Annotated in this window: 57 protein-coding genes and 1 pseudogene (1 of these 58 only partly in view); 10 read left to right on the top strand and 48 right to left on the bottom strand. The window is 59.0% G+C overall.

The window, feature by feature from the left end; all coding sequences use genetic code 11:
• The first annotated feature begins 135 nt into the window (after positions 1-135).
• The 8 genes from B071_RS0114850 (at position 136) to B071_RS0114805 (ending at position 13,546) form a co-directional block, all read left to right on the top strand.
• Positions 136-1,074 carry an HU family DNA-binding protein gene (locus B071_RS0114850; RefSeq protein ID WP_018527857.1) on the top strand — a complete coding sequence of 313 codons (939 nt, stop codon included), beginning with the start codon at positions 136-138 and terminating at the stop codon, positions 1,072-1,074.
• A gap of 109 nt (positions 1,075-1,183) precedes the next feature.
• Positions 1,184-1,561 (top strand): FHA domain-containing protein, encoded by a 378-nt coding sequence (locus B071_RS18790; RefSeq protein ID WP_018527856.1) that lies wholly within the window; start codon positions 1,184-1,186, stop codon positions 1,559-1,561.
• Between the two features lie 3,871 nt (positions 1,562-5,432).
• Positions 5,433-6,869, top strand: coding sequence for a TolC family protein (locus tag B071_RS0114830; protein WP_018527853.1), 1,437 nt, complete (start codon positions 5,433-5,435; stop codon positions 6,867-6,869).
• Positions 6,869-7,858: an efflux RND transporter periplasmic adaptor subunit gene (locus B071_RS17985; RefSeq protein ID WP_018527852.1), complete on the top strand. Its 990-nt coding sequence runs from the start codon at positions 6,869-6,871 to the stop codon at positions 7,856-7,858. The genes B071_RS0114830 and B071_RS17985 overlap by 1 nt, the downstream gene beginning before the upstream one ends.
• The gene (locus tag B071_RS0114820) at positions 7,855-11,022 is read left to right on the top strand and encodes an efflux RND transporter permease subunit (RefSeq protein WP_018527851.1); all 3,168 of its coding nucleotides are present in this window, start codon (positions 7,855-7,857) and stop codon (positions 11,020-11,022) included. The genes B071_RS17985 and B071_RS0114820 overlap by 4 nt, the downstream gene beginning before the upstream one ends.
• Positions 11,019-11,330 (top strand): PG0541 family transporter-associated protein, encoded by a 312-nt coding sequence (locus B071_RS0114815; protein WP_018527850.1) that lies wholly within the window; start codon positions 11,019-11,021, stop codon positions 11,328-11,330. The genes B071_RS0114820 and B071_RS0114815 overlap by 4 nt, the downstream gene beginning before the upstream one ends.
• A 24-nt stretch (positions 11,331-11,354) precedes the next feature.
• Positions 11,355-12,161: a response regulator transcription factor gene (locus B071_RS0114810; protein ID WP_245534087.1), complete on the top strand. Its 807-nt coding sequence runs from the start codon at positions 11,355-11,357 to the stop codon at positions 12,159-12,161.
• A gap of 23 nt (positions 12,162-12,184) precedes the next feature.
• On the top strand, positions 12,185-13,546 hold the full coding sequence (locus B071_RS0114805) for a sensor histidine kinase (RefSeq protein WP_018527848.1): 1,362 nt from the start codon (positions 12,185-12,187) through the stop codon (positions 13,544-13,546).
• Here the strand turns inward: B071_RS0114805 and B071_RS0114800 are convergent.
• From B071_RS0114800 to B071_RS0114775, 6 genes are all read right to left on the bottom strand, one after another.
• Positions 13,538-14,647: a sugar phosphate isomerase/epimerase family protein gene (locus tag B071_RS0114800; protein ID WP_438829752.1), complete on the bottom strand. Its 1,110-nt coding sequence runs from the start codon at positions 14,645-14,647 to the stop codon at positions 13,538-13,540. The genes B071_RS0114805 and B071_RS0114800 overlap by 9 nt on opposite strands.
• A 118-nt stretch (positions 14,648-14,765) precedes the next feature.
• Positions 14,766-15,917, bottom strand: a complete 1,152-nt coding sequence (locus tag B071_RS0114795; RefSeq protein WP_018527846.1) for a Gfo/Idh/MocA family protein — start codon at positions 15,915-15,917, stop codon at positions 14,766-14,768.
• A gap of 19 nt (positions 15,918-15,936) precedes the next feature.
• A complete protein-coding gene (locus B071_RS0114790) occupies positions 15,937-16,770 on the bottom strand; it encodes an ABC transporter permease (protein ID WP_438829751.1) in 834 nt (277 codons plus the stop codon).
• A gap of 136 nt (positions 16,771-16,906) precedes the next feature.
• Entirely contained in the window at positions 16,907-17,776 is an 870-nt protein-coding gene (locus B071_RS0114785; RefSeq protein ID WP_438829750.1) for an ABC transporter permease, read from the bottom strand.
• 144 nt (positions 17,777-17,920) lie between these two features.
• Positions 17,921-19,435, bottom strand: a complete 1,515-nt coding sequence (locus B071_RS0114780; RefSeq protein ID WP_026245279.1) for a sugar ABC transporter ATP-binding protein — start codon at positions 19,433-19,435, stop codon at positions 17,921-17,923.
• Positions 19,436-19,531: 96 nt separating this feature from the next.
• The gene (locus tag B071_RS0114775) at positions 19,532-20,578 is read right to left on the bottom strand and encodes an ABC transporter substrate-binding protein (RefSeq protein ID WP_018527842.1); all 1,047 of its coding nucleotides are present in this window, start codon (positions 20,576-20,578) and stop codon (positions 19,532-19,534) included.
• Positions 20,579-20,722: 144 nt separating this feature from the next.
• Between B071_RS0114775 and B071_RS17980 the strand changes: the two genes are divergently transcribed.
• Together B071_RS17980 and B071_RS0114765 are read left to right on the top strand one after the other, a co-directional pair.
• Entirely contained in the window at positions 20,723-21,973 is a 1,251-nt protein-coding gene (locus B071_RS17980; RefSeq protein WP_083915041.1) for an ROK family transcriptional regulator, read from the top strand.
• A 237-nt stretch (positions 21,974-22,210) separates the two neighbouring features.
• Positions 22,211-24,136, top strand: a complete 1,926-nt coding sequence (locus B071_RS0114765; protein ID WP_040588708.1) for a bifunctional 2',3'-cyclic-nucleotide 2'-phosphodiesterase/3'-nucleotidase — start codon at positions 22,211-22,213, stop codon at positions 24,134-24,136.
• 45 nt (positions 24,137-24,181) lie between these two features.
• Here B071_RS0114765 and B071_RS0114760 read toward each other — a convergent pair whose 3' ends face one another.
• The 42 genes and pseudogenes from B071_RS0114760 to rplJ form a co-directional block, all read right to left on the bottom strand.
• The gene (locus tag B071_RS0114760; protein WP_157703286.1) at positions 24,182-25,531 is read right to left on the bottom strand and encodes a hypothetical protein; all 1,350 of its coding nucleotides are present in this window, start codon (positions 25,529-25,531) and stop codon (positions 24,182-24,184) included.
• Positions 25,532-25,611: 80 nt separating this feature from the next.
• Positions 25,612-26,460, bottom strand: coding sequence for a hypothetical protein (locus B071_RS0114755; RefSeq protein WP_018527838.1), 849 nt, complete (start codon positions 26,458-26,460; stop codon positions 25,612-25,614).
• A 106-nt stretch (positions 26,461-26,566) separates the two neighbouring features.
• Positions 26,567-27,442 carry a carbohydrate ABC transporter permease gene (locus B071_RS0114750; protein ID WP_018527837.1) on the bottom strand — a complete coding sequence of 292 codons (876 nt, stop codon included), beginning with the start codon at positions 27,440-27,442 and terminating at the stop codon, positions 26,567-26,569.
• Positions 27,432-28,331 carry a carbohydrate ABC transporter permease gene (locus B071_RS0114745; RefSeq protein ID WP_018527836.1) on the bottom strand — a complete coding sequence of 300 codons (900 nt, stop codon included), beginning with the start codon at positions 28,329-28,331 and terminating at the stop codon, positions 27,432-27,434. The genes B071_RS0114750 and B071_RS0114745 overlap by 11 nt, the downstream gene beginning before the upstream one ends.
• Positions 28,332-28,422: 91 nt before the next feature.
• On the bottom strand, positions 28,423-29,709 hold the full coding sequence (locus B071_RS0114740; protein ID WP_026245277.1) for an ABC transporter substrate-binding protein: 1,287 nt from the start codon (positions 29,707-29,709) through the stop codon (positions 28,423-28,425).
• A gap of 141 nt (positions 29,710-29,850) precedes the next feature.
• The gene (locus B071_RS17975; RefSeq protein WP_018527834.1) at positions 29,851-30,540 is read right to left on the bottom strand and encodes a response regulator transcription factor; all 690 of its coding nucleotides are present in this window, start codon (positions 30,538-30,540) and stop codon (positions 29,851-29,853) included.
• Positions 30,537-31,856: a sensor histidine kinase gene (locus B071_RS0114730; RefSeq protein ID WP_157703285.1), complete on the bottom strand. Its 1,320-nt coding sequence runs from the start codon at positions 31,854-31,856 to the stop codon at positions 30,537-30,539. Before B071_RS0114730 ends, B071_RS17975 begins: the two co-directional genes overlap by 4 nt.
• Positions 31,857-31,997: 141 nt before the next feature.
• Entirely contained in the window at positions 31,998-33,359 is a 1,362-nt protein-coding gene (locus B071_RS18785; RefSeq protein WP_018527832.1) for an amidase, read from the bottom strand.
• 395 nt (positions 33,360-33,754) lie between these two features.
• Positions 33,755-34,102 (bottom strand): annotated as a pseudogene (gene rplQ, locus B071_RS20690) (50S ribosomal protein L17); the annotation flags it as partial.
• Positions 34,092-35,144: a DNA-directed RNA polymerase subunit alpha gene (locus B071_RS0114715; RefSeq protein WP_018527830.1), complete on the bottom strand. Its 1,053-nt coding sequence runs from the start codon at positions 35,142-35,144 to the stop codon at positions 34,092-34,094. The pseudogene rplQ and the gene B071_RS0114715, both read right to left, overlap by 11 nt.
• Positions 35,145-35,168: 24 nt before the next feature.
• Positions 35,169-35,552 carry a 30S ribosomal protein S11 gene (gene rpsK / locus B071_RS0114710; RefSeq protein ID WP_018527829.1) on the bottom strand — a complete coding sequence of 128 codons (384 nt, stop codon included), beginning with the start codon at positions 35,550-35,552 and terminating at the stop codon, positions 35,169-35,171.
• Between the two features lie 15 nt (positions 35,553-35,567).
• Positions 35,568-35,933, bottom strand: a complete 366-nt coding sequence (gene rpsM, locus B071_RS0114705) for a 30S ribosomal protein S13 (RefSeq protein WP_018527828.1) — start codon at positions 35,931-35,933, stop codon at positions 35,568-35,570.
• Between the two features lie 3 nt (positions 35,934-35,936).
• The gene (rpmJ, locus tag B071_RS19360) at positions 35,937-36,053 is read right to left on the bottom strand and encodes a 50S ribosomal protein L36 (RefSeq protein WP_083915039.1); all 117 of its coding nucleotides are present in this window, start codon (positions 36,051-36,053) and stop codon (positions 35,937-35,939) included.
• 15 nt (positions 36,054-36,068) lie between these two features.
• Positions 36,069-37,391 (bottom strand): preprotein translocase subunit SecY, encoded by a 1,323-nt coding sequence (secY, locus tag B071_RS0114700; RefSeq protein WP_018527827.1) that lies wholly within the window; start codon positions 37,389-37,391, stop codon positions 36,069-36,071.
• 5 nt (positions 37,392-37,396) lie between these two features.
• The gene (rplO, locus tag B071_RS0114695) at positions 37,397-37,855 is read right to left on the bottom strand and encodes a 50S ribosomal protein L15 (protein ID WP_498365814.1); all 459 of its coding nucleotides are present in this window, start codon (positions 37,853-37,855) and stop codon (positions 37,397-37,399) included.
• 2 nt (positions 37,856-37,857) lie between these two features.
• The gene (gene rpmD / locus B071_RS0114690; protein WP_018527825.1) at positions 37,858-38,037 is read right to left on the bottom strand and encodes a 50S ribosomal protein L30; all 180 of its coding nucleotides are present in this window, start codon (positions 38,035-38,037) and stop codon (positions 37,858-37,860) included.
• A gap of 3 nt (positions 38,038-38,040) precedes the next feature.
• A complete protein-coding gene (gene rpsE / locus B071_RS0114685; protein WP_018527824.1) occupies positions 38,041-38,523 on the bottom strand; it encodes a 30S ribosomal protein S5 in 483 nt (160 codons plus the stop codon).
• A 23-nt stretch (positions 38,524-38,546) separates the two neighbouring features.
• Positions 38,547-38,906 (bottom strand): 50S ribosomal protein L18, encoded by a 360-nt coding sequence (rplR, locus tag B071_RS0114680; protein ID WP_018527823.1) that lies wholly within the window; start codon positions 38,904-38,906, stop codon positions 38,547-38,549.
• Between the two features lie 14 nt (positions 38,907-38,920).
• Positions 38,921-39,460, bottom strand: coding sequence for a 50S ribosomal protein L6 (gene rplF / locus B071_RS0114675; RefSeq protein WP_018527822.1), 540 nt, complete (start codon positions 39,458-39,460; stop codon positions 38,921-38,923).
• A 12-nt stretch (positions 39,461-39,472) separates the two neighbouring features.
• Positions 39,473-39,871: a 30S ribosomal protein S8 gene (rpsH, locus tag B071_RS0114670; RefSeq protein WP_018527821.1), complete on the bottom strand. Its 399-nt coding sequence runs from the start codon at positions 39,869-39,871 to the stop codon at positions 39,473-39,475.
• 9 nt (positions 39,872-39,880) lie between these two features.
• Positions 39,881-40,066 carry a type Z 30S ribosomal protein S14 gene (locus B071_RS19355; protein ID WP_083915037.1) on the bottom strand — a complete coding sequence of 62 codons (186 nt, stop codon included), beginning with the start codon at positions 40,064-40,066 and terminating at the stop codon, positions 39,881-39,883.
• 14 nt (positions 40,067-40,080) lie between these two features.
• Complete coding sequence (rplE, locus tag B071_RS0114665; protein WP_026245275.1) at positions 40,081-40,632, bottom strand: 50S ribosomal protein L5; 552 nt, start codon at positions 40,630-40,632, stop codon at positions 40,081-40,083.
• Entirely contained in the window at positions 40,632-40,940 is a 309-nt protein-coding gene (gene rplX, locus B071_RS0114660; protein ID WP_018527819.1) for a 50S ribosomal protein L24, read from the bottom strand. The genes rplE and rplX overlap by 1 nt, the downstream gene beginning before the upstream one ends.
• Positions 40,941-40,949: 9 nt before the next feature.
• Complete coding sequence (rplN, locus tag B071_RS0114655) at positions 40,950-41,318, bottom strand: 50S ribosomal protein L14 (RefSeq protein ID WP_018527818.1); 369 nt, start codon at positions 41,316-41,318, stop codon at positions 40,950-40,952.
• Between the two features lie 13 nt (positions 41,319-41,331).
• Positions 41,332-41,586 carry a 30S ribosomal protein S17 gene (gene rpsQ / locus B071_RS0114650; protein WP_281109828.1) on the bottom strand — a complete coding sequence of 85 codons (255 nt, stop codon included), beginning with the start codon at positions 41,584-41,586 and terminating at the stop codon, positions 41,332-41,334.
• A 20-nt stretch (positions 41,587-41,606) separates the two neighbouring features.
• Positions 41,607-41,813 (bottom strand): 50S ribosomal protein L29, encoded by a 207-nt coding sequence (gene rpmC, locus B071_RS0114645; RefSeq protein ID WP_018527816.1) that lies wholly within the window; start codon positions 41,811-41,813, stop codon positions 41,607-41,609.
• 1 nt (position 41,814) lies between these two features.
• Positions 41,815-42,240 carry a 50S ribosomal protein L16 gene (rplP, locus tag B071_RS0114640; RefSeq protein ID WP_018527815.1) on the bottom strand — a complete coding sequence of 142 codons (426 nt, stop codon included), beginning with the start codon at positions 42,238-42,240 and terminating at the stop codon, positions 41,815-41,817.
• Complete coding sequence (gene rpsC / locus B071_RS0114635) at positions 42,240-42,950, bottom strand: 30S ribosomal protein S3 (RefSeq protein ID WP_018527814.1); 711 nt, start codon at positions 42,948-42,950, stop codon at positions 42,240-42,242. Before rpsC ends, rplP begins: the two co-directional genes overlap by 1 nt.
• A gap of 1 nt (position 42,951) precedes the next feature.
• Positions 42,952-43,302, bottom strand: a complete 351-nt coding sequence (rplV, locus tag B071_RS0114630) for a 50S ribosomal protein L22 (protein WP_018527813.1) — start codon at positions 43,300-43,302, stop codon at positions 42,952-42,954.
• Between the two features lie 11 nt (positions 43,303-43,313).
• On the bottom strand, positions 43,314-43,595 hold the full coding sequence (gene rpsS, locus B071_RS0114625; protein ID WP_018527812.1) for a 30S ribosomal protein S19: 282 nt from the start codon (positions 43,593-43,595) through the stop codon (positions 43,314-43,316).
• Positions 43,596-43,604: 9 nt separating this feature from the next.
• Complete coding sequence (gene rplB, locus B071_RS0114620) at positions 43,605-44,432, bottom strand: 50S ribosomal protein L2 (protein WP_018527811.1); 828 nt, start codon at positions 44,430-44,432, stop codon at positions 43,605-43,607.
• A 12-nt stretch (positions 44,433-44,444) separates the two neighbouring features.
• Positions 44,445-44,729, bottom strand: a complete 285-nt coding sequence (locus B071_RS0114615) for a 50S ribosomal protein L23 (RefSeq protein ID WP_018527810.1) — start codon at positions 44,727-44,729, stop codon at positions 44,445-44,447.
• On the bottom strand, positions 44,726-45,367 hold the full coding sequence (gene rplD, locus B071_RS0114610) for a 50S ribosomal protein L4 (protein ID WP_026245274.1): 642 nt from the start codon (positions 45,365-45,367) through the stop codon (positions 44,726-44,728). Before rplD ends, B071_RS0114615 begins: the two co-directional genes overlap by 4 nt.
• 17 nt (positions 45,368-45,384) lie before the next feature.
• Positions 45,385-46,017, bottom strand: coding sequence for a 50S ribosomal protein L3 (gene rplC / locus B071_RS0114605; RefSeq protein ID WP_018527808.1), 633 nt, complete (start codon positions 46,015-46,017; stop codon positions 45,385-45,387).
• A gap of 13 nt (positions 46,018-46,030) precedes the next feature.
• Entirely contained in the window at positions 46,031-46,339 is a 309-nt protein-coding gene (gene rpsJ / locus B071_RS0114600; RefSeq protein WP_018527807.1) for a 30S ribosomal protein S10, read from the bottom strand.
• 70 nt (positions 46,340-46,409) lie between these two features.
• Positions 46,410-47,600 carry an elongation factor Tu gene (tuf, locus tag B071_RS0114595; protein ID WP_018527806.1) on the bottom strand — a complete coding sequence of 397 codons (1,191 nt, stop codon included), beginning with the start codon at positions 47,598-47,600 and terminating at the stop codon, positions 46,410-46,412.
• Between the two features lie 321 nt (positions 47,601-47,921).
• The gene (gene rpsG, locus B071_RS0114590) at positions 47,922-48,395 is read right to left on the bottom strand and encodes a 30S ribosomal protein S7 (RefSeq protein WP_018527805.1); all 474 of its coding nucleotides are present in this window, start codon (positions 48,393-48,395) and stop codon (positions 47,922-47,924) included.
• A gap of 15 nt (positions 48,396-48,410) precedes the next feature.
• Positions 48,411-48,785 (bottom strand): 30S ribosomal protein S12, encoded by a 375-nt coding sequence (rpsL, locus tag B071_RS0114585; RefSeq protein WP_018527804.1) that lies wholly within the window; start codon positions 48,783-48,785, stop codon positions 48,411-48,413.
• A gap of 85 nt (positions 48,786-48,870) precedes the next feature.
• Positions 48,871-53,097, bottom strand: a complete 4,227-nt coding sequence (gene rpoC / locus B071_RS0114580) for a DNA-directed RNA polymerase subunit beta' (protein WP_018527803.1) — start codon at positions 53,095-53,097, stop codon at positions 48,871-48,873.
• Between the two features lie 14 nt (positions 53,098-53,111).
• Entirely contained in the window at positions 53,112-56,612 is a 3,501-nt protein-coding gene (gene rpoB / locus B071_RS0114575; protein WP_026245273.1) for a DNA-directed RNA polymerase subunit beta, read from the bottom strand.
• A gap of 100 nt (positions 56,613-56,712) precedes the next feature.
• Positions 56,713-57,099 (bottom strand): 50S ribosomal protein L7/L12, encoded by a 387-nt coding sequence (gene rplL, locus B071_RS0114570; protein ID WP_018527801.1) that lies wholly within the window; start codon positions 57,097-57,099, stop codon positions 56,713-56,715.
• An 87-nt stretch (positions 57,100-57,186) separates the two neighbouring features.
• Positions 57,187-57,671 carry the 3' portion of a 50S ribosomal protein L10 gene (gene rplJ, locus B071_RS0114565; protein ID WP_018527800.1) on the bottom strand. It continues 58 nt past the right edge of the window, so the window shows 485 of its 543 coding nt (coding positions 59-543); its start codon lies beyond the right edge, outside the window; its stop codon occupies positions 57,187-57,189.

Genomic DNA, 57,671 nt, shown 5'->3' with positions numbered 1-57,671 from the left:
TCCGGTATCTGATCAAAAAAATGTTCCATATCTTCCTCCTGGGCCGACCCACCAAAACCTGTGAAAATCGGCCGGCGTGATACATTGAAAGCATTCCACACGTGCCGGTGGATTTCCAGTTCCGAGGAGGAAAGTATGTCCCGTATTCAGGAAACCCCTACAACGATGGTATCGGAAGAGACGGTACCACACAACATGAAAGCTCACCTTGCCGCGATCGCCGACGAAACAGAGATCCTTCCCCGGGAGGCTGCGCTCCGGGCCGTAACACAGAACTGGCTGGAGAAGGTCCGGCTCTTTCGGGACCAGACCGCAGCCCTCCGCATGGTTCAGAAACCGAAGCTGTGCCGGGAAGATCCCCGGGGAGCCATACTTCTCACCTGCTCAGGGTCGCTCATCGTTCTGGGGCCGCAGAACGGCAAGGGAACGCGCTCCTTCGAGTACGCCAGTATCTCCCTGCGCAAGGACGTTCCCGATCTCGCACGATCGGAGGAGGCCTGGCTGGAAGAAGATGCCGAAACTGGCCGGATCGCCCGTTTCGGGGGGGCCCCGGTCACGCGGAGCTCGGAAATTCTCTCCATAGCGACCTTTGAGGAGGAGCTTCCCTGGACCGATCAGAAGGAGCGCCTGCGCCAGGGGGCCATCTTCCTGACCAACGGTTTTCTTCAGGCAAACCGGACCATCAACTCCTGCCGGGAACACGGGTCTTGCCGGGAGCAGGGGCCAGAGCGGTTTACCCTGCGTTCCATGGTCCAGTACGTGGCAACACGGAACGAGCTGACCCAGGATAAAACCCGGGAGATCATTCTGGACTACCTCACCATGGTAGAGACGGGGGTTCTTCTGGGAGAGCGCGTCTCCCTGGGCCCTCTTGGCGCGGTCCACCTTCATCTCAGGCACCCCCAAAAGGCGCGGATGGGCCGTCACCCCGGAACGGGGGAAGAGATCCTGATACCAGCCAAGCCCCGGAGAGCCATTCCCCGCGTCTCCTTCTCGTCCCGTTTCAAGGCCAACACCCTGGAACTTCCCCAGGAACGGATCGAGGAGCTTCTGCGTCGCGAAGCGGGAGAATAACCGGGAGAACAGGGACAATCGCGCAAAAAGACGCTACAATGATCACCCGCCAGGGGGCACCAAGACACCAAGGCCCCAAGGCATCGGGACTATCAGGAGCGTCAGGACCATGAGAGAACGGAAGAATCTTTTTTCGCAGGACACCTTCATTTCCGGGGGTGACGACGATCTGGTGATCCAGAAGGCGGCCACCATCAGGTGCGGCCTGAAGCCGCTTCTGGAGGCCCACGGAAAGAGCAAGGCCCTCTCGCGGAAGTCCATCGGGATCGGCCGGGACAAGCACAACGGGGTGATCATCGCCGATCCCCAGGTCTCCAAGTTCCACGCGATCATCACCTTTAAAAAGGGAGATGCCTTTATCAAGGACACGGGGAGCACCAACGGCACCCTGGTAAACGGCGAAAAGCTCCCCACAAACAAGCCCCGCCTCCTGAAAGACCAGGATCTGGTGATCGTGGGGACAACCCGCCTTACAATTCGGTACTAAAGATGAAAGACTCCGGGGGGTACCGGCCCCATACACGACGGGCGCTGCCGGAGAACCCTCCCACAGCGCCCGTACCNTGACGATTACCTCACCCGGTACTTATTGCCGGAGCGGAGCCAGGGCAGCCCTGGCCACAGCGGCTTCGATCTCCCCAGGAAGCTCGTATACAGCCTGGGATGCCAGTTCATCCAGCTTCGAGGCCCTACCGGTGATAACATGCAGAATCTCATTCATCTTGCTTACGTAGGCGTGAACCACATCGTAGGGATCTATCGNACCCGTGGAGGGCGAGATCTCTTCGACCTTGAACCCGTAGATTCCACCGTGCAACACAATCCGATCGAGTTTTTCGGTCATCTCCGTGAGGGTCATGTTCCTGAAGACATCGGCGGTAACGGAATCCATAAAATCCCTGGTCCGGCGCACCATCCCCATGTACGAAATAAGCCCCATCTCGGAAAGATCCGCGTAGATCACGCTCCGGGAGCCATCGGCAAAATTCACCTCGGCCTGGCCGACGGGCACCAGGGAATCGAACTTCAGGGACTCTCCGACACTCACACGCAGGTTNTCCTCGCTCCGAACGCTGCCNCTCGCCACATCGTAGATCTGCCACTGGCCCAGGGCAGACACGCTGTAGGAGGCGGTCACCTCGGCTCCCGNAACGTTATGGATCCGCTTCTCTGTTACCTCCAGAGGATTCATATCGGACTCAAGGGAATCGATTCCCACATAGAGGAGCAGATCAACACCCTGCGCTCTGGCAGCAGCCAGCACGGTGGAAGCGTTCTGCCTGGCCCCCACACCAAGGGTACCTGCGGGAACCAGATCGGTTACCCTGGCCAGATCGTTATCGCCCATCAGCCGCTGGCCGAGGCGGGAAGCGATCTCTCCCTCGGCGTCGTTCACGTAGACGTAGAGCCGTGCCATCGAGGCGTTCTCTGCCTGGGCAATGAGATCAGCCGTATCCTGGTAGTTCTGGACGTAATTCCCCACGGTCCGGAAATGAGCCAGGGCGACACGGGCATTCTCAAATCCCCCCGCTGCCAGGGCCGCTATTCCTGCCTGATAACGGGCCTCGGCCGCCACCTGTCGGGCCTCCCCCAGCTGGGCGCTGAAGTNCTCCGTGGAAAAGCCCATGCGGAGATCGTTCACATCGCTATGAAGTTTCACCAGCCGCTCGTAGAGGGAGACAGCTCTCTCGTAGGGGAACTCCTCCGACGAGGCCTTGGCCTGGCTGATCTGCTCCTGCAACTGGCTCGTGGCTTTGGGCAAAGCCCTGCGCAGCAGACCCGGAGCATCGTCGTGCTCGTCATTTGCCTGAAGAGCCTTCACGGCGTTCTCCGTCGCTCCCACGTAGTTTCCTGCGTCGTAATCCCGCTCTGCTGCCCGGTATTCCCGGTTACCTGCGGTCATACAGGAGGCAAAAAACAGGAGGGACACCGCAAGAGCAAGCACACTCCCCTTCGATCCATACCTGAACATAGAAATCTCCTTTTCTGAATATCCGGGCCGCCCCGTTGCACCAAGGCAACCTGCAAAACGGTCCGGGGCCTGCGCTCTTTGGCGGAGCCCGGGGGGCGCTCCGCCAGAATCATTCCTGCTTCCGGTATCAGTTCCGTCCGATCGCATTTGCCGCAGGGGCAAAGTTCAGCTGCGAGAACCCGGCGCGTACCGCCGAGGCCGTGTTGGGAGTAAAACTCGAGGGGGCCTNCCGAACCTGTTCTCCCACCTTACTCTCGATAACAGGGATATCGGAACTCACGCCCACCAGCACTTCGTTCCCCTTCGCCTCGTCCCGGTGGGTCGCACGGGTGGTATACACGCTCCGCCCGTCGGACACGCGGATAACCTCCAGGTTGTACGTCACCGTTACCGGGGCTGACAGGGCCTGGTAGGTGTGCATCACAGCGGCGTTGCGCCAGAAATCACTCACCCCGTGGTCTTCCCGGAGCTGCTGGTTGAAGGTGTCCATTCCCCCAACGTTTTCGGCGAGCGTCCGCGCAGCGTGCCAGCCGTCAACCTTGCTGTTGCCGGGATCCAGGTGCACCGACCCGTCCAGTTTCTGGTAGGCCGAGATCTCTTTGGACTCGCGCCGCTCCACGGGACGTACGTTCCCCACGGAGGCATCGGCGGTGATCTTTACCAGAAAGTCGATATTAAATCCTCTGGCATCGTCCAGACTGCTCTCCGTTGTCAGCTGCCTCACATTGCGATGGAAGGTATTGCTGCTGTCGGGGTAGATAAGACTCGCCGCCTTGTCCTGATTATTGTTCCACCACCGTCCGGTTCCCCGAAAGTGGCGCTGTCGCTGCTCGGCCTGCTCCCTGCTCTGATCGGTGAACATCCACAGAACCTTGCCCCGCTGGCTTTCCAGAGCTCTCTCCATGGCTCCCGTGACACGGTCATGAGAGGCGGCGTGGTCGGGCTCCAGAACCACATGAACCACCGTTCTGGAAGACTCGATGAACTCCGCAAAGTCCTCAATTGCATCCTCGTGACCGGTTACAGCAGGCCAACCGCCGACAAAAGCCACGTACCGCAGGAAGACGTCTTCGGCTCCCCATTTGCTGTCCCGGGTACCGTTGAAGGCGCGCACCGCGGCACGAGCTTCTCCGTGATAGAGATCGGCGAGCCGTTGCGCGTAGGGATAAATCCGCGGGTTCACCTGGTCGTTGTCATCCACGTAGTCCCTGGCCTTTACCGCTACCCCCAGGGCCTCTTCCAGGGCCGCCACGTTCCCCCGCCGTGCCAGCCGGTCGGCCTCGGCAAGGATAACGTCCTGGGCCTTGCTGTTCAGCTCTGCCGTGAGGGCTTCTACCTCTTCGGTCTTCTCAAAACGAGCTGCCGCCGCCATGATCCTGGTCGCACCCTCCAGATTTGCCATGGAGAGCGCACCCACCAGGGGGGCTGCCGACTCGACAAGAAATCCGGCGATCGCGATCTCGGCAGCCTGGCGCTCTTCTGCCCCCTGCACAAAGGAACGGGTGATCGTCTGGAGCGCCTCGATCGCCTCGTCGTACTCGCCAGCCTCGATCAGACCCGACGCCTGGCCAAAGGCGATGGCATAGCCCTGCTCCCGGGCCTCGGCCAGGGGTGTCTCGTAATCGGTGAGCGCCACCGTTACCGATTCCTTGCCCCGCTCGATAACCCTGGAGTCAGGCCGGTCTCCGGGCATCCGCGAGACGTAGTGGACAAACCAGTACATGTTTCGCAGGATCTTCACCTTCTCCTGCAGAACTTCCGAGGTCTGTTCCTCCTGGCCCAGCTCGGCCAGACGGGCCTCTACCTTGGCGAGGGAATCTTCGTAGTTTTCAACAATAAACTTGTAGGAAGGCCAATGCTTGTCGTCCCTGTTAATGGCAGCCGCAGCGTTCATCAGCGCCGCATCGTGTTCGCCCCTCTCCAGAGCCTGTTTGGCCCGGTTGAAACTGTCGGCACCGCTGCTAAAGGGGTTTGCAATACCCAGCATCTGGCAACTCGACCCAAGGAAAACCACCACCACAACCGCAAGAACGCGACAGCAGGATCCTTTTTTCGGGATCATTCCCATACCTTCCTCCTTACTTCTCCATCTCTCTCTTTAAACCTTTACCTTGGAGGGGCCCGGCCATGGCACAGGATCTCCCGCACCAGACTGCTTCCTTTTTCCCCGGTCCCCGATACCCCGGGCCNGGACGAAAGGACGCTCCCCCTCTGGAGTGTACGAGACGAATCTTAAATACACCTTAAACAAACCTCAGGGGAAAGAGAATTTCTCCGCTCTGCCAGCCCCGACGGAGNCCCGGGGGAACGCTGTTCATCTCCNGTTTATCTCCTGTTCAGGCTGNGGCCATTCTCCTAACAGGAGACCCTCCGTACCCTCTCTCCCATGAAGACGATCTTCCGGATTTCCCTGTTTTTTTTCACTCTCACCGCCCCGCTCCTGCTGGCCCGGACGCCATCTCCGGTGGCGGTTCCGCCCCCCCAGCAGGAACCNACCCTGGAGCTGGACGTGGAAACAGCCGTCGACCTTGCTCTGGCGGCTCATCTGGGCCTTCGGTCCCGGAGAATAGATACCCTCATGGCGNCCCGGGACTATCAGTACCGGCACTCTCTCTTTATTCCCGAGATCGCCCTTCAGGGTTCACTGTCACGACCGAACGAGGCTGCCGAAGCCCTCTTTCCCGGCCAGGACGATCCGGCACGGTGGCGCCTGGACACAGCTCTCTCGGCAACCCTNACCCTCTCGCCCCACATGATTCACTCCATACGGGCCGTTACCCAGGCCTACCGGGATTCCCGGGTTGAACTGGAGGACGCTACCCGGGAAATCGATCTGGAGGTCCGCCGGTCCTTCTATCAGGTCCTGATGCTGGAAGAGCAGCTTCGTCTGGGAGAGCGCCGNCTGGACGCCGCCCTGGAACGGGTAGAGGAGATCCGGAATCAGTACGACGCCGGGCTGGTGGACGAGCTCACCCTGCGGCAGGTCCAGGTTTCTGCAGAGAACCAGCGTCCCGCCCTGGTGCAGCAGCGCCGGGGCCTTCAGACGGCCCGGTACCGCCTGGGAACCACCCTGGGGATTCGCACCATGGAGGGAGTGATCCTCAGGGGAAAGATCGAACCGGAAGAGCTCCTCCAGCTCGATCAGGAGGAACTTCTGGGACTCGCATCCCGGAACGACCAGGTCCAGGCCGCGCAGCGGGCCATAGAATCGGCCAGGATTCAGAAAGATCTGGCCCGTTCTGCCCTGATGCCCAGCCTCTCCCTGGGGCTTTCCCTGGCCCCGTCCCTCACGGGGGATCCCTGGTCCGATGATCTCTGGCGCAGTGGAAACTGGGACGACGGAGGAAGCTTCTCCGTGACCGTGCGCCAGCCCCTGGAGGGATTTCTCCCGGGCTCCTCCACCCGCCAGAAGATACAGAACCAGGAGGACCGGATTACCCAGGCCCACCTCAGGGNAGNGGAGGTGCTGGAATCGGTGGAGGTCCAACTGGTGGATCTGCTGGGATCNCTGGAATCGTCGGCCGAGGCGATGCAATCGGTCCGGAACAACATAGCCCTGGCAGAACGGACCTACGAACTGGCCCGGGAGGCCTACGCCGGCGGGCTCCGCGACTATTCCGTGGTGCGCGATGCCGAAATAGATCTGGCCGATGCCCGGCTTCAGCTTCTGCAGGAGCAGCACACCTACCGGGAACTGCTTCTGGACCTTTCGCACCTGCTGCAGACCCCCCTCCCGGGAGAAACCCGGGACCTGACAGAGGGGGAATNNCCNCTGGAGCACACAATAGCGCCAGAGGGAAAAACAGAAAAGGAGAACCCCTGATGAAAAAGACCGCCACAAAAATACCCGGATCATCGCCAGGGCCGGGAACGACANCCCTCTTCCCCCTGCTCTTTCTTGCCCTGNCGGTGCTCGCGAGCTGCGAGGGTCCCCGAACCGGCGAAGGCCCCCGGAACAGCACCGACAGCGAGACCCTCCAGGGGGAGGGNCACGAGCAGGAGAGAGACCGTTACACAACCACCGTGGAGGTNATTACCCTGGCCCCCTCCCTCCTGCGGGATTATCTGGATATTCCCGCAGAGATCAGCCCCGCCTCGCAGGTGGAGGTCTTCGCCGACGTGGAGGGNGAACTTCTGGAGTTGCCCCTCCAGGAAGGAGATCGGGTCACCCGGGACCAGCTTCTGGCCAGGATAGACCCCTCCCGGGCGGGGCAGCGCTTCTCCCTCAGTTCCATCACCGCACCTATCAGCGGAACCGTGGTAGAACTTCCCTTTCAGGCCGGTTCCCGGATCAACCTGCAGACACCGGTGGCCCGAATAGCCACAACCGATGACCTGGAACTGACCACGCACATCCCCGAACGCTATATCTCCCGAATCGGACGGGATACCCCCGTGGAGGTCCGGCTCGACGCCCTTCCCGGAGAGACCTTTTCCGCAAGGATCTCCAGACTGAGCCCCCTGGCGGACCCCGCAAGCAGGACCATCGGGGCAACCCTGGTCTTTCTGGAGAGGGACCGGAGGATCCGGCCGGGTTTCTTTGCCCGAACCCGGATCATTCTGGAAGAGCAACCCCGGGCACTGGTGGTTCCCCAGGACGCGGTGATCCGCCACCACCGGGAGGGAACCTACGTCTTCGTGGTGGATGACGGGAACAGGGCCCGGCAGCGACCCGTCTCCACGGGGATAGAAATCGACGGTCTGGTGGAGCTGCGACAGGGAGTTTCTGAAGGCGAGCAGATCATCATTCGCGGTCAGAACAGAGTCTCCGACGGGACCCCGGTACGCCTCCTGGAGGGGGATCACCGATGATCGTACGGAACGTTGTCGACAGGCCCACCACATTTTTTGTGATCTTTGCCATTTTCATCGGCTTTGGCGCCTATACAGCCCTGGATCTCTCCATCGATCTGTTGCCGGAGATAGATCCTCCCGTTTTGCTGGTAACAACCNACTACGACGGGGCCGGCCCCGAAGAGGTGGAACGGCTGGTTACACGCCCCCTGGAATCTCTCCTGAGTAACGTCTCCAACATACACTCCCTCACCTCCACCACCAGCCAGGGCANCAGCATGGTGATCGTCGAGTTTTCCTGGGGGACGAACATGGACTCTGCCACCAATGACATACGGGATCGGTTGGAGCTGGCCCGGGGAACCCTCCCCGACGATGCATCATCGCCNATGATCTTCCGCTTCGACCCCTCCATGATACCCGTCCTGATGCTCCAGCTCACAGGAGACCGCTCTCCCGATCAGCTCCGGGAGATCGCCCTGGACCTGGTTCAGCCCCGGTTGGAGCAGATCGAACATATTGCCCAGGCCCAGATTCAGGGAGGACAGGAACAGGTGGTCCGGGTCGACCTTCTGCGAAACCGGCTGGATGCCTACGGCCTCACGATCGCCGAGATCTCCCAGGCCGTGGCCTCCCAGAATCGGGAGATCGGGGCAGGCCAGCTGATCGAGGGAGACACGGACTTCGTGGTACGCACCACCGGGGAGTTTTCCTCCCTCCGGGAAATCGAGGAGGCCCAAGTGGCTCGGCGCGGAGCCACCCCGGTGCGGCTGGGGGATCTCGGANGCGTATCCCTGGGAACCCGCCGGGANACCGAAGCCGTCTACATCAACGGTGTTCCCGGAGTGTACATCAACGTTCAGAAACAGAGCGATACCAACTCCGTGGAAGCGGCAGACAACGTTATTGCCCGGCTCGACCGGATCAACCGGGAACTCCCCGACGGTGTCCGGCTGAGCGTGATCAACGATACCACCGAATCGATCAGGAACTCCCTGGCAACGGTTACCAGCCAGGCCCTTATGGGAGCCCTGCTGGCGGTGATTATCCTCTTTATCTTTTTGCGAAGTCTCAAATCCACCCTGGTTATCGCCGTCTCTATCCCCGCCTCGATTGTGATCACCCTGACGATTATGTACTTTGCCGGACTCACCCTGAACCTCATGACCCTGGCCGGTCTGGCCCTGGGCGTGGGCCTCCTGGTGGATAACTCCATCGTCATTCTGGAGAACATCTACCGGTACCGGGAAAAGGGAGTGAAACTGCGNCCGGCAGCGTTGCTGGGAACCCGGGAGATGGTGAACGCCATCGTGGCGGCCACCCTCACCTCGGTGTGCGTCTTTGTCCCCCTGGTACTCTTCCGGGAGCGCCTGGAAATTGCGGGAGAACTCTTTGCAGGGCTCGCCTTCACCGTGGTGATCTCCCTGATATCGTCTCTCCTGGTGGCTGTTTTTCTGGTTCCTGTCCTGGCCAGCCACTACTTCCCGCTGATTACCCCCGTCCAGCGCCCCCTCCGGGGATGGCTGAAACGACTGGACCAGGTCATGGNTTCTCTCTTTCTCGGGCTTGACCGGGGCTACCTTCGCCTTCTGGGCCTGGTGCTGCGCCACAAGATAATCACCACCCTGCTGGTGCTCTCCCTCTTNGGAGGGAGCCTCGGCCTGATACAGTTCACGGGGTTCGAGCTCTTCCCGGCCCAGGACGAGGATAGTCTGGAACTCAACGTGACCATGCCCGTGGGGACCCGCCTGGGCCGAACCGAAGAGGTGCTCCTGGAACTCTACGAGATTATCCGCCACGAGATAGCAGGGTTCCAGCACATCGTGGTTGACGCCGGAGGAGGAGGCGCCGGGGGACGCTTCGGAAGCAGCTCTTCCCACACCGGTTCCATCACCATAACTCTTCCTCCCTATGAGGAACGGATCGAATCGGCCCGGGAGATCCAGGAACGGCTGCGACCCTACTTCCCCCGCTTTCCCGGAGTAGAATTCTCCTTTGGGAGCGGGCAGAGAGGTCTGGGCGGGGGCCGTCCCATCAGCATCCGGATACGAACCGACGATACGAGCCGGGCCGGGGAGATCAGCGACCAGATACTGGAAATCCTGGAGNCGATCCCCGAGACCCTGGACCCCGAGTCTGACCTTACCCGCGGGCTTCCCCAGATAGACGTCGAGATAGACCGTGAACGGGCCTACGCCATGGGTCTGAGCATCACCACCATTGGCCAGGAAATACGGGCCAATATCGANGGTATCACGGCATCGCAGTTCCGCCGCGATGGTGATGAGTACGATATTGTGCTCATCCTGGACGANGCAGACCGGACCCACCTGCCCGACCTGAACCGCATCACCGTNACCAGCTCCAGCGGAGTGCGGGTGCCCCTCTCCAGTATCGCCTCCTACCGGAGAACCTCGGGGCCCGTGACGATCCGCCGTGAAGCCCAGGCACGCCAGGTCACGGTAGAGGCGGACCTGGCCCCGGGGGCCCAGCTGGTCCAGGCAGAGCAGGAGATACGCCGCCTCATGAACGAAGGNATTCCCCCCGAGGAGGGGGTGGTCATCCTCTTTGCCGGAGACTTTGAGGACCTCCAGCGGTACGGCCAGGTCTTCCTGGCGATCATCGTGGTGGCGATACTTCTTGTCTTCGGGGTGATGGCGGCCCAGTTCGAATCCTTTGTGGATCCCTTCATCATCTTCTTCACCATTCCGCTCACCCTGATCGGAGTAATCGTCACCCATCTTCTCATGGGGGTAAACCTGAGCATCCTGAGCGCCGTGGGGTTCGTTATGCTCGTGGGGATTGTGGTGAATAACGGAATTGTCNTGGTGGATTACACAAACCTTCTGCGGAAGCGGGGCGTTCCCCTCACCGAGGCCTGTCTCCAGGCCGGAGAAAACCGGCTCCGACCGATCCTCATGACCAACCTCACCACCATTCTGGGGCTTGTTCCCGTCTCCTTTCTGGAGGGGCAGGGATCAGAACTGATTCGACCAATCGGTATCACCGTGGTGGGAGGGCTCACGGCGAGCGCCATTCTGACGCTCTTTTTTGTGCCGCTCCTCTACGCTGCCATAAACAGCAAGACCGATGCCTTCAGGGAGCGTCGCCGGGCGCGGCTCGAACGCCGCTTTGAGCATCATGCAGATCACCAGACAGAAACGGAAGGACCCAGGCCATGAGCGAAACCAGGAACTGCCTCCGGGTAGAAATAATTCTGAACCAGGCGGTGGAGGAAGATCTCCTTGAGCGATTCCAGACCCATCGGGCGGGTCGGGCCTTTACCCGGCTGTGCCCNGTCTTCGGCAGAGGATCGAGCGGAGAGCGCCGGGGCGATCAGGTCTGGCCCGAGGAGAACGTCCTGATCCTGATCTACTGCGACCGCGATGAGAAGGACCGGCTTGTCCGGGCCGTGCGGGAGGTGAAAGGCCTCTACCCCGACGAGGGGATAAAGCTCTTTGCCTCGGCGGTNGATCTTCAGGAAGTATAACGATTCAGGAGCAGAAGCAGTATAATGAGGGGCGGGAAGACCATGACCGGATCGATACTGATAGTCGAAGACGACACCGACATAGGACAGCTCATGCGCGCCTACCTCCATCAGGAGGGCTTCAGCACGGAGATCGCCGAAACCGGCGAGGCCGCCCTCCAGGCTCTGGCCGCGCAGCCCTGGGACCTCATTCTGCTGGATATCAACCTGCCCGGCATAGACGGCTTTGAGGTCCTCCAGGAGCTCCGACGGAACCGGGATACCCCGGTGATCATCANCACGGCCCGCAAGGAAGACCTGGACGTGGTCTTTGGCCTGGGGGCCGGGGCCGATGAATACGTGACAAAACCCTTCTCTCCCCGNGTCCTGGTGGCTCGTGTCCGGGCTCTTCTGCGAAGAGTCCAGGTAGAGCAGCGGGGCANCGCCATCCCGCCCGGTGAAGAAACCGGTGAGGAAGCCCGAGACNAAACCGGACAGGAGAAGGATCTTCCTTCGGCNGAAGCGGAGATAATCCGCCTGGGGCCGGTCTCGGTGCACCTGGAAACCTGGCAGGTACTGAAGGGAGACAGGGAAATCTCCCTGGCACCCCGGGAGTTTGCNCTCCTGCGTTATCTGATCCAGTGCAAGGGAAAGCCGGCAGGCCCCAAAGAGATCTACCAGGCCGTCTGGGGAAACGAGTACGGCGATCTCTCCAGCGTGGCCGTCCATATCCAGCGATTGCGCCGCAAAATTGAGGAAAACCCCGCCGACCCGCAGTATATCCTCACCCGCCACGGCTACGGCTACGTTCTCGCCGGTGGCCCTCCTCCCCCAGAGGGGGAANCCCCGTGAAGCACAGNACAAAGATACGGGCCATGATCATCGCCCTCACCCTGACACCCTTCTTTCTCATNNCCTTCTCCTACTACATGATCACCACCTTCTCCCGGGANTTTGCTCTCTTTCGGGAGGTCCTGGAATGGCAGGAATGGGTGGAGACGGAGCTGACCGGCCAGATACGGCAGGGCATCCTGGACCAGGACGGTCTGGAAGATCGGGAATTTGCCTTTGTGGTACTCACCGAGGAGATGGAAGTTGCCGCCGGCTCTGCGGGACGGCACCCCAAGGCGGGGACTCTCGCAACGAGTCCGAACCCCCAGGCCGAGCTCCTGGCCCACATCGAGAGACACCTGGGAGAAACCCGGTTCAGCCTCCTGGCGGTACAGGACCCCGGCAACGACCGGTACTACGTGATCTACGAACACCCCGTGATCAAGCCACCCCGGAGGCATCCCGCAGGCAGGCATCTTCTGCCCCTCACCCTGGTNGCGCTGGCCCTGATAGCGGGGAGCGTGGTGGGAACAACGATCCTGCAGGACTTCTCCCGCAAGCTGGAANTCCTGCGCCACTCCACCCACCGCATCGCGGCAGGAGACATCACCACCGCCATCTCCGCAGATTACCGCGACGAGTTCGGCCTGCTGGCCCAGGACCTGGAGTTCTTGCGCCACTCCCTGGACCAGGCCCGGGCGCAGCGGACCCGCATGGTCATGGGCNTCTCCCACGATCTGAGCACCCCCCTGACCACCATCAAGGGCTACGTCGAGGCCCTGGAAGACGATATCTTTGGAGAGCCTCGNGAGCGCACCCAGGCNCTCCAGGCGATCTCCTCCAAGGCCGATCTGCTTCAGGAGCGGATCGATCAGCTCATCGATTTTGCCCGCCTGGACTCCCCTCTCTACGCGACGTCGCTGGAGACGGTGCGGGCCAGGGACTATTTCTCGGAGGTCGCCGGGACACTCCGCAGAGACGTGGAACTCACGGGGAGGCAGTTCNGNCAGGAGATATCACTCCCCCGGAACAGNATGGTGCGGGTTGACCGGCGGTTGATGGATCGGGTCTTCGAGAATCTCTACCAGAACGCGATCCGCTATACCCGGGAGGAGGACACGCTCTTCTTTCGGGTTCGTCCCGGCCAGGGGAAGGAGATCTTTGAACTCGAGTTCGCCGATAACGGCCCCGGTTTTGGCGAGATTCCCCCGGAGGAGGTTTTTGAGCCCTTTCGCCGGGGCTCCCACGGCCGGAACGAGCCGGGCCTCGGCTTCGGCCTCACCACGGTGAGATCCATCGCCGAGACCCTGGGATACACCGCCTCGGCGGCGGNCTCCTCCGAGGGGGGAGCCGCCATCGTCCTGCGGGGCCCCCTGATACCGGAAAATTCCGGCCCCTCAGAGTGAGTCCATCGTTACCAGGGGGATATCCTTCGCTGCGGCTCCCTTCAGAGCCTCCTGGCGCGTGGCGTCAAAGCGGTATCCCTCGCTCGTGAGGGGCCAGAGCAGGGGCATCAGCGAGTGGATGGCACCGGAGAAGCCCTGGAGAATGGCGCCCAGGTTCTCCGTCCCCCGCGAGAGCGCGGCCTCGTTCTCTATGGAGAAGGGNCCGGAGAAGCCCTTTTCCAGCANGGTCTCCACAAAGGCCCGCCAGTCCATGCTGTCGCTGCCACCGAACCCGGGAAGCATGGCCTCGTAGTTCAGGCGGTCCCATTCGTGGGCCGGTACGGGAACCCCCGCCCGCTCGGCCAGTTCCGACGAGACGAGCTGCATGGCGTACATGCCGCCCCAGTGAGCAGCCACGCTGTTCTTCCGGAGCCGCGTGGCCTTCACGTGAACCATCTTTATCCGGGAGAAATCGGAATAGTGCAGTACCTCCACCGGGTCTGTGTGCTGCCACACATCGTGGGAGGGGTCGTAGATCTCCCCGTGAGCNGGGCTCGGAATCAGGGCATACATGAGCTTTCGCGCAGCCAGGGTACCCGGCAGGTTATTGTAGGTCGAGGTGTACCCCGGGGAGCGCCACCCCTCCATGGGGCAGTTCTCGTAGGTCACGGTCACTCCCAGGTCCTCGGCGTACCTGATGATGGGAGTAAAGATGCGCTGGTACTCCAGGAGGTTCTTCTCGAACCCGCCCTCGGTATTGCCCAGTTCGTGGTTGTACCCCACAAAGGTCCCCACGCGAACCCCGTTCCCGTCGCCTCCCAGAAGGTGCGCGATCCGGATCAGCGCCAGCAGNTGGTTCTGGTTTCGCACCCGTTCCTCGGGGTCTCCTCCCAGGAGATTCTCGTAGGCTCCCAGAGAAAAACGCATCTTCCGGGCCGCAAAGAGGTCAAGCAGCTCCTGGGCCCGACGCGGCGTGAAATNCTCGTAATCGATGTGGGTCGCCACGTGGTCCGTTCTGGTTCCATCGCGGCGGAACACACAGAGATCGAGCCCCTGGGCCCCCAGACCCTCTGCCCTGGCAAGAATCTCTTCCAGCCCCAGCCCCGGAAATGCCGAGGTCATCAGCCAAATCGGATTGTTCATTTTCTTCCTCCCCTGCCGTTATGTGTGGCCGCACCGGTCCCGCCCGGCGCGTCGCCCTTGTGAATCCTGCCGGTCCTGCTCCCGTCGCAGACGGAAGCTAGACCTCCTGCCACGAACCNGANCGAGCGCTCTTCAACAAGGCCTCGCAGACCTGAATCTCCCGAAGACCGTCCCCAAAGGAGGGATAGCCGCCGGCTGTTCCCGCCTGGAGGCTGGAGTAGAAATCGCGCATGAACTGTTTCACCGTATCACCGAATCCTTCCTGGTGCCCCCCGGGGTAGGAACAGTACTTCCGGGCCTCCTCCTCCATGGATGAGGGGTCCTTGATCTGAACCTGGTTTGTTCCCTCCCTGTTGCCGTACCAGATGTGGTTCGGCTCCTCCGAGTTCCATCGGGTGGCCTGATCCAGACCGTGGATCTCAAAGTTCAGATAGCACTTCCGGCCCGCCGCAACCTGGCTGAAGAGAGCACTCCCCTGAACCCCCTGGTCTGTCCGAAAGAGAATAGACGCCTGGTCCTCCGTATCGACCTGATACTCTTCCCAGGATTCGGAATCATCCGGCGAAGAAGCCGCCGACGAAAAGGTCTGGACCGAGCCCCGGGGCTTTCTGCGAAGGGGATGAACCGTGGAGAAATCGGCGCAGACCTGCCGGACCCGCTGGCCCGTAAGAAACTCGATCATATCAAACCAGTGNGAAGCCAAATCCCCCACCACCCGGGTCTCGCCGGCTCTGGACGACTCCAGACGCCAGTTGTAGTCGTCCCGGTAGAGCAACCAGTCCTGAAGAAAACCGCCGTGAATGTTCACCAGCTTTCCCAGGTGCCCCGAGCGAATTTTCCGCTGCAAATTCTGGACCAGAGGATAATAACGAAGGTTAAAATGCACCCCGTGGAAGAGCCCCCGGGAGGTTGCCAGTTCGAGCAGCTCCTCCCCCTCGGCACGGGTCAGGGCCAGGGGTTTCTCGCACACCACGTGCTTTCCCGCCAGCAAAGCCTCCTTCACCATGCCGTGATGAAGATAGTTGGGAGAACAGACGTGGACCGCCTCGATCTCGCTATCCCGAAGCATCTCCTCCCAGGACTCGTACGCCCTGGGGAGACCGTACCGCTCNGCCGTTGCCCGGGCCTTTTCCAGTGATGTCCCTGCCACACCCAGAACCCGCACCAGATCGGAGTTCCTCTGAAGCCCTTCTATGTGGACGGGACCGATCAGCCCCGTTCCTATCACGCCAACGCTCGTCACACCCATAGTATTTTCCTCCACATCGTTACATTCGAAGTTTCTTGTCGCGGCCGTACATAAAAATCAGCAGAAGAAGAACCACCCCGAAGGTGATATTTCTGCCGAACTGCTCCATCCTGAGCGTTATCAGGAGACTCTCGAGCAACTGCAGCATGATCGCCCCGAAAAACACCCCCCGGTATCCCCCGGTGCCCCCCGTGAGGGCCGTACCTCCCACCACAACGGCCACGACCGATGCGAGGGTATATTTGTCCCCCAGAGTGATGTTATAAACGGACCCCAAATACCCCAGATAGAGAAACCCTGCCAGTCCGGCCAGAAGCGAGCAGATGCCGAAGGTGATGATCCTCATGGGCACAACGGGGACCCCCGAAAGCCTCGCTGCGGTCTCGTTGCTTCCCAGGGCGTAGAGATTCATGCCGTAGCGNCTGTTGTGGAGCAACACCAGCACCAGCACCGCGATAAGGACCCACCAGAAGAGGATTCCCGGAACGCCCCCNAGCCTTCCCACAACGAGACTCCTCAGAAGGGGCGAGGCGCCNCCCACGGGAACCCCGCCGGTAATGAACCGGTTGGTGGCAGCCACAATGATGCCCATGCCCAGGGTCATAACCAGGGGCGGTATCCCGAAAAAAACNACCCCCGTGCCGTTCAGGAGTCCCACCAGAAAGGAGAGAACGAGGACCGTCACGAGCGCCAGCACCAGACGCTGGTCCTGCTGCCGCATCATGGCGCCCCCCACAATCGCCCCGAAGGTCACCAGATTTCCCACGGAGAGGTCGATTCCGTTCTTTCCACCGATCACTACCAGACTCTGGCCGGCGGCAACGATTCCCAGAAAGGAGGCCACCACCAGCATGTTTATTATCTGCCTCGGTGCGGNAAAACCGGGAGAGACAACCTGGCCGATCGCGAGCAGAACCAGACAGAGCGAAAAGACCAGCACCGTCGGCTCCAGAAACCAGGCCAGACGCTGCTGTATTCCTGCTGAACAATTATTCTTCATCTTTGCCGTTTCCCCTGTTCTTCTTCGAGAGAAGGCCCCCCGCTGCGAGGGCGCCCACAAGGATGAGCCCCTGCATGAGCCGCTGAAAATTAACCGGGATTCCCAGGAAAAAGATCGCGTCGTTNACCAGCTTCAGGATAGCTGCCCCGAAGATACTCCCCAGAGGTCCNCCGATTCCGCCGGCCAGACTGGTCCCCCCCAGGGCAACGGCGCTGATCGATTCCAGATCGTAACCCTGCCCCGCGTAGGGGTTGCCCGTGATCGTCTCCCCCAGAATGCAGAACGATGCCAGGGAGACAAAGACGCTGCAGATCATATAGGACGAGAGACGAATCCGGGCCACGGGAAGTCCCGTCTCAAAGGCGGCGGGAGCATTTCCCCCCACGGCCTTGAGGTGTACCCCGAAGGAACTNTTTTTCAGAAGCCACGAGAGCCCGAAGAGAGCAACCAGAACCCACACCACGAGGGGCAGAAAGAGAAAATTCCCCGAGTAGAGGTCGTAGAGCTCCATGGGAACCCCGCCACCCGATTCGGGCCGTATCCACAGAGCCAGGCCGGTCCAGATGATCCCCGTTGCAAAGGTCGTAATGATGGGCTGGAAGCGCAGATAGGCCACGCAGAACCCGTTCACCGCCCCCGCAGCCAGACCGGCNGCGATGCCGCAGAGAAATCCCAGGAGAATGCTCGGNCCGGAGAACCCTCCCGCAGCCATGACCTCCACGGCCGTGACGTTCACCAGAGCGATCATGGTCCCCACGGAGAGATCGATCCCTCCCCCCAGAATGACAAAGGTCTGGCCGTAGGCCGCCAGAACGAGGGGAAGCCAGGTCCGCAATTTGANCAGCAGGTTATANGGCATGATGTAGTTGGGCTGCACCGCCGTAATAACCGCCGCCAGCGCTATCATCACCAGAAGGGAGAGTCGCCAGACCTCGCCCTTCAGGAAAAACCTTTTCGCCCCTGCCGTAACCCCCGACAGGGAAAAGAACTGTTTCACCACACGCTACCTTCCTTCCCCGGCGGGATCGTCCATCCCCAAAGCAGCCCTGTAGAGGGTCTCCTCGTTGAGATCGCTGCCCTGGAGTTCCCGGATCACCCGACCCTCACGGAAAACCAGGACCCTGTCGGCGTTCTGCAACAGCTCCTGATCGTCCGAGGAGTTCCAGATCACCGAACACCCGGCCTGACACATTCGCTCCATCAGCTCGTAGAGATCCTTTTTTGTCTTCACGTCGACCCCCTTGGTGGGATCATCCATCAGAATCACCGCAGGGTCGTTCAGCAGCCACCGGCCGATGATAACCTTCTGCTGATTCCCGCCGCTGAGAGTACTCACGGGTTTGTCCAGGGTATCGTAGACCAGCCCCAGATCCCGGATAACCGGTCCGGCCGATTCCTTGAGGGTCTTCCGGCGAAAGAGCGGCACCCTGCTCAGGATAACTCTGGAAACAAAGAGGTTTTCCAGAATGGATCGAATGAGAAAGACCCCGTATTTTTTCCGATCCCCCGAGATATACGCCAGGGACTCTCTCATGGCCTGCTTGGGAGATCTCAGGGAAACCTCCCGCCCCTCACGCCTCAGCTGCCCCTCCTGCAGAGGCTCTACCCCGAAAAGGGTGAGGAGGAACGAGCGCTGNCCCTGCCCCTGCAGACCGCCGAGCCCCAGAATCTCGCCCTGACGCAAGGAGAAGTCGATTCCCCTGATCGTCTTTCCCGACAGACCGCATCCGCCCAAAAGCTCCTTCCCGGAACCCGAGGGGGAACTCTTGCGGTACTCGCTGTGAAAGATATCGCCCACCATGAGATTGACGATCTCGTCGCGGGTTATGTCAGAGAGGTCGCTGCACCCCACGTGCCTGCCCCCCCGCATGATGGTTATCCGGTCACCGACCCGGAAAATTTCTTCCAGTTTATGACTGATAAAGATGATGCCCTTGTGCTTCGCCTTCAGTCGCTCGAGAATNCCGAAAAAGAGATCTATCTGTTCCTTGGAAAGCGAAGCCGTGGGCTCGTCGAAGATCAGGATCTCGGGATCCCTGGCAAGAACTTTCATGATCTCCACAAGCTGCTGCAGATCGGGAGAGAGGCCCTGCACCAGGGTATCCAGGGAGAAGTCCCGGGGAAAGAGACCACGGAAATCAGAAAATATTTCTTCCAGGACCTCACCGTTTTTTGAGTCTCGCAGAATTCCCAGCCCGTTGGCCTGCTCCATCCCCAGAAGGATGTTTCGGGCCACGGAAAGCCCCGGGATCAGACTGAGTTCCTGGTAGACCACACCGACCCCCCGNTCCCGGGAGAGGCGGGGCGTTATGTCCTCCATCAGCTGATCCTTCACGCTGACCGTTCCCGAGTCAGGCCGGACCACACCGGAAATCACCTTGCAGAGAGTACTCTTTCCGCATCCATTGGACCCGAGAAGAACATGAACCTCCCCGGATCGCAGATCGAAGTCNGCCCCGCTCAGGGCCGTGACTCCGCCAAAACGCTTCTTGATTGATTGTGCGCGCAATAATGTCATGTGGCTTATCCTGTGGCACCCCCGCCGGAGCGGGGGTCACCACACAATCAGACGGGTCTTCCCGATGATCGTCGTCCCGANAGGATTCGGGAGACCCTACTTGAAAAACTGCTCGGCCTGGGCCGGCGTGATATGCCCGTCCACGGAGTAGTAGTCGGGATACCCCTTATACTCGTTGTAGACCGTATCAAAGTTCAGGTTGGTAACCACCACCGGAACAGGAACGTAGATAGTGTTCCCGAACGGTCCTGACAGGACGTCATCCTTCAGTTCACGCCCCTTCAGGAGCTGAACAGCAACCTCAAGAGCCGATGCCATACACCCGGGAGGGTTGGCAACACCGATTCCGTCGATCCCTGTCTCCTTCCAGAGGTTCAGGTATCCCACGCGGGCTTCACCGGTGACATAGATATCGTCCCGACCGGCGGAACGGATCGCCCGGAGCGCTCCCTCGGCCATACCGTCCTGGACCCAGACCCCGTTGATGTCGGGATAGGTGGCAAGGAGGTTCTGCATGGTGGACTGACCCAGGGCGTTGTCCCAGTCTGCATTCACCTGGTTGAGAATCTCGATCCCCGGAGCATCGCCAAACACCTCGGTGTATCCCCTGACGCGGGCAGTGTTGGCGGGGTGACCGGCGATCCCGTTGATGGCAACGATCTTCCCCTCACCCCCCAGCTTGTCCACGAGCCACCGGGCGCTGATCCGTGCCCATTCGGCCTGATCGATCGCCACGTTGATGGCCTCGGGGGATGATACCTCCGTATCGGTGGCGATCACGATAACTCCCCGCTGGGTGGCCTCGCGAATGACGGGGTTCAGGGCGTTGGCATCGGCGGGGTTCACCAGAATCACATTGGCTCCACGGGAGATCAGGTTTCTGATCTGGTCGATCTGACCTTCCAGGGGAACATCGAAACTCTGGACGATAACCTCTTTGATAAACCCTTCGCGAATATAGGGCTCCGCGACCTCCTGAACCCGGTCCACCATCTGGGTACGCCACTCGCTTCCTACCCAGGGGTTACTCACACCAATGACAAATCCCTCGGTCTTGGCCTCTCCCCGGCCGGCGGCGCTGACCAGAAAGGACACAGAGAGCCCCAACAGGAGCCCCAAAACCAGAACTCTTTTCACCTTCATTCAAACCTCCTCATCCAACATTCCAACGATGATGCTTTACTATAGGACGTAATGATTCTGCCGTCAATCTTTTTTGTGCGTTTATCGAACATAATTGTGCTAATCCTTGACATGGCTTGATGGTGGCTTTAGAGTATCGCTATTATGAGGAGCCTTTACTATCAGACACCGTCGGCGGTGGCGCTTATCTTCCACATCATCCGCACCGAGGGACCGATAAACAGAACCGACATCGTCACCAGAACGGGGCTCTCAAAATCGACGGTCTCCCTCCAGATCAACCGGCTCCTCTCGCGGGGCCTCATCAGGGAGGAGACCCCGGGCGGGGCCGGAAAGGCCAAGCGCAAGCTCAGACTGGAGCTCGCCGCCGATTCGGGTTGCGTGGTGGGGGTTCTCCTGGGTATCCACGCCCTGACCATCAACGTTTTTAATATTGNCATGGCCACCCTGGTGGAGGGAGCCTGGGATATGTCTTCGGTGATCGAGCCGGAACCGACCAACCGGTTTATCATGGAAAAGATCGAAGAGCTCTTCCTGAAAGCAGGTATCCCCCGGGAGAAACTCTGGGGTATCGGCATCGGCTTCCCTTTTCCCGTGGACTTTATGAAGGGCACCGCCGATTCTCCTCCGAACGTGCCCCTCTGGAACCAGTATCCCCTGAGAAAGATCTACGAGGACCATTTTGGCTGCCCCGTCCTGATAGATAACGACGTCAACGTCATGGCCCTGGGGGAGGGGTTCTCCGGAGCGGCCCAGGAGGAGAAGGATTTTATCTTCGTGAAGGTGGGGACCGGGATCGGTTCGGGCCTCATTCTGGACGGGAAGATCTACCGGGGCTCCAAGGGGTGCGCCGGAGACATCGGCCACATAGGAATCGATGGGGAAACGCGTCTGTGTCACTGCGGAAACCAGGGCTGTCTTGAGGCGATCGCCGCTGCCCCGGCAATCGCAGCCAGGGGTCTCGAGGCGGCCATGACCGGCGAAAGCCCCCTCCTGGAGGATATCCTCCAATCACGAAGCCGCATCACCTCCCGGGATGTGGGAGATTGCGCCCAGCGGGGGGATATGGCCTCGATCAGAATCATCCAGGAGAGCGGGCGCAAGATCGGCTCTGTCCTGGCCAAACTGGTGAACTTTGCCAACCCCGGGGCGGTCTACATCGGTGGTGGTGTGGCGAACTCGGGGAATCTCTTTCTCTCGTCCATCAGGGAGTCCATCGTCAAGCGCTCACCCCACCTGGCTACGATCGATCTCTCGATCCGCTTTTCCGAACTTATGGCGCGCAGCGGCCCCACGGGGGCGGGAATTCTTATCGTTGACGAACTCTTCTCCTTTTCCCGCTTTCAGGAGACCCTGGATCACCGCCTCCCGGCGGAGTACCCCCCGGCGCGGTAACACCCCGGCCGGCAGAGCAGTTGTCCCTGCCCGGGCAAACCGGCCCGGAAAGCTCCCGACGCCGCCGGCCAGACAGCCTGCGGAAAGCTCCAGGCGCCCCCTCCCCGCCACCCCCGATATTCCCGAAACCCCGTGAAAAGAAGCTGTGAAAATCTTGACAGAAGCAAAAAACCGTCCTAGCCTCAGAGAAAAGCTTTTCTTAGCTATCCCTGTCCATTTCATACGGAGGAATTGACCATGAGAAGACAAAAATCGCTGTTGTCCCGGACAACATCAATACTCACGGCTCTGGCCGTCGCCCTTGCCCTGGCGGCAACGGGATGCGCCGGAGCACCCCGGGAGGCATCGCCCGAGACGGAGCACACCCTGGCGGTGCTGACCACCACGGACCTGCATCAGTATATCATGCCCTACGACTACATCAACGACCGCCCCGACGAGACGATCGGGATCAGCAAGATCTACACCCTGGTCGAGGCGGCGCGGCAGGAATACGCCCACACCNTGCTTCTCTCGGCGGGCGATGATATCCAGGGAAGCCTCGTGGGTGACCTGGAAGCAGAGGTTCAGCCCCTGCAGGGCGACGAGACCCAGGCGATCATCCTGGCCATGAACGCCATGAACTACGACGCCGCCGCCGTGGGCAACCACGAGGTGACCGACTTCGGCCTGGACTTCTTCGAGCGGGCCCAACGGGGCTCCGACTTCCCCTGGCTCTCGGCCAACATCATGCGGGCCGATAACCCCGAGGAATTTTATACCGACCCCTACGTGATCCTGGAGCGCGAGATCGACGGCATCCCCATCAGGATCGGCGTGGTAGGCTTTGTCCCTCCCCACATCATGGACTGGGGCCGCCGCCACCTGCAGGGAAAGGTGACCGCCCCGGACATTGTGGAGCAGGCGCGAAAGATCATTCCCCGGGTGCGGGAAAAATCTGACATCGTGATCGCCCTGGCCCACACCGGCATAGACCCCGCCCCGGAGGACTCCTACAGCGCCCGGGGGAACGCCGCCTGGTGGCTCGCCCAGGTTCCGGGAATCGACGCCCTGGCGCTGGGTCACCAGCACCGCCGCTTTCCGGGAGACTTCGCCAGTCTCGCCGAGGAACACCCCGAAGGGATCGACAACGATCGGGGGCTTCTCCAGGGAGTGCCCGCAGTCATGCCCGGAGCGTGGGGACGGAACCTGGGTGTGATCGAGCTGAATCTTCGTCACAGCAACGGCACTTGGCAGGTAGTCTCCGGCCAGAGCCACCTGCGGCCCGTCACTGAGGAGGTGGCCTCGCACCCCCTGATCGAGGAGATCGTCCGGGAGCGCCACGAGCAGACCCTGGCCTACGTGCGCACCCCCATCGGGGCCACNGAACGGGAGATCGCCTCGTTCTTCTCCCGCCTGAAAGACACGGCAGTCACGCAGATCGTAAACGAGGCCCAGCTCTGGTACGCCCGCCAGCTCTTCGCCGGCACGGAATGGGAAGACACTCCGATCCTCAGCGCAGCAGCACCCTTTATCGCCGGACGGAATGGCCCCCTGGATTTCACCCGCGTCACGGACGATGTCAACATCGGTGATGTAACCGATCTCTACGTCTTCCCCAACACGGTCTTTGTGGCAAAACTCGACGGCCTCCAGGTCAGGGACTGGCTTGAGCGCTCGGCGGAGAACTTTAACCGGATCGACCCCGCCAGCACGGAACCGCAGCACCTGGTGGACTACAATTTCCGCGCCTATAACTTCGACGTGATCGAGGGAATCGAGTACCTTCTGGATGTGACCAGGCCCGCAGGCGAACGGGTGGTATCGGCAACCTTTGAAGGGACCGAGCTGAACGAGGAGATGGTCTTTCTGGTGGTAACGAACAACTACCGGGGTTCCGGCGGTGGCAGTTTCCCCCACATGACAGAGGAGAACATTCTCATGGCCACCACCGATATCAATCGGGAGCAGATCATCAACTATATCAGCCAGCGCCAGGTGGTAAATCCCGAACCCTCACGGAACTGGCGTATCAAGCCTGTGGAAACAGCGGGCCCTCTTTACTTCAGTTCCTCACCCCTGGCTGTGGACTACGTGGAACGTCACGGTCTCCAGGGGCTTTCCTTTCTGGAAGAGGATAGCGAGGGCTGGGCCGTCTTCACCGTAGATCTTTCCCGCCTCTAACAGACCAGGAGCACCGGGGGCATCAGCCCCCGGTCTCCCCAAGCCTTACCGCAGCTGCAGACCGATACCAAAGTTCGCTGAGATGACCCCTTCCTTTCCCTGATCGAGACCCAGCATGTTGGGAACACTGTCCAGGGTATCGTGGCGCCAGGAGATCTCACCGTACCCGAAGAGCCCCTCGGCCCACCGAAAGGCCCCGTTCATGGAAAAGTAGGGGCTGATATGACCGTCGTAATCGGTCTCGCCCCGGATACCGTAGGGGTACAGGTTGGTATAGGTGAACCCCACCCCGACAGAGATGATGCGCCCCGGTTCTCCCTTCAGAAACCGGGTCCGCTCCCGGGCGGTATCGGGCGGGGGCAGCTCCTCGCCCTCCTCGGCAAGAAACTCCCGGTAAAACCATAGCAGGGGGTTGTAGAAATTATAAAAGACGTCCACCTCGGCAAACCAGGTGCTCTTGTTGGCAAAGGAGGGCTTGAACGAGAGCGACCCCAGATAGGTGGGGGGCGTCTCCAGGAAGAGCGTTCCGATCACCAGATCGTTCAACTCGGGAAAGACGGCGAACTCCACAGCCGGGAGCATCATGAGCCCCGTGGGGATGAAGTGAACCGACCCCAGATACCCCTGGTCCTCGGAGAAGGAGACCTTGTTAAAGAGCCCCAGCGAACCGCCCCCCTCCTCGGAAAGCCCCACCAGGGCCCCCAGGTTTCGCAGGTTGGCCGAAACGTGCATAATCGAGAGGTCCAGAAACTCCTCACTCTCAGGATCCCCGTCAGGACGGGAGACGATCTTGTAGGCGTACTGGGTGTAGCCGAACCCGAGCTGCAGGTGGTTAAAGAAGGTAGCCTCCAGAACGACCCGTCCCGATCCCAGGGGGTAGTATTCCACCTCGCCATTATTGTCCAGCTTGAGCTTTATTCCCTGGGGTGGCGGGGTCCTGTCCTTGAGGGGCCTGAAGAGATTCCAGTTATCAAAATCCTCCTCCATGTGGTCGGGCTCCCCGAAGTAGCCCACCAGCCCGGTGACCTCCACGTGCCTCCCCAGGGGGATCTCGTAGAACTGGAACTCGAAGAACGAGGTGGCAGCGCTCGCCTCCTCGTTATCGACCTGATCGGTCTCTTCGTCCTCGTAGACGTTGGCCGAGATCCCGCCGATCAAGCCAATGCGGGTTCCCTCGGAACGCTCGATCAGATCCCGTCCCAACCGGCTGGGGAGGGTGGCCCGCACCCCCGTAGAGAGCAGGTAGGTATTGGTCTGCAGCGCCTCCCGCAGGTCAGCCATGAAGGCCTCATTCAGATCCTGGGCGCCTGCCCGGGACACCCCCCCTGCGAGGGTAACCAGGGCCACCAGCAACGCCGGGAGGGCCCATCCCTTTTTTGTTTTTGATGAATTCATACACCCAAGTATGATTCATCCCCGGGAAAAGGCAAGGCCCGGGAGCGCAACTCCCGGGTAAAATTTCTGCGCGGGCGCCCCTAGAGACGGTCCAGAAGCGCCGTGAGCCGCTCGGGAGAAAAGTCGGGAGCCACAGGAAAAACCACACGGCTCTCCCCGAAATGGACCGAGAGATCCAGGACACTCTCGTCGCCCGGATCGGGATCGAGGGTTATCCCCGTGATGCGGTCGTAGGGGATGTGGGTGTAGCGGTAGCCGTAATCGGCGTCATCCTCGGCCTTGACCGGTTTGTCGCGGTTGATCACCACCAGCTCCCGGGCGGCCGCGAGAAAGAGCGTATCCTGCAGAACCTGCTTCTTCCTCCTCCCCTCGGAACGGTACTCCCGGTAGGGCTGGTACTCCACGGGGGTCACCGCCTCGTCCTGAAAATCGGCCAGCACCAGTGACTCGTAGAAGTGGGATTTTTCTTCCCGGTTCTCGGGCAGACTGTTCACATCCACCTCTGTGGTGGCAGTGACAAAGTTCCGGCGGATTATCCGGACGGCCTCTTCCAGGGGCTCGATCTCCACGGGATTAAAGATCACCGAGTCAAAGTGATCGGCCGTGGCCAGGAGGAGTTCCCCCAGGAGCAGGTTCTGGCCGTACTGGAAATAGAGAAGGTCCCCGTAGGGAATCACCGTCTTGTCCACGGCGTATTTTGTCCGCTGGAAGAGAAGGATTTCCTCCTCCGTGAAGGCGAGAAGGGTGTTGTAGAGGGGCATTCCCTTGCGGACGTTCCGCCGCTCCACGTTGATCGGTATCTTGATGGCGTACCGGGCGGCGGCGATATCGTCTTTTACCCGCAAGAACTGCTGGGGGATATCCTCCTCTTCCCTGATCACCAGTACCCACGGACCAAATTGATCGTACTCTTTCTGCAGAATGTCCATTGCCTTCCTCCTGCGTTACCTTTGAAACAACTGTGCCGCAAAGGGCGCGACACCCGTTCCTCCCAGTCTCGCACAGGATCGGCGGTGATGCAAATTTTATCCCCCCCTACCCCTTGAGCCCGGCCGACATGAAGCTCTCGATGAACTTCCGCTGGTACACCACGAAGAGAACCAGAAGCGGGGCCGTGACAAAGATCGTGGCCGCCATGAGAAGGGTCCAGTCGGCACCGCTCTCCTGCTGGACAAACATGGCGAGCCCCAGCGTGAGGGTCCGCACCGAGGGCGTATCGGTCACTACCAGAGGCCAGAAAAAGTCGTTCCAGTGGGTAACAATGCTGATGAGACCAAAGGCCACGAAGGTTGGTTTGGCCATGGGCATGAGAATCCGCACGATGAATACCGGCCCCGAGCATCCATCTATTACTGCGGCGTCCTCAAAATCCCGGGGAACCTGCCTGAAGGCCTGGCGCAGGAGAAACGTTCCGTACCCCGAGGCAAAGAAGGGCAACATCATGGCGAGCCGTGTATTCAACACCCCCAGATGCCTCACGGTGAGGTAGTTGGGAACGATGATCGCGTGAACGGGAAGCATCATCTGAATAATAAAAAAGACGAAGAGCAGGTTGCTTCCCCGAAAGGTGAGGCGCGAAAAGGCGTAGGCCGCCGTGGTAACGGTGAAAATCTGCACAGCCAGGACGCCCAGAACTACAATAATGGTGTTTATCAGGTACAGCCCGAAGGGGGCCATGCTAAAGACCTCCATGTAGTTGACCAACACCATGGGGTTAGGTATCCACTGGGGCTCGGGAGTAAAGACCGCAGCCCGTGTCTTGAGCGATGTGGAGAGCGCCCACACGTACGGCACTATCGTTATGGCCGCTACGGCCATAAGAATCAGATGAAGAAACACCTTCTTTTTCCGGAGGAATGTAACCACCGGCAGGTGTCTCCAGGAAGCGGAATCGTTCTGGTCAGACTTCATAATGCACCTTCCTCTCCATGGAACGAACCAGGATAACGATAAACCCTATCAGAGCCACCAGGAAAAGCACGGTCAGCGCAGCAGCGCGGCCAATGTTCCAGAACCGGAAAGCGTATTGGTAGATGTAGTAGACCATAACGTTTGTTCGATCGGCAGGTCCTCCCTGGGTCATCACGTAGACCAGATCAAAGACCTGGAAGGAGGTTATGATCCCCACCACCACAACGAACATCGAGGTGGGACCCAGCAGGGGCAGGGTGATGAACCAGAGTTTCTGAAAAAATCCGGCACCCTCCATGTCTGCGCTCTCGTAGAGCTCGTTGCTGATGCTCTGGAGCCCGGCCAGAAAGATGATCATGAAATACCCGAAGTTCTTCCAGATCGCGGTGATCATGATCGCCGGCAGAGCCCAGTCCATGCTGTATAGCCACTGCCGGGCAGGTACGCCCAGGCGCGCCAGGTAGTAGTTTATGAGGCCGATCCCGGGGTTGAAGAGCCACACCCCCAGCATAGCCGCCGCTGCCATGGGAATCATGGTGGGATAGAACATGGCCACCCGGTAGACGTTCCGCAACCACCCCAGGTTCTCGTTCAGAAGCACCGCCATCATAAGGGCGATCACCATGGTTACAGGTATGGTTCCCACAACAAAGACGAGGGTATTCTTCACGACGGTCCAGAAAATATCAGCCTGAAAAGCATCACGGTAGTTACCGAAACCTGCAAAGACCGGCACCGGCGATATAACGCTCTGCCGAAAGAGGCTGAGACCCAGGGAATAGACCACGGGCCAGTAGGTAAAGAGAATCAGAAAGATGACACTGGGCAGAAGATACAAATAGGGCTGATAGGATCGTCTGAAAACAGATGTGATACGCAGGTTTTTCATAGTGCCGGCTCCTCCCGGAAAAAAGTGGCGTGCGGCACGGCAGCTGTGCCGCACGCCGGGAAACTAAACGGTCAGTGCTGTGGTAGTCCGTTCAGGGAAGCCATTCTCTCAGCAGATTCTCTGCCTGACGCTGGGCCCTGTCCAGGGCTGCCCGGGGGGCCATATTACCCGCCGTGGACTCGTTCAGGGCTGATTTCAGAAACTCCCGGATCTCCTGAAAGGCGGGAGCCATCATTTTTCCCGAGGCATAGTCGAGCTGGTTGCGGGCAACCAGATACTCGGGATATCGGTCGGTGTACTCTCTCATATCGGGAAGGTCGTAGGAGGAGACCCGCACCGACACGTACCCCGAATCCCGGCTCCAGCGAGCGGCCAGCTCCGGGGTGGTCAGAAACTCGATAAACTTCCAGGCCGCGCGGCGGTTTTGCTCGGGGATTCCCCGGCCCATGTGGATATTCCCTCCCCCCACCTCGGCTCCAAAGCTCACGTTTCCCGGCATGAAGGCCACGCCGAAATCGAACTGGGCGGAGTTCCGCAGAAAGCTGAGCACCCCCGTGGAGTGGTAAAGCATGGAGGTCTGGCCAGCGACAAAATCGGGAGGGGTAGACGCCCAGGTACTGTGGGGTGGAGCGACCTTGTCTTCCTGGGTGAGGGCCACCCAGAACTCAAGCGCTTCCACCGCTTCGGGAGAGTTCAGGGTAACACGCCGTTCCCGGTAGTTGATCAGTTCCGATCCATTCTGGCGGACAAAGCCCTGGAAGAGCCAATCGTCCCATCCTCCGGAGATGGTAACACCGTGGCGTCCCGGCCGGTTCAGTTTTCCCGCAAACTCCCGAACCTCCTGCCACGTCTCGGGGGGCCTTTCGGGGTCCAGCCCCACCTCGGCAAAGTGCTCCTTGTTCCAGTAAAACACCGGCGTGCTGCGCTGGAAGGGAATTCCCCAGAGTTCTCCCTCTTCGTCGTAGCTGTTCTCCAGAAAGGCCGGAAAGAAGTCAGCCAGATATTCCGGGGAAGCGTAGGCGCTCAAGGGCTCGATTCCGTTCATCGCAAGAAGTGTGGGCAACTCGGAGATCTCCACGATGAAGAGATCCGGAGGGTTCCCACCCATAACGGCGGTCTGGACTTTTTGCATGGTGGGGTCGTAATCCCCGGAATAGACCGGAACAACTTCTATGTCGGGGTGGAGCTCGTTGAACTCCTCCACGTAGGTGTTCATCACCCGGGCCAGGGGTCCGGCAACCCCCACGGGATAATAGAAGGTAAGCCTGACCAAGCCGGGCTCTCCCTCCCTCCGGGCAGAACCACGATCCCCGCAACTCCCGAGACCCAGGGCCAGGGCAACACACACAGCAACGAGCAGGAACGCGCCTTTTCTCATTATTTCCCCCTTGGTTTTGCGAGACACCCCGAAGGTGCCATCCCTTCTCCTGATCTTGGGGTGATTTCGGGGAGGTGAACAGTGATGAATGTCACAAAAAAACCGGTCAGTTCCCGCTGGGGGATGACAAAAGTCACCCGCTCAGGAATGCGACGCCGGGTCCTGATCGGGGTGAAGCAGAAAAACCCTGTTTTCCGAGGCGAGCCGCAGGGCGTGGAAGCGGTCATGGGCTCCCATCTTGTCGTAGAGTGCACTCACGTAGTTGCGGATGGTGGCGGCGGAAATCCCCAGTTCCCGGGCAATCTCGCTGTTGCTGCGATGTTCGGCCAGGAGCAGCAAAACCGCCCGTTCCCGGCTCGAGAGTTCCTGCACCCAGGGGGCGGGCGAGTGGGCATTGCTCTGCCGGGAGCCACCTCCCGAGGCGATCAGCTTCTGGGCAACCGAGGGAGAGATCAGGACAGCCCCCTCGTGGGCCGCCCTGACGGAGGAGATCAGCGTCTCGGGCCTGGTATTTTTCAGGAGGTACCCCGTAGCGCCCTGGTCGAGAGCCTCCAGGACATAGTCGTCCTCGTCAAAAACGGTGAGCATAATAATGGCAGTCCGGGGAAGAATCCGGAGAATCCGCCCCGCTGCTCCCACACCGTCGAGCTTCGGCATGCGCACATCCATAAGAATCACGTCGGGGCGAAGTTCCTTCGCTCTGCGGACTGCCTCGAGACCGTCTCCAGCTATTCCCGCTACTACCACATCGGGAGCGTTGGCTTCCAGAACCAGTTTCAGGTTTTCCACGAAGAGCACCTGATCGTCAACGAGCATCACACGGATCTTCATTGCGCCCTCCCCTGGGAGATCGTCTCTTCGGGCCCGGCCAGGGCGGGCTGCATTTCCAGGGGAATGCGGGCAGCCACGCGAAAACCGCTCTTCAGGGTCTCGTAAGTGAGGTGCCCCCGAACCTGGGAGAGCCGTTCCCGCATTCCCAGAAAGCCGATGCCCTCCTCCAGACAGTCCGAGCCAGTCCCGTCGTCCCGAACATACACCTCGAGCTCTCCGGGATGGTGCCAGAGCGCGACCTCGATATTCCGGGCCTTGCCGTGGCGAAAGGCGTTCACCAGAGCCTCCTGGACAAAGCGGTACAACGTGGCATCTATGACCCCGCCGTAGCTCCGTGCGGCGTTACTGAAAAAGACAGAGACCTTCACGCCCGTGGCAGCCTCAAAGGATCTGGCTATCTCGTGGATGTTTTTTACCCCGTAGGCAACGGCGCCCTCCAGGGAATGGAGCGCGTGCAGGGCGGTGCGGGCCTCCTGATGGGTGGTGTCGACGTGGTTACGGGCTTTTTCCAGAACCCCGGCGCACGCTCCGGGGGAGTCGGGCAGGAACCCCAGGGCCGCGTCGATCATGACGGTGATCGCACTGATCATGTACCCGATCGTATCGTGCAGATCCCGGGTTATCCGCTTGCGCTCCTCGTCGCGGGAGCGGACCTCGAGATTCTGGGCGTATTGCTGGAACCCCACGTTTGCCTTGGAGAGAATTCCCACGGTTCTTTCGAGCTGACGATTCTTTTCCCGTTCCCGCTCCAGAGTCAGCTCCCTCTTCACCGAGAGCCGTGCCACAACGTGCAACGCCAGAGCCGGGCCCGCCTGCAATATCCGTCCAGACAGGCCGAGGCCCCCCACCCTGTAATGATAGGTTGCCTCAATCGGAACGGGAGCATAGACAAAGGTTCCTGTCACCAGCAGCATCAGCGCCCCTCCGACCTGGGTACTCTTTGGCATGGAGAGCAATACCGCCGTCCCCAGAAGTTGCAGGAGCGGCGCGAGACCGGGCGAAGAGAGGGAAAACCCCAGATACAGGGCCTGGAGCCAGAGGAAGAAGACCCCCAGACCGAGCAGAACCGGCGAATATCCCACCAGAAGAATCAGGAGCACCCCCCCGGCGAGAACTCCCAGAAGAAACAGATCCTGCCAGAACCCTGACGGCAAGACCGGCGCGAGGGTTCCCTGAACGGGAGGGACCTGGAAGACCACCATGACGATCCCCCATCCCGAAAAGAAGAGCGCACAGAAGGTCCAGGGGATGCACCGGGGAGGTTGCAGGAAGCCTCCCTCGGGAGGGAGCCAGGGAAAACGGGATGCCGCCATCATGAGGGTCAATGGTATACCCGATGTGGCGGGAAAACCAGCTTTTTTCCCCTGACCTTTTTCTGGCTGGGGCCTTCCAGACCGCCGAGGTTCAAAGCGGTCTCTGGACGGACCGGGTTTTCCCTTCGCCGCTGAAGAGGCCCCCTACCGCCGTCTCTTTCGCTCGGGTACCGCCAGGGCATCCAGAACCTTCAGGAAGAGGCCTTCCGATCCCGGAGGAACCATCAGATGAGCGCCGCAACTCCTGATCCCACCGGTGTGGAGGGGAACCGCCAGGGCGGGGAAGCCGGAAAGCGAACCTGCCATATTGAGGCGCAGGGTCGTCTCCCGATACTCCGGTCCCAGCGATGCAGCCAGGGGTGTGAGCTCGGCCACCGAGGGGAGCAGAAGCCCATCCCCCGAGGCGGTAATTTCCCCGATCACACCAGCGGCCTCGTCCACGATTTCCCGAGCCCGGGAAAGCCGGTTCTCGCTCCAGTGCCGCCCCCGGTCGATCAGCGCCCGAACCAGGGGATCGTAATAATCTCCCTGAGCATCCAGCCAGGACTGGTGGTGGAGCCAGGCTTCGCGGGAACAGATCACATTGTAGGCTTCCAGAGCCTGTTCCATCACAGCATCGAGACGGGCCCGGCGGTCATCGGGCAGGGGTTCCACCACAACCGCAGAACCACCCCCCGAGAGATCCTCCGGCAATAGATCGAACGCCCGCTGGACGGTCTTCTCCAGGACCACTCCCCGGGGAGTGTAGGAAAAGAATCTTGCCGTTCCGGAGGAATCACCGGCAGCATCACCCGAGGGGGGATCGTTCCGAAGGCAGAGCTCTTCCAGAAGAAACTTCATGTCCCGGGGGGTCGCGCAAAACCAGCCCACCGTATCAAAGGACCGAGCCAGGGGAAACACACCCTGCAGCTCATCCCTGTCCCAGCCCTGCCGGAACCCCCACAGGCCACATAGCGCGGCGGGAACCCTGATGGAGCCCCCCGTATCGCTGCCCAGCGCCACAGGAACGATTCCGGCGGCCACGGCCCAGGCCGAACCGCTCGATGACCCTCCGGGAATCAGCCCGTTGTCCAGCGGATGGGGGCAATCCCCGAAGGAGGCGTTTCTGCCGTCCAGACCGTAGGCGAACTCGTTCATCTGGGTGCGGCCCGCCAGAAAGGCTCCCCGCTCCCGGAACCGTCCCACCAGGGGTGCGTCGCAGGAGGCCGGTTCCGGCGACAGGGCCTCCAGCAGAACCCGGGAGCTGCACCCCGTCACCTCGCCAGCCACGTCGAAGAGGTCTTTCACGGCCACAGGCACACCCTGAAGCGGCAATCCGGGTGAATCGGGGGGAATTTCGTTCCACCAGGTCCGAAACGCTCTGGACCAGAGGGCTTTATCGTACCGTGCGGGTCGATCCCTCAACTCCCTGGCCCAACGGGCACGATCTTCCTGCCAGAGGCGTCTCCAGTCTTCCAGAGAGAGCCGGACGATCCCCTCCTGCAGGGGACGATAGAGGTCGCGCATTCAAAACTCCTTTGGCTGCCTCGCCGCCCGAGAGTCTTCCCGGGGTGCGGCAACAAAAAAAGCAGCCCCCGGGGAGCTGCTTCCATATGGACGAGCCGGATTTTCGGGAAATACCCCCCCGATCCGGAACGGTTCAGACCCACGGGCCCGATCCCCCCGATCGTGCGATCTCTTCCGGGGGAGCGGCCCTGCGGGTATTACTCCGCCGAGTCCGCCTCGGTCTTTTCCTCGCCCGCCTCGGCCTCGGCATCGGGAGAATCGGTCTGGATCTCCTCATGAGCCTCTTCCGCTACGGGTGCTTCGGCTTTCTCGGGAGCAGCCTCAGCGGCAACGGGGGATGCAGCCTTTTTGGAGGGTTTCTTTTTCCCCGTATCCTTCTTCACAGCCTCATCGGCTACCAGCTCAAGAATAACCATCTCGGCGGCATCGCTGTGCCGGGGACCGAGCTTGAGTATTCTGGTATACCCGCCGGGCCGCTCGAGGTAGCGGGGGGCGATATCGGTAAAGAGTTTGGCCAGGACAGCCTTGTCCTTGATATCCCGGGCGATCATTCGCCGGTTGTGAACGCTGTCCACCCGGGAGCGGGTGATCATCTTTTCAGCCGCGCGCCGCACCACCAGAGCCTTGGCTTTGGTGGTCTTGATCCGCTCGTGGCGAAAAAATGACGTGAGCATATTCCGAGTCATGGCCTTTCGATGGGCCGTCTTTCGTCCCAACCGATTATATCCGATCTTATGCTTCATTCTGCTCTTCCTTCTTTTTGAGGAATATAGGGTTCTCTTTCAGTGCCGAATAATCGGTCATCCCCAAACCAAGATCCCATTCGTCCAACTTCTCTTTAATCTCCTGAAGAGATTTTTTTCCAAAGTTCCGCGTTTTTGCAATCTCATCCTCGGTACGCTGCGTCAGATCACCCAGGGTGTTGATGTTGGCGTTCTTGAGACAGTTGCTGGCCCGGACGGAGAGCTCCAGCTCTTCCACGGGAGTGCTCAGGATCTGGCGGACAAACTTCATGTCCTCGTCTTCGTCGTCGTCCCGACCCACTTCATCTTCGTTGAAGTTAATGAAGACGTCGAAATAGTCCTTTGCGATCTTCGCTGCCTCTCCGACAGCGTCAACGGGAGAGATCGTCCCGTCGGTCCAGACATCGAGGATCAGCTTGTCGTAATCATTCCGCTGTCCCACCCGGGCATTATCGATGGAAAACTTTACCCGTTTTACGGGGGAAAACATCGCATCCACGGCGATCGTCCCCACACCGTCCAGGTATTCCTCGTTCGCCTCGGCGGGCACATAGCCGCGCCCGAGGTCGATCTGGACCTCCACATCGAACCGGGCATCCTCCATGAGTGTCATGATGGGCAGATCGGCGTTGGAGACTTCCACTCCCTCGGTCGCAAAGGATGCTCCCGTCACCGTCTGGGCACCCGAAAACTCGAGAAAGAGAACCTTCTGATCCATCGACTCGGGCAGAGCAACCTGGAGACGCTTCAGCTTGTTCACGATATCGGGCGTGTCTTCCATGACCCCCGGAATCGGCTCGAACTCGCTTGAGAGCATCCGCTGATTCCCCTCGGCATCGTAAATCGTCACCCGGAAAGCCGTAATCGCGTAACCCGGAATGGAACTCAACAGAACCCGACGCAACGAGTTCCCCACGGTCGTCCCGTATCCTCTTTCGAAAGGATAGGCCACAAAGGTGCCGTAATCGGGAGTCGACTCGCTGGGTTCAAACGATATATTTTTGGGCCGTTTAAAACCCTTGAGTAGAGCTTTTCGAGCCATTCCAATCTCCTTTAGAAGCCGTGATTATACGCGCCGGCTTTTTCGCGGTCGACATCCATTGTGGGGAATCGCCGTAATGTCCTCAATGGAGCGGACCCGCAAACCAAGCTGGCCCAGAGAACGAACAGCTGACTCCCGGCCGATCCCGGGACCTTTCACAAAGACGTGGACCTCCTGCAAGCCGTACTGGAGGGCTTTCTGGGCTGCCGTCTCGGCCGTGGTCTGCGCCGCGAAGGGAGTAGACTTTTTTGCACCCCGAAACCCCAGGGATCCTGCACTGCTCCAGGACACGACGTTGCCGTTCATGTCGGAGATAGTCACAATGGTGTTATTGAATGTGGCCTGAATGACCACACGTCCCTCGTAGAGAGATTTCTTCTCTTTCTTTTTCTTTACGATCTTGGCCAAAGTTCTCTCGCCTCCCTATTTCTTCTTGCCTGCAACGGTCTTCCGCTTACCCTTACGGGTACGGGCGTTTGTACGCGTCCGCTGCCCCCGGACAGGCAATCCCTTCCGGTGACGGAGTCCCCGGTAGGAGCCGATGTCCATAAGCCGCTTGATATTGAGCGAGACCAGAGTCCGTAAACGGCCCTCCACGGTATAATCGTTCTCTATAATTTGCCGAAGCGTGTTCAATTCTTCCGCCGAGAGATCGTTAATGCGCCGCTCGGTATCAATACTTGCGGTGTTGCAAATCTTGATAGCCGAAGAACGGCCGATCCCGTATATATACGTCAACGCGATGTCGACGTGCTTGTTGGGAAGATCGATTCCTGCTATACGAGCCATCCCTTACCCCTTCTGCCGCTGCTTGTGCTTTGGATTGCTGCAAATTACGCGAACGACACCTCGCCGTCGGATAACCTTACACCCGGCACAAATTGGTTTTACACTGACACGAACTTTCATCAAACCATCCTTCGACTACAAACTGCGTCTTGACTTAATCCGACCGCGCTTGGTCAGCCCTTCATGATGATGCATCCGGAGATGCCCCTCTATCTGCGACATCAGGTCGAGGTCTACTCCCACCATGATCAGGAGAGACGTACCCCCCATCAGAAACGCGACTTCCATGGGAAAGTTGAACCACCTCTGAACCAGACTGGGAATCACCGCGATAAAGGCCAGGAAGATCGCTCCAGGGAGGATGATCCTGTTCAATACCCTCGTGAAGTATTCCTCCATCTTCTCGCTGCGGATTCCCGGTATCGACCCGCCATTTTCGCGGATATTCTTGGAAATCTCAATCGGGTTGAGCGTCACCTGCGTATAAAAGTAGGCGAAGAACACGATCAAGACGGTGTAAATGAAGAGGTAGAGGTTTCCGTCGGGCCTCATCCAGAAGGCAACCCTCTGCAACCAGCGCACTTCCGGTCCGAACCCCTGGGCAACCTGGAGGGGAAAGGTCAGAATACTGGAGGCAAAGATCACCGGGATTACTCCCGAGGGATTGATCTTGAAGGGCACGTAGGTGTTTTGCGCACCGTACATCCTTCGTCCCACCACCCTCTTGGCGTAGTGCACGGGAATCTTCCGCTGCCCCCGCTGCTCGTATACCACGAGAGCCACCACACCCACGAACATCCCCAGAACCGCCAGGAGGAAGACCGGGTTCAGATCACCGCTGCGAACGCTCTGAATAAGAATCCAGAAGGCGTTGGGCATCCGCGCCACGATTCCGGCGAAGATCAGNAGCGAGATACCGTTTCCGATACCGCGCTGGTTGATCTGCTCCCCCACCCACATCAGGAAGAGCGTTCCCGAGGTGACCGAGAGGATGGAGACAAAGGTGTAGAGTCCCCGGGATATGGTAATCGCATCGGGGATACTGTCGGCGTAGACCGTCACGGCAAAGGACTGGATCAGGGCCACTCCCACCGTTCCGTAGCGGGTATAGTTCTGAATCTTCTTCCGACCGCCCTCTTCTTCGGATATTTTCTTCAGCGACGGGAACACCAGCAACAAAAGCTGCATGATGATCGACATCGAGATGTACGGCATGATACCGAGCATGAAAATGCTGAAGCGGGAGAAAGCCCCTCCAGCGAAGAAGTCCAGGTAGTCTGTTACAGAAACTCCCGAGCCGGCCTGAGTCATAAAGTACAGGCGAAGCGCGTTGATGTTGATCCCGGGAATCGGGATCGTCGCACCAAGGCGGTAGATCGCCAGCATGGCCAGAGTAAACAGAACCCTTTCGCGCAGGTCCCGGATTCGAAAAATATCAGCGATCGGATTCGAAGCCATTCAGTTTACCCTTCCGAGCCGGTATCGCACACCGCTTCGACAACCGATCCGCCNGCAGCCTCGATCTTTGCCTTTGCTCCGGCAGAGACGGCCAGCCCCTGAACGGTAAGCGGGTGGGAACACTCCCCACGAGCGAGGATCTTCACGTATTTCACGTTCTTCCCCACCATGCGCCGCTCCTTCAGGACCTCCAGAGAGACCGTCGAACCCGTCTCAAAGGCCTGACACAAAACGTCGAGATTGAGCGGATAGTACTCTACCTTGAAGCGATAGTTGGAGAAGCCCCGTCGGGCGATCCGCCGGTAGAGGGGCATCTGGCCACCNTCGAAGCCGGGCCGCACACCACCCCCGGAACGGGCGTTCTGACCGTTATGCCCTTTTCCGGAGGTCTTGCCCAGGCCGGACCCGATACCCCGACCGAGGCGTTTCCGGTTACGCACTGCACCTGCAGGCACTCGAATCATATTCATTTCAATTCCTCAACTTCCACGAGATGGGAAACCCTGTTGATCATCCCCTGGAGGGGAGGATTCAACTCTTTCTCCACACTCTGCCGGATTTTGCGCAGACCCAGGGCCTCCACAGTCCGGCGCTGGGCCGGTTTCCGGCCGATGGGACTTCGAACGAGCGTAATTCGCACTTTCATGGCTTACCCCCACATCTCCTTAAGCCCCTTGCCGCGGTTCCGCGCGATCTCACGAGCGTTCATGATATCTTCCAGACCGGCAAAAACAGCTTTTACGATGTTGATCGCGTTCTGGCTTCCCATGGATTTGCTCAGCACATCGTGGACACCGCCTACTTCGAGGACAGCGCGCACAGGACCACCGGCGATAATTCCCGTACCGGGAGCGGCCGGCTTCAGGAGCACTTTGGCGCTCTTGAACCGTCCGTTTACCTCGTGGGGTATGCTGAACTTCTGCCGCGGAATCTCGATCATACTGCGCTTTGCCCGATCGACACCCTTACGGATCGCCTCGGAGACATCGTTGGCTTTTCCGTAACCGTACCCGACCCGGCCGTTTTTATCGCCCACCACAACCAGAGCAGAGAAGGAAAAGCGGCGACCGCCCTTTACTACCTTCGCTACACGATTCAGCTTGATGAGCTTTTCGGCAAACTCTTTTTCCATTCCATGATCCACGGAACAACCCCCTAAAACTTGACGCCCGCTTTACGGGTCCCGTCGGCCAGCGCTTTTACCACGCCGTGATACAGGTACCCGTTCCTGTCAAAGACAACCTCGGAAATATTTTTCGCCACGAGGTCCTTGCCCAGAGCCTCACCCAGCTTTTCAGCATCTTCCTTGCGGGGAGCCATGCTCTTGAACTCTCCCGAAACTGAGGAAACCGAGGCCAGGGTGTGGCCCGAAGCATCGTCGATAACCTGGGCGTAGAGATTCCGGTTTGACCGGAACACCGTCAGGCGCGGACGATCGGCCGTTCCCTTGATGCGCCCCCGTATTCTGGTCTTTCGCTTGACCCGGCGGCGGTTCTTCTCAATTATTCGCTTCATATCGATTCACCTGCCTACTTTATACCGGACTTTCCGACTTTGCGCCGCACGTATTCATCCTCGTACTTCACACCCTTGCCCTTGTAGGGTTCCGGGGGCCGTACTTTCCGAATCTCCGAGGCGGTCTTGCCGACCAGCTGCTTATCAATCCCCTGAACGACGAGCTTGTTCGCGCCCTCACCGGTTATGGTGATCCCCTCGGGGACCATATACTCGATGGGGTTGCTGTAGCCGAGGTTCAGAAGGACAGAAGAGCCCTTCACTTCGGCTCGGTAGCCCACCCCGTTTATGAGGAGGGTCCGGCTGAAACCCTGGGAGACCCCCACAACCATATTGGCAACGAGCTGGCGATAGAGTCCGTGAAAGCCCTTGGCCTTCTTGGAGTCGTTCTTCCGGCTCACCACCACGGTGTCATCCTGGACCTCCAGGGAGACCTCGGGGCGCAGAAGCTGCGAGAGCTCACCCTTGGGACCCTTTACGGTAACATTCATATCGTTCACGGTGACCGTCACGCCCTTTGGCACGTCGATCGGCAAACGTCCTATTCGAGACATTGCTACGCTCCCTTACCAAATCGAGCAGATCAGCTCGCCGCCGACACGCTTTTCCGCAGCCTTGCGTCCGGTGGTGACACCGGCGGAGGTTGAAACGATCAGTGTTCCATAGCCATTCAGTATTCGGGGCATCTTCTTGTATCCCGTGTACACCCGTCGTCCGGGGGTCGAGATCTTCTTGATGCCGTGAATGATCGGCTGCTGCTTGTCGTCATACTTCAGGAAGACACGAATCGTATCGCGGTCGTCCTGAGCCACTCGCTTGAAGTTTTTAATGTAGCCTTCGTTCTTCAGAATCTTGATGATCTCAAGTTTCAGCTTGGAAGGTGCAACATCCACCTTCTCGAAGCGCGCCATACTGGCGTTCCGAATCTTGGTCAGCATGTCGGCTACGGGATCAGAAACACTCATTACTCTCTCCTACCAGCTCGACTTGGTAACACCAGGGATCAACCCTTCGCTTGCCAACTTCCGGAAACACACACGACACATTTCAAACTTGCGAAGATAGCCGCGAGGCCGTCCGCATACGCGACACCGATTCACACGTCGTGTCGAATATTTCGGTTTTCGCTGCGCCTTGATTATCTGTGACTTCTTAGCCATCGAGCCCCCTCTTCCTACTTCCGGAATGGCAAGTTCAATTTTGAAAGAAGCGCGTGCGCTTCCTGATCGGTCTTCGCGGTAGTTACCACGACGACATTCAACCCCGTAATCTGATCGATCTTGTCATAGTCGATCTCCGGGAAAATAATATGCTCCGTGATGCCCAGGGAATAATTCCCGTGGCCATCGAACCCGTTGGGGTTGATCCCGCGAAAGTCTTTCACCCGGGGAAGGGCGATGTTCACAAGACGATCGAGAAACTCCCACATCCGGTCACTGCGAAGCGTCACCTTGGTGCCAATCTCCATGCCGTCACGAAGCTTGAAGTTCGCGATGGACTTCTTTGCTTTCGTTCGAACAGCCTTCTGACCGGCGATCAGGGTCAACTCGTTCTGGGAGTTTTCCAGAGCTTTCTTGTTCTGGATCGCCTCACCCACACCCATGCTCAAAACGATCTTCTCGATTCTGGGCACCTGCATTACCGAGGTGTACCCGAACTCTTTCTGAAGCTCGGGCTGAATCTTCTCGTTGTAGAGCTTCCGCATCGCTGGAATTTGTGCTGCCATCAGATCGTTTCTCCCGTTCTTCGAGAAAACCGGACCTTGGCATCGCCCTCAACGCGATATCCCAGGCGGGAAGGTTTTCCATCTTTCTCAAGGAACATGACGTTCGAGATATCGATGGAAGCCTCGCGCTCTATGATTCCGCCGGCGTCTTCCTGGCTACGCTTCTTCTGCGCCTTCTTGACCAGATTGACACCCTCGACGAGAACCCGGTTTTTTGCCCGGTCGATCTTCAGGATCTTCCCGGTCTTCCCTTTGTCTTTTCCGGCGACAACCATCACCGTGTCGTCTTTCTTCAACTTCGTCTTCATACAACGCTCCTACAAAACCTCGGGAGCAAGCGAGACGATCTTCATGTGATTCGCGTCGCGCAATTCCCGCGCAACGGGACCGAAGATTCTCTTTCCCTTGGGATTCTGGACCTTGTCGATGATCACGCAGGCATTGTCGTCAAAACGAATGTAGGTTCCATCCTTCCGGCGAAACTCCTTCGACGTCCGGACGATAACAGCCTGCTCGACAGAGCCCTTCTTGATCGGTGCGTTCGGCAAAGCGTCCTTCACAGCCACCACAATAATGTCGCCGACCGAAGCGTACTTTCGCTTGCTTCCCCCGAGTATCTTGATACACTGGACGGTTTTCGCACCGCTGTTGTCGGCCACGTTCAAATATGTTTGCATCTGAATCATACAATCACCGCCTTTAACGTGCCCGCTCAACGATTTCTACGAGGCGCCACCGCTTGTCACGGCTGATGGGGCGGGATTCGACAATGCGAACCAGATCCCCTACATTTGCCTCGTTGGACTCGTCATGAGCCTTTACTTTCTTGGAAAAGGAGACGTACTTCTTGTACAAGGGATGGACCTGCCGACCCTCGACACGAATTACAATCGTCTTATCCATCTTGTTGCTTACTACACGGCCCTGGGCAGTCTTTCTGCCCTCTGTCTTGATCACCTGGACTGCCATTCAGCCTACTCTCCCTCGTTAACTTGCACGTCAGGGTGGTTGTAGATCAGCGTATTCAATCGGGCCACCTGCCGTCGCAACGTTCGCTTTTCCAGTGGATTTTCCACATGACCAACCACGTGGCTCATCCGCACATCAAGGTATTTGCGACGGAGTTCCTCCCGCTTGGCAACAAGCTCTTCAAAGGTCAGATCGTGAAAGGAATTACGCATATTACTCCACACCTCTCCGTGCCACAAATCGTGTCTTGATCGGCAGCTTGCTCGCTGCAAGGGTCATCGCCTCTTCAGCGAGTTCGTGACCGACCCCTGCAAGCTCGAACAAAACCGTTCCGGACTTCACCGACGCGACCCACCGCTCGGGACTTCCCTTACCCTTACCCATCCGGGTTTCAGCGGGCTTCTTTGTGTAGGGCACATCGGGAAAAATCCGGATCCACACCTTTCCGCCTCGCTTTATCTTCCGGGTCATGGCGATACGAGCCGCCTCGATCTGCCGGTTTGTCAGCCATTGCCCTTCGAGCGCAACCAGACCGTAGTCCCCGAAGGAGACCGAGTTCCCCCGGGTGGCCTGCCCGCGCAGGTCACGGTTCACGCGCCGCTGGCGCTTCCTGAACCTTACTCGTTTTGGACTCAGCATTATACACTACTCCTCGCGCCACTTCGCTCGCGCCGGTTCTTCCGGACCACCGCTCCGGCGTCCTGTTTGGTCTCGGCGGAAAGCACCTCACCGTGGAACATCCAGACCTTCACGCCGATTGTCCCGAAGGTGGTCAGCGCCTCGGCAAAGCCGTAGTCAATATTGGCCCGCAGCGTATGAAGAGGCACCCGCCCCGCTTTCTGCTGCTCGCTCCTGGACATCTCGGCACCACCCAGACGACCAGAGATATGAACCTTCACACCCTGGATGCCACCCTTCATGGCGTTGTTCACCGCCATTTTCAGCGTCCGCCGGAAGGAACCCCGGGACTTGAGCTGGCGGGCGATGTTCAGCGCCACAACCTGGGCATGGGTCTCGGGCCGCTTGATCTCCTTGATCTTGATCTGGATCTTCTTGCCTGCAATTTTCTGCAGGCGCGTGCCGATCTTCTCGATGTTGGAGCCCTTGGTTCCGATAATTACTCCGGGACGGGAGGTATGAATAACCAGGGTTATCCGCTGGGGATGACGAATAATCTCGACCTCAGCGATGTCGGCACCCTTGGTCTCGGGAGCGTTATTCAGCACCTTCCGCAAATGAAGGTCTTCATGGAGCGTATCCGCGTATTCCCGGGGGTCTACATACCACTTAGAGCGCCAGGTCTTGTTTATCCCGAGGCGCATGCCATACGGATTGACTTTCTGTCCCACGTTACTCTCCCACCTGGTCTATGCGGTCTACAACTGCCGTGATATGACTCATCCGCTTGAGCAACATATCAGCCCGTCCGCGTCCGCGAACCCAAAGACGCTTCATGCGGGGCCCTTCGTCAATGTACAGCTCACTGACGTACAACATTCCCTCATCCATACTGCGATTGTTACTCAGGGCATTCGCTGCCGCAGACTGAATAACTTTACGAATAAGCCCGGCCCCCTTGTTGGGGAGGTTATTCAAAATCGCGATTGCCTCCGGATACGGCTTTCTTCGCACGAGATCAGCAACGACCCGCGCCTTAAAAGGTGATATCCGAACGTACTTGGCTACTGCCTTGTATCCCATCGTACCGTCCTCTACCGTCTTCCGGCTTTCTTATCGGATCCGGCATGCCCCCGAAACAACCGGGTAGGAGAGAACTCCCCGAGCTTATGCCCGACGAGGTTCTCCGTCACATAAACCGGCACCCACGCCTTGCCGTTGTACACAGATATGGTAAGCCCCACCATCTCGGGAATGATCGTGGACGTTCGCGAATAGGTCTTGATCATTTTTTTCTGATCAGCCTTGTTCATGTCCAGAACCCGCCGGTAGAGACTCTTTTCTATAAACGGTCCCTTTTTTATTGAACGCGACACACCCTACTCCTACTTACGCTTCTTCACGATAAAATTGCCGGAAGTCTTCCGCTTCTTCCGTGTCTTGTACCCCTTGGTAGGCACACCCCACGGACTCACCGGATGGCGTCCACCGCTGGTCCGACCCTCACCACCACCATGGGGGTGATCGACCGGGTTCATCACAACACCACGAACCTTTGGCCGGCGACCCAGCCAGCGGGCCCGACCCGCCTTACCGAGGGTCACGTTCATGTGATCCTCGTTTCCGACAGANCCCACCGTGGCCCGGCAACGGCGAAAGATCATCCTCATCTCTCCCGAGGGGAGCTTCACCGTCACGTAGTCGCCGTCAGCAGCAGCGATCGTTGCGGAGGTCCCCGCAGAACGAGCGAGCTGACCACCCTTCCCCAGCTGCAATTCGACGTTATGAACCACCGTACCCAGNGGGATGTTCTCAAGAGCCATGCAGTTACCCACTTCGGGAGCAACTTTCTGACCACTCACCACCGTCTGTCCCTGCTGCAACCCGCGAGGAGCAAGGATATACCGCTTCTCGCCATCGGCGTAACAGAGCAAGGCGATATTCGCGCTTCGGTTTGGATCGTACTCAATCGCTTTCACGACCGCCGGGATATTCATCTTGTCCCGTTTAAAGTCGATCTCCCTGTAGCGACGCTTGTGCCGCCCACCCTTTCGACGAACGCTGATACGCCCTTTCGTGTCACGACCGGCCTTGAAGGAAGTTCCCTTCGTCAGAGCCTTTTCGGGGGCTTTCCCCTCGGTGACACTGTCATTTTTCAACGCTGTCTTGAACCGCAAGCCGGGCGTAATCGGCTTATAGGTTTTAATTGCCATCAATAACCTCTCTTAAGCGCCTTCAAAAATAGAGATGCGCTCGCCCTTTGCAAGGGTAACCACGGCCTTTTTCCAGGACGAGGTCCGACCCTTGGCAGACCGGGTGCGCTTGGGCTTGCCCTTCACATTGATGATGCGACACTCCTGGGCGTGCACACCAAACAAGGCCGAAACAGCCCCTTTCACCTGAACCTTGTTAGCCCGCTGGGCTACACGAAAGGCATAAACGCCATCCTCGCGCATACCGTTGGTTTTTTCGGTAAGAATAGGCTCTAAAATAATCTGTTCCGGATTCATACCTGTTCCTCCCCGGGGGTAGCATAAAAGTCACCCAAGGCAGTCGCAGCCGACTCCATCATAACCACCTTGTGCGCATAAAAGAGATCGTGCGCACGAAGCCGGTTCCAGGAGAGAAAACGAAGCCAGGGGATATTGCGGGCAGACCGCTTCACCATGGGATCGTCCGAGGCTGTCACCAGAACAACCCGCTGGGCATCGGTCAGGTTCCGCAGCAACGCCGCCATATCCTTCGTCTTGCCCGACTCAACCGAAAAATCCTCAACAACCAGAAGGTTTCCGTTCTGCATCTGCTGAGAAAGAATAGACATCATCGCAGCCCGCTTCATCTTTTTAGGAAGGCGGTAACTGTAATCCCGGGGGAGCGGACCAAACACGGTTCCTCCACCGACCCATACCGGAGAACGGCGACTACCAGCACGGGCCCGACCGGTCCCCTTCTGGCGCCAGGGCTTTCGCCCACCAAAGTTCACGAACCCCCGCGTCTTTGTGGAAGCCGTCCCCACTCGCTTGTTGGCAAGCTCATTGCGAATTGCGTGATAAATCGCACCATCGCTCACATCCCGGGAAAAAACCCGTTCCGAGACACTCAGGGTGCGCAATTCCTTGCCTGCTGTTGATACTACCTGTACATCCATCGTTCCGAACCTCTATATCAGCCGATCATGGACCGCTTGACCGCCGGGCGAATACGCACAACGGCGTTCTTGCGACCAGGCACCGCACCCTTTACGAGGATTAACTGATTCTCCTGATCGATCCTGACCACCCGGAGACTCAGAACAGTGCTTCTCTCGCCGCCCATGCGGCCCGCCATCTTGGTCCCCTTGATCACTTTTGCAGGGTAGGCCGCCATACCGGTAGAACCGTTGGCCCGATGAAACTTGGAACCGTGCGTTTTCCGGCCACCGCCAAAGTTATGGCGCTTCATGACACCCTGAAAACCCTTTCCCTTTGTGGTTCCCGTGATATCCACGTACCCCACATCCTGCATCACATCAAGACCAAGCGTGTCACCCACGGCGCATTCCCGACCGAAATCGCGAAACTCGTAGAGATCACGCATCGGCTGAATCCCCTCAGCAAACTGCCCCAGCACCGGCTTGGCCATCCTCGACTCTTTTTGAGGATTTGCACCGAGCACCACAGCAGAATAGCCGTCGCGATCCACCGTTCGCTGAGCAACAACCACGTTGGGCTCAACCTTCAGGACCGTGACAGGAATCAGGCGCCCCGTATCATCGAAGACCTGAGTCATTCCGACTTTCTTTCCAATCAGACCAACCATCGTTATCTTCCTGTTACTGCTTGATCTCTACATCCACGCCGGCAGGAAGCTCAAGCTTCATAAGAGAATCCATCACTGCCGAAGAGGGCTCTATGATATCAATGAGCCGTTTATGGGTCCGCATCTCGAACTGCTCCCGCGACTTCTTGTTTACATGCGGCGAGCGCAAAACGGTAAACTTGTTTGTGCGAGTGGGAAGCGGCACGGGACCAGACACAGTCGCACCTGCTTTCAAAACGGTCTGCGCAATCGACGCAGCACTCTGGTCAACCAGCTGCACATCAAAGCCACGCAGACGAACGCGAATCTTATCGCCGGTCATCGTTCCTCCAAGACAAAAAATCAGGCCTTGCCGCATCTGCAACAAGGCCTGGCAACGGCCATAAAGCCGATTACTCTATGACCTCGATCACCTGACCGCTGGCGACCGTCCGGCCTCCCTCGCGGATCGCGAAGCGAAGCCCCTGATCCATGGCGATCGGCTTGATCAACTCAACGGAAATCTCGGTGTTGTCACCGGGCATAACCATCTGCTTGTCCTCGGGCAGCATAACCGTTCCGGTCACGTCGGTGGTCCGGAAGTAGAACTGGGGCCGGTAACCCGACATGAAAGGCGAGTGACGACCACCCTCTTCCTTACTCAGAACGTAAACCTGCCCCTTGAACTTGGTATGAGGGGTGATCGAACCGGGCTTGGCGAGCACCTGACCGCGCTCAACAGCCTTTTTGTCGATACCACGCAGCAGGGCACCAACGTTGTCACCGGCCTGACCGTCATCGAGAAGCTTGTTGAACATCTCCACGCCGGTACAGGTGGTCTTCTGGGTATCGCGGATACCCACGATCTCGACCTCGTCACCGACACGAAGGATTCCGCGCTCGATACGACCGGTCACAACCGTTCCACGACCCTGGATGGAAAAGATATCCTCGATCGGCATGAGGAAAGCCTTGTCCACATCCCGCTCGGGAACAGGAAAGTACTCGTCCATGGCGTTGAAGAGCTCGATGATCTTCTCGGTCTTCTCGGGATCGTCATGGTTCTCCATAGCAACAAAGGCACTGCCCTTGATCACAGGAACCTCGTCGCCGGGGAAATCGTAGGAGTTCAGGAGATCCCGAACCTCTTCCTCGACGAGCTCGATCATGTCAGGATCATCGACCTGGTCGGTCTTGTTGATAAAGACAATGATCCGGGGCACACCAACCTGGCGAGCGAGAAGGATGTGCTCACGGGTCTGGGACATCGCACCGTCGGTAGCGGCAACGACCAGAACCGCACCGTCCATCTGGGCAGCACCGGTGATCATGTTCTTGACATAGTCGGCGTGCCCGGGACAGTCCACGTGCGCATAGTGGCGCGCGTCAGTCTCATACTCAACGTGACGAGTGTTGATCGTAATACCCCGCTCTTTTTCCTCGGGAGCGTTGTCAATCTCATCGTAACTCATGACACGGGAACCGTAGCGAGCGGCACTCACCATTGTCATTGCTGCTGTCAGCGTTGTCTTTCCGTGGTCAACGTGACCGATCGTACCGACGTTTACGTGCGGTTTCGTTCGCTCGAATTTGCTCTTGGCCATTGTCGTCCTCCTTGCACCGTTACAACGACGAAATAATTAGAATGTTCGCACAGACTGCACCGGCAAGGAACCCCCGACCGGTAATCTGAATTGGGACTGGATTATAAGGAACCATCGCTCTTGTTGTCAAGAACGGGAAGCCGCAGGGGTCTGCCAGGCCAACGACCTGACTATACGGCGCCACCTGCAGGCAAAAGCCTGCGGTTTGGCTCCTCGGGGCCAGTTTACACGCCGCCAGAACCCGGCAACGCGCACATAATCCCGAAAACTACAGATGACTATACCATCATTGCAACGGCATGTCACCATGATTTCTGTATTTTACCAGCGATAATGCGCAAAGGCCTTGTTCGCCTCTGCCATTCGATGGGTATCTTCCTTCTTCTTGAAGGCCGTTCCGGTGCCGTTGTAAGCGTCGACCAGCTCCTGCCCCAGACGAAGCCCCATGGACTTGCCGCTGCGGGAACGGGCAGCGTTGATAAGCCACCGCATGGCCAGGGCCTCACGACGCCCTTCCTTGACCTCCACCGGAACCTGATAGGTAGACCCACCTACACGCCGGCTCTTTACCTCAATCACGGGCATGACGTTCTCCAGCGCCTTGTGAAACACCTCAACGGGCGTGGCGTCAGAAACTTTCTTCTCTACGTCACCGAGTGCTTCGTACATGATCTGCTGACTGGTGGAACGCTTTCCATGCAACATCATGCGATTCACAAACCGCGAAACCGTAACATCTCCGTACCGGGGATCCGCCAGAGGCGGTTTCCGCTGGGGAATATGTCGTCTTGGCATACTCTATCTGCTCCCTTACGCCTTCGGCCGCTTTGTGCCGTATTTGGACCGCGCCTTCCGGCGGTCCTCAACACCCAGAGTGTCCTTGGTGCCACGCACAACGTGATACCGGACACCGGGCAGATCCTTCACCCGCCCTCCGCGAAGCAATACAACCGAGTGCTCCTGAAGGTTGTGACCGATCCCCGGAATATAAGCCGTAACCTCGATTCCGTTGGACAAGCGCACACGGGCAACTTTCCGCAAGGCCGAATTGGGCTTCTTTGGGGTAACTGTCATAACACGGGTACAAACCCCCCGCTTCTGCGGGCAATTCTGCAAAGCCGGTGACTTTGTCTTCTTTAACTGACGCTCCCGTCCAGTACGGATAAGCTGATTGATAGTTGGCATATCTCTTCTATACTCCGTTTTGTAGATCGAAACCTTACCAGAGCACCCGGGCCATGTCAATAGACCCGGGCGCCCCGTTGAATCTCTAATCGGTGATATCCACGTCCACCGTATCTGCCGTTTGGGCCAGGGCCTCTTTCTCCTTGGCCCGCTCCTCCAGAATTTCTGCCACGTGGCTGTCCAGGTCTTCCGTCTCGTCGTCAAAGAGCCGGATGTTTCGGTAATCCCGCATTCCCGTTCCCGCCGGAATCAGGTGCCCGATCACGACGTTCTCCTTCAGACCCCGCAGCTGGTCCGTAGAACCGGCTATGGCCGCGTTGGTCAGGACCCGGGTGGTCTCCTGAAAGCTGGCCGCGCTGATGAAGGAATCGATGTTAAGACTCGCCCTGGTTATCCCCAGGAGCAACGGCCTGGCCACGGCCGGCTGCCCACCCTGACGGATCACACGGGCGTTCTCCTCGTGGAACTTGGGCTTATCCACCTGCTGACCAAAGATAAACCGCGTGTCTCCAACCTGGACAATCTCGAGCTTTCGCATCATCTGGCGGATGATGACACCGATATGCTTGTCGTTTATCACAACCCCCTGCAGACGGTAGACCTCCTGGACTTCGTTCACCAGGAAGGACTGCAGGGCGTTTTCTCCCAGAATTCCCAGAATCTCGTGCGGGTCGATCGCGCCGTCGCAGAGGGGCTCACCCGCTTCCACGGGGTCACCGTCGCGAACCAGCATGTGCCGACCCATGGGGACAAGATGGCGGAACTCCCGTCCGTAGGGGTCTTCCACCAGGATGACCCGCTTGCCCTTGACGACACTCCCCGTCTTTACCGTTCCGCTGATCTGGGCGAGGACCGCCGCCGTCTTGGGCCTGCGCGCCTCGAAGAGTTCCCCTACCCGGGGGAGACCACCGGTAATATCCCGGGTTTTGGCACCCTCCTTGAGCATCTTTGCCAGGATTCTCCCGGCCCGGACGCTCTCGCCGTCGGCAACGCCGATATAGGCTCCGTTCGGCAGGGGATAGGAGGCGATTTCCTCGCCCTGTCCGTCCAGAATCAGGAGGCGGGGCTGCATTCCCTCCACGGGATGCTCCACAATCCTGCTCTCGGTGTTCCCCGTCTCTTCGTTGATCTCCTTCTTCAGGGTGGTTCCCTCAAGAATGTCCTCGTACTTCACCGTTCCGGCGTGCTCACTCACGATGGGCTCGCTGAAGGGATCAAAGCTGGCGATCGTCTCCTGGGCCTCCAGGAAGGATCCCTCCCGGGCGTAGACCTCGGCGCCGTTACGGACCTCCAGGCGCTGCTCCTGGGCTACCAGATAGAGCCGGTCATCCCGGAGAATGGCGTAGGCGTTATCCTCGGCCAGGACCTCTTCGGTTCCCCGCAGGAGGACCACCTGACCGCGCACGACCCGCTCCTCCTGGGAGACCTGGAGCTTGCAGGTCTCGTCCAGATCGTGACTCTCGATAACGCGGGCCGCGAAGATGTACCCCTTGCGGGTAAACATGCGCGAACCGTCCTCGAGGTCGATCACGCTGCCCTCGAGGCGTCGGATCATGACGGGATAGCCGAGATAAACCCGGTTTTCCTCGGCGGTCTTGGTGGCGGCACCACCGATGTGGAAGGTACGCATGGTAAGCTGCGTTCCGGGCTGCCCGATCGACTGGGCGGCGATGATCCCCACGGCTTCACCGATGTTGACCACCCGGTTATCCGCCAGGCTTCGGCCGTAACACTTCTGGCAGACCCCGTAGGGGGCTTCGCAGGTAAGAACCGTGCGGATCCGCACCTCTTCGATACCGGCTGCCTCGATCTGATCAGCCATGTCGTCGCTGATTTCCTCGTTTACATCGACGATCACTTCTCCCGTGATGGGATGATGAACCCGCTCCAGGGTGAAGCGGCCACGGATACGGTCGCCCAGGGGCTCCACCACCTCTTCGCCGTCCTTCAGGGCGGTCATGTTGATTCCGTTGATCGTTCCGCAGTCCTGATCGGTGACGACCACGTCCTGGGCGATATCCACGAGGCGGCGCGTGAGATATCCTGCGTCGGCTGTCTTGAGAGCCGTGTCAGCCAACCCCTTCCGCGCACCGTTGGTGGAGATAAAGAACTCGATGACCGAGAGCCCCTCCTTGAAGTTACTGCGGATCGGGAGCTCGATGATGTCCCCCGAGGGTTTTGCCATGAGACCCCGCATTCCCGCGAGCTGACGGATCTGGCTACGGCTTCCCCGGGCTCCCGAGTCGGCCATCATGTAGACGGGGTTAAAGCCGTCGCGATCCTTCAGGAGGCGATCCATCATCCGGTTTGTCAGTTCGTCGTTGGTTTTACTCCAGACTTCGACAACCTTGTTGTACCGCTCATCCTGGGTGATGACACCGCTGAGGTACTGCCCCTGGATCTGGGCGACTTCCTCGTTGGCGGCTCCGATCATCTCGGGTTTCTCTTCGGGGATGATGATATCGTCGATTCCGATGGTGGCCCCGAAGACTGTGGCGTAGCGGAAGCCCATGTCCTTGATGGCATCAAGCATGCGCACCGTCACGGCCGGGCCAAGATCGGCAAAGGCGCGCCCGATGAGGCGCCGGAGCTCCTTGTCCCCCATGGTCTCGTTTACGAAGGAGACTTCCCGGGGGAAAGCATCGTTCAGAATAACCCTTCCGGCGGTGGTCTCCAGCAACTGTCCGTCGATCTCTACCTTGATAAGAGCCTGGTAGTCCACAGCTTTGGCCTCGAGGGCGTGAATGAGCTCCTCGGGACTGACAAATCGCTTGCCCTCCCCCTTGGCTCCCGGCCGGTTCCTGGTAAGGTAGTTGATCCCCAAAACCATGTCCTGACTGGGGAAGACCACGGGCTGACCGTTGGCGGGGTTCAGCAGGTTCTGGGACGCGAGCATGAGGGTCCAGGCTTCGATCTGCGCAGCCTGGGTCAGGGGCACGTGCACAGCCATCTGGTCGCCGTCGAAGTCGGCGTTATAGGCGTGACAAACCAGAGGATGAAGCTTGATCGCCTTGCCATCCACCAGGACGGGCTCGAAGGCCTGGATTCCCAGGCGATGGAGCGTGGGGGCGCGGTTGAGCAGTACCGGGTGTTCCCGCACCACTTCATCCAGAACAGCAAAGACCTCGGGCTCTTCCTGTTCTACCAGGGTTTTTGCCCGCTTGATGTTATAAACTACGTCTTTCTCGACGAGTTTTTTCATGATGAAGGGCTTGAAGAGNTCCAGGGCCATCTTTGTGGGCAGACCGCACTGATGCAGTTTCAGTTCGGGCCCCACAACGATAACGGAACGACCCGAATAGTCCACGCGCTTACCCAGCAGGTTTTGCCGGAAACGCCCCTGTTTTCCCTTGAGCATGTCCGAGAGCGACTTGAGCGGACGATTGCTGGCTCCCTTGACAACCCGTTTCTTCTTGCTGTTGTCAAAGAGTGCGTCCACCGCCTCCTGAAGCATCCGTTTCTCGTTACGGATGATAATGTCGGGAGCGTTCAGGGAGAGAAGCCGCTTGAGCCGGTTGTTCCGGTTTATCACGCGCCGATAGAGGTCGTTGAGGTCGCTCGTGGCAAATCTCCCTCCGTCGAGCTGGACCATGGGCCGCAGCTCGGGGGGAATCACGGGGATCACGTCCATGACCATCCAGGCGGGTTCGTTCGTGGAATCACGGAAGTTCTCCACAATTTCCACACGCTTCAGGAGTCGCTTGTCGGCCTTGGGGCCCTTGCGGGCCATGAGCTCGCGCAACTCGATCGAGAGGGCCTCCAGATCGAGCCCCTCCAGGAGGCGGCGGATCGCTTCGGCGCCGATATCGGCCGAGAAGGACATACCGTACCGCTCTTTTGCTTCCCAGAAGTCCTCCTCTGTGAGGAGCTGAGAGGGCTTGAGGTCCGTATCACCCGGGTCTATGACGATGTATTTCTCGTAGTAGAGAACGGAGCGCAACTCCGATACCGTCAGATCGAGGAGCAATCCCATGCGGGAGGGAACGGAGCGGTAGTACCAGATATGGGAGACAGGGCTCGCGAGTTCGATGTGCCCCATCCGTTCACGCCGGACCTTGGGGTGCGCCACCTCGACGCCACAGCGGTCACAGATAACACCCTTGTAACGAATGCTCTTGAACTTTCCGCAATAGCACTCCCACTCCTTGGTGGTTCCAAAGATCCGCTCGCAGAAGAGCCCGTCCTTCTCCGGACGCAGGGTCCGGTAGTTTATCGTCTCGGGCTTTTTTACCTCGCCGTAACTCCAGGCCCTGATCTGGTCGGGAGAGGCGAGCCGAATATTGATACTGTCGAAATCCTGAATATCGCGCATACCGGTTTCGCTCCTTAGAAGTTGCTGCCCTGCCGGTTAATGAGTTCCTCATCACGCTCGGTGAGGGGAACCTGCTTTCCTTTGGAATCGTAGATCGACATATCAAGACCCAGGCCCCGCAGTTCCTGCACCAGAACGTTGAAAGATTCAGGGATGCCTGCCGCCGTCGCGGGGAGGCCCTTCACAATACTTTCATAGATCTTCGCCCGACCGTTCATGTCGTCACTCTTTATTGTAAGCATTTCCTGGAGCGTATTGGCTGCTCCGTAGGCTTCGAGGGCCCAGACCTCCATCTCCCCGAGCCGCTGGCCACCGAACTGGGCCTTTCCGCCCAGGGGTTGTTGCGTAACCAGCGAGTAGGGACCGGTGGAGCGGGCGTGCATCTTGTCGTCCACCAGGTGATGAAGTTTGATCATGTACATCACGCCCACGGTGACGGAGTTCTCGAAGAACTCCCCCGTCCGGCCGTCGCGCAGCTCTGTCTTGCCGTCGGGACTGATGCCCGCCATCTTGAGCTTTTCCTGAATCTGCTCGGGCGTGGCCGACTCGAAGACCGGTGTGGCGTACCACTCATCCAGCCCCAGAGCAGCCCACCCCAGCTCGGTCTCCAGAATCTGCCCCAGGTTCATCCGGCTGGGAACGCCCAGGGGGTTCAGACAGACATCGAGGGGGATTCCTTCGGGGGTATAGGGCATATCTTCCTCGGGAAGCACCCGGGCGATAACACCCTTGTTTCCGTGGCGCCCTGCCATCTTGTCGCCCTCGCGGAGCTTCCGTTTGGTGGCTACCAGAACTTTCACGACCTCTTCCACTCCCGGGGAGAGATCATCGCCCTCGCTGCGGCGCAGGCGCTGCACGTTGATCACCGTTCCCTCAACCCCGTGAGGTATTTTCAGGGAGGTGTCGCGGACCTCTTTTGCCTTCTCTCCGAAGATCTGGTTCAGGAGCTTGAACTCCGGCGTGGTTTCGGCATCGCTCTTGGGCGTTACCTTTCCGACCAGGATATCCCCGGAAGTAACTTTGGCCCCTACCCGGATGATCCCTTCCTCGTCGAGCTTGGCCAGAGCCCGCTCGCTCACGTTGGGAATGTCGTCGGTAATTTTCTCGGGCCCGAGCTTGGTCTCCCGCACATCGACGGTGAACTCCTTGATGTGGATCGAGGTGAAGATGTCTTCCTTGACCACTTTTTCGGAGATGAGGATCGCGTCCTCGTAGTTATACCCGTTCCAGGGAACAAAACCCACGACGATGTTGCGCCCCAGGGCGAGTTCACCCTTGAAGGTAGCCGGCCCGTCGGCGATCGCCTCCCGGGCCTGGACCTTCTGGCCTACCTGAACATAGGCTTTCTGCAGGTAACAGGTATCCTGGTTCGTGCGCTGGTACTTGACCAGACTGTACACGTCCTGATCCCGGGAATCTTTTTTCTCGTCGGGGTCGATCACGATCCGGGTACTGGAGACATAGACCACCGTTCCTGCACGGCGAGCCTTGACCAGAACGCCCGAATCGTAGGCGGTCTTGCGCTCCATACCCGTTCCCACGCGAGGTGGTTCGGGGAAGACCAGGGGCACGGCCTGGCGTTGCATGTTCGCCCCCATCAGTGCCCGGTTGGCGTCGTCGTGCTCCAGGAAGGGGATCAGGGCTGCGCTCACGCTGATTATCTGCTTTGGCGAGACGTCCATGTATTGAATCTGCTCGGGGGAACGGGTGTTGTAATCCCCGCCCTTACGAACAGATACCTGATCGTTGAGGAACTCTCCGTCCTCGCTGATCGGTGCGTTCGCCTGGGCAATGAAGGACTTTTCCTCGTCCATCGCCGAGAGATACTCGATCTGGTCGGTTACCCTCCCCGCCTCGACGCGGCGGTAGGGTGTTTCCAGAAAGCCGTAATCGTTCACCCGGGTATAGTTGGCCAGGGAGACGATAAGGCCGATGTTCGGACCTTCCGGTGTCTCGATGGGGCACATTCTTCCGTAGTGCGTGTAGTGAACGTCGCGAACCTCGAAGCCCGCGCGGTCCCGGGAGAGCCCCCCCGGCCCAAGGGCGTTGAGGCGCCGCTTGTGGGTGAGCTCCGAAAGGGGGTTCACCTGATCCATGAACTGGGACAACTGGGAGGAACCGAAAAACTCCTTGATCGCAGCCACCACGGGCTTGATCGAGATAAGATCCTGGGGCTTGATCGTATCGGTCTCTTTCAGGGACATGCGGTCTTTGGCGATGCGCTCCATCCTGCTGAAGGCGGTCTTGAGCGAGTTTGCCAGCAACTCTCCCACGGAGCGGATGCGCCGGTTCCCCAGGTGATCGATATCGTCGACGTTTTCCTCGCCGATGTAGACCTTGATAAGAAACCGCATGGTNTTCACGATGTCTTCCCTGGTCAGGGTATGCTCTTCCGAGGCGTCCTGGTACTCGAACTTCTTGTTCAGCTTGTACCGGCCCACACGACCCAGATCGTAGCGCCGCGAGGAGAAGAACATGCTCTGAAAATCCCGCTCGGCACCTTCCATGGTGATCGGTTCGCCGGGCTGGATGACAGCGTAAATTGCCGAGAGCGCGTCCTCCCGGGAAGGCTCATCCTGATCGGAATCGTCACCGACAAACTTGGATTCTTCCCGTTCGAAGCAGTTCAGGATGATGTCGGCGTGGAGAGAGTCATCGTGATCGTCGTCGACGAGCTCTATTTCTGATACTCCGAGCTGAAGCAGCTCGTCCAGATCGTGAGGATGGAGCTTCTCCCCGGCGCGGTAGAGGGTCCGCTCACCGGCGTCGGAGGAGACAACGATTTTCCGGGCCAGGACGCGGCCCACGATGTAATCCCGCTCCTGCCGATCCCCCGTGAGGGTTACCTGCTCGCGCTGATAAAAGAGGTCGATGATTTTCTCGCGTGTATCGTATCCCATGGCCCTGAGAAAAAGGGTTCCCAGGATTTTCTTTTTTCGGTCTATTTTTGCGTAAATCAGATCCCGTTTCTGGTCGATCTCGAACTCGAGCCAGCTCCCCCGGTACGGGATGATCCGGGAGCTGTACACACCCTTGTCGTGTGCAAAAATTACACCAGGGCTCCGGTGGATCTGGCTGACCACGACCCGTTCGGCCCCGTTAATGATGAAGGTTCCCCGCTCGGTCATGAGAGGGATATCACCCATGTAGATATCTTTCTGCCTGATCTCTCCTGTTTCCAGGAAAATAAGGTTAATCCGGGCTTTGACCGGACAGGCGTAGGAGGCACCCTTGTTCTTGCATTCTTCCTCACCGAGTTTTATGTTTGCCTCGTCGAGGATGTAATGATCGTACTCAAGACGCATATCACCCGAGGGGCTCTCTATGGGAAAGGCCATCTCGAATACTTCCTGAAGCCCCTGTGAGAGAGGCGGTTTTCCTGCCTTCAATCGTTCCCGTTGCAAAAACCGCTCATATGAAGAGAGCTGTATATCAACCAGGTCTGGCAACTCCATAACGCCCGGCCCTGCAGTTCCGACCTCTACTCTGTTGACAACCTGTTCTCTGTCAAACATTTACACCTCCCGACCACGGACTTTCGAAAAAAACGCACCACCGGCGTATAACACACCGGTGGCGTACGAGCGACTCTTGAGAAAAATAGGCCGTTCGGCGTTACTTGACCTCGATTTCAGCGCCTGCTTCCTCGAGTGTCTTCTTGATCTCTGCAGCCTCTTCCTTGGAAACGCCCTCACGAATGGCCTTGTCACCACCCTCGACGAGCTCTTTTGCTTCCTTGAGACCCAGTCCGGTCACCACGGTCCGGACCGCCTTGATAACCTGAATCTTGGTACCGTCCTTGACACCCTTCAGGATGACGTCGAACTCGGTCTGCTCTTCCCCTGCTTCCTCAGCGGGAGCAGCAGCACCGGCCGCAGCAACCGCAACGGGAGCCGCCGCAGTAACACCAAACTTCTCTTCCATCATCTTGACCAGCTCGCTGACTTCGAGCACGGTCATCCCTGCAATAGCTTCGAGGATTTCCTCTTTTGTAGCTGCCATATTACCTTCTCCTTTCAAAATATATCCGGCGATAGCAGGCAACAATCGCGAAGACTAACGCCGGTTGATTCACCTGGTTCGCGAGGGTTACCCCTCGGCTTTTTGATCCGCCACCGCCTGAAGGGTCCGCACCAGCTTGGTGGGAACTCCGTTCACGGCATAGACAAAGTTCTGGACCGGCGCCTGCATCACGCTCATGAGCTGAGCAATAAGCTCATCCCTGCTGGGAAGCTTGCTGAAGGCAACGGCCTGCTCGGCGTTATAGACCTGACCCGCCACGAGGGCTCCCTTGAGCTCCAGAGGCGCACCCTTGGCGAATTCCACCATGGCCTTTACTACAGGAGCAGAATCGTCGGGAGCAAGAGCCACCGCCGTGGGCCCTGTGAGATAATCGGCGACGTCATCGGGCTTTTCCATCTGCTGGAACGCTATCCGGGCAAAGCGGTTTTTGACGACCCGGAAATCGGCACCGTTCTCCCGCAGTTTTGCACGGAGCTGCGAAATCTGGGACACCGTGAGACCCCGGTAGTCCGTGAAGATGTAATCGCTTGCCCCGGAGAAAAGCTCCTTCA

Source organism: Alkalispirochaeta alkalica DSM 8900, from assembly GCF_000373545.1.
GTDB lineage: Bacteria > Spirochaetota > Spirochaetia > DSM-27196 > Alkalispirochaetaceae > Alkalispirochaeta > Alkalispirochaeta alkalica.
This window is presented reverse-complemented; position numbering and strand designations above follow the sequence as displayed.

Coding starts and splice junctions, on each gene's coding strand:
- B071_RS0114850 (WP_018527857.1), top strand. CDS start 136: ATGTCCCGTATTCAGGAAACCCCTACAACGATGGTATCGGAAGAGACG.
- B071_RS18790 (WP_018527856.1), top strand. CDS start 1,184: ATGAGAGAACGGAAGAATCTTTTTTCGCAGGACACCTTCATTTCCGGG.
- B071_RS0114775 (WP_018527842.1), bottom strand. CDS start 20,578: ATGAAGGTGAAAAGAGTTCTGGTTTTGGGGCTCCTGTTGGGGCTCTCT.
- B071_RS0114760 (WP_157703286.1), bottom strand. CDS start 25,531: ATGAATTCATCAAAAACAAAAAAGGGATGGGCCCTCCCGGCGTTGCTG.
- B071_RS0114755 (WP_018527838.1), bottom strand. CDS start 26,460: ATGGACATTCTGCAGAAAGAGTACGATCAATTTGGTCCGTGGGTACTG.
- B071_RS0114750 (WP_018527837.1), bottom strand. CDS start 27,442: ATGAAGTCTGACCAGAACGATTCCGCTTCCTGGAGACACCTGCCGGTG.
- B071_RS0114745 (WP_018527836.1), bottom strand. CDS start 28,331: ATGAAAAACCTGCGTATCACATCTGTTTTCAGACGATCCTATCAGCCC.
- B071_RS0114740 (WP_026245277.1), bottom strand. CDS start 29,709: ATGAGAAAAGGCGCGTTCCTGCTCGTTGCTGTGTGTGTTGCCCTGGCC.
- B071_RS17975 (WP_018527834.1), bottom strand. CDS start 30,540: ATGAAGATCCGTGTGATGCTCGTTGACGATCAGGTGCTCTTCGTGGAA.
- B071_RS0114730 (WP_157703285.1), bottom strand. CDS start 31,856: ATGATGGCGGCATCCCGTTTTCCCTGGCTCCCTCCCGAGGGAGGCTTC.
- B071_RS18785 (WP_018527832.1), bottom strand. CDS start 33,359: ATGCGCGACCTCTATCGTCCCCTGCAGGAGGGGATCGTCCGGCTCTCT.
- B071_RS0114715 (WP_018527830.1), bottom strand. CDS start 35,144: ATGGCTCGAAAAGCTCTACTCAAGGGTTTTAAACGGCCCAAAAATATA.
- rpsM (WP_018527828.1), bottom strand. CDS start 35,933: ATGGCTCGTATAGCAGGAATCGATCTTCCCAACAAGCACGTCGACATC.
- rpmJ (WP_083915039.1), bottom strand. CDS start 36,053: ATGAAAGTTCGTGTCAGTGTAAAACCAATTTGTGCCGGGTGTAAGGTT.
- rpmD (WP_018527825.1), bottom strand. CDS start 38,037: ATGAAAGTGCGAATTACGCTCGTTCGAAGTCCCATCGGCCGGAAACCG.
- rpsE (WP_018527824.1), bottom strand. CDS start 38,523: ATGGAAAAAGAGTTTGCCGAAAAGCTCATCAAGCTGAATCGTGTAGCG.
- rplR (WP_018527823.1), bottom strand. CDS start 38,906: ATGAAGCGAATAATTGAGAAGAACCGCCGCCGGGTCAAGCGAAAGACC.
- rplF (WP_018527822.1), bottom strand. CDS start 39,460: ATGTCTCGAATAGGACGTTTGCCGATCGACGTGCCAAAGGGCGTGACG.
- rpsH (WP_018527821.1), bottom strand. CDS start 39,871: ATGAGTGTTTCTGATCCCGTAGCCGACATGCTGACCAAGATTCGGAAC.
- B071_RS19355 (WP_083915037.1), bottom strand. CDS start 40,066: ATGGCTAAGAAGTCACAGATAATCAAGGCGCAGCGAAAACCGAAATAT.
- rplE (WP_026245275.1), bottom strand. CDS start 40,632: ATGGCAGCACAAATTCCAGCGATGCGGAAGCTCTACAACGAGAAGATT.
- rplX (WP_018527819.1), bottom strand. CDS start 40,940: ATGAAGACGAAGTTGAAGAAAGACGACACGGTGATGGTTGTCGCCGGA.
- rplN (WP_018527818.1), bottom strand. CDS start 41,318: ATGATTCAGATGCAAACATATTTGAACGTGGCCGACAACAGCGGTGCG.
- rpmC (WP_018527816.1), bottom strand. CDS start 41,813: ATGCGTAATTCCTTTCACGATCTGACCTTTGAAGAGCTTGTTGCCAAG.
- rplP (WP_018527815.1), bottom strand. CDS start 42,240: ATGCTGAGTCCAAAACGAGTAAGGTTCAGGAAGCGCCAGCGGCGCGTG.
- rplV (WP_018527813.1), bottom strand. CDS start 43,302: ATGGGATACAAGGCAGTAGCCAAGTACGTTCGGATATCACCTTTTAAG.
- B071_RS0114615 (WP_018527810.1), bottom strand. CDS start 44,729: ATGAATCCGGAACAGATTATTTTAGAGCCTATTCTTACCGAAAAAACC.
- rplD (WP_026245274.1), bottom strand. CDS start 45,367: ATGGATGTACAGGTAGTATCAACAGCAGGCAAGGAATTGCGCACCCTG.
- rplC (WP_018527808.1), bottom strand. CDS start 46,017: ATGGTTGGTCTGATTGGAAAGAAAGTCGGAATGACTCAGGTCTTCGAT.
- rpsJ (WP_018527807.1), bottom strand. CDS start 46,339: ATGACCGGCGATAAGATTCGCGTTCGTCTGCGTGGCTTTGATGTGCAG.
- tuf (WP_018527806.1), bottom strand. CDS start 47,600: ATGGCCAAGAGCAAATTCGAGCGAACGAAACCGCACGTAAACGTCGGT.
- rpsG (WP_018527805.1), bottom strand. CDS start 48,395: ATGCCAAGACGACATATTCCCCAGCGGAAACCGCCTCTGGCGGATCCC.
- rpsL (WP_018527804.1), bottom strand. CDS start 48,785: ATGCCAACTATCAATCAGCTTATCCGTACTGGACGGGAGCGTCAGTTA.
- rplL (WP_018527801.1), bottom strand. CDS start 57,099: ATGGCAGCTACAAAAGAGGAAATCCTCGAAGCTATTGCAGGGATGACC.